Annotated in this window: 56 protein-coding genes and 1 pseudogene (1 of these 57 only partly in view); 33 read left to right on the top strand and 24 right to left on the bottom strand. The window is 72.2% G+C overall.

The features are described 5' to 3' along the window. The 3 genes from katG to Ato02nite_RS00930 form a co-directional block, all read right to left on the bottom strand. Positions 1-2102 carry the 5' portion of a catalase/peroxidase HPI gene (katG, locus tag Ato02nite_RS00940; protein WP_213004378.1) on the bottom strand. Its footprint begins 136 nt before the window's first position, so 2102 of the gene's 2238 nt are visible here — the first part of the coding sequence; its start codon is at positions 2100-2102; the stop codon falls past the left edge of the window. Then, the gene (locus tag Ato02nite_RS00935; protein ID WP_213004377.1) at positions 2099-2554 is read right to left on the bottom strand and encodes a Fur family transcriptional regulator; all 456 of its coding nucleotides are present in this window, start codon (positions 2552-2554) and stop codon (positions 2099-2101) included. Before Ato02nite_RS00935 ends, katG begins: the two co-directional genes overlap by 4 nt. Before the next feature lie 108 nt (positions 2555-2662). After that, positions 2663-3154, bottom strand: a complete 492-nt coding sequence (locus tag Ato02nite_RS00930; protein ID WP_213004376.1) for a MarR family winged helix-turn-helix transcriptional regulator — start codon at positions 3152-3154, stop codon at positions 2663-2665. Positions 3155-3193: 39 nt separating this feature from the next. Here Ato02nite_RS00930 and Ato02nite_RS00925 point away from each other — a divergent pair, with 39 nt between their 5' ends. From Ato02nite_RS00925 to Ato02nite_RS00915, 3 genes are read left to right on the top strand one after another with little or no spacing between them, the layout of a single operon-like run. Continuing rightward, positions 3194-4096, top strand: a complete 903-nt coding sequence (locus Ato02nite_RS00925) for an EamA family transporter (RefSeq protein WP_213004375.1) — start codon at positions 3194-3196, stop codon at positions 4094-4096. Next, complete coding sequence (locus Ato02nite_RS00920; protein WP_213004374.1) at positions 4093-5037, top strand: aldo/keto reductase; 945 nt, start codon at positions 4093-4095, stop codon at positions 5035-5037. The genes Ato02nite_RS00925 and Ato02nite_RS00920 overlap by 4 nt, the downstream gene beginning before the upstream one ends. A 26-nt stretch (positions 5038-5063) precedes the next feature. Beyond that, a complete protein-coding gene (locus Ato02nite_RS00915) occupies positions 5064-5624 on the top strand; it encodes a hypothetical protein (RefSeq protein ID WP_213004373.1) in 561 nt (186 codons plus the stop codon). Here Ato02nite_RS00915 and Ato02nite_RS00910 read toward each other — a convergent pair. Next, positions 5587-6516, bottom strand: coding sequence for an AraC family transcriptional regulator (locus Ato02nite_RS00910; protein WP_213004372.1), 930 nt, complete (start codon positions 6514-6516; stop codon positions 5587-5589). The genes Ato02nite_RS00915 and Ato02nite_RS00910 overlap by 38 nt on opposite strands. 119 nt (positions 6517-6635) lie before the next feature. Between Ato02nite_RS00910 and Ato02nite_RS00905 the strand changes: the two genes are divergently transcribed. The 7 genes from Ato02nite_RS00905 to Ato02nite_RS00875 are packed head-to-tail and all read left to right on the top strand — an operon-like array spanning position 6636 to position 13685. Next, positions 6636-7595: a FecCD family ABC transporter permease gene (locus Ato02nite_RS00905; RefSeq protein WP_213004416.1), complete on the top strand. Its 960-nt coding sequence runs from the start codon at positions 6636-6638 to the stop codon at positions 7593-7595. Further along, entirely contained in the window at positions 7592-8626 is a 1035-nt protein-coding gene (locus Ato02nite_RS00900; RefSeq protein WP_213004371.1) for a FecCD family ABC transporter permease, read from the top strand. The genes Ato02nite_RS00905 and Ato02nite_RS00900 overlap by 4 nt, the downstream gene beginning before the upstream one ends. Further along, positions 8623-9420, top strand: a complete 798-nt coding sequence (locus tag Ato02nite_RS00895; protein WP_213004370.1) for an ABC transporter ATP-binding protein — start codon at positions 8623-8625, stop codon at positions 9418-9420. Before Ato02nite_RS00900 ends, Ato02nite_RS00895 begins: the two co-directional genes overlap by 4 nt. Further along, entirely contained in the window at positions 9417-10424 is a 1008-nt protein-coding gene (locus tag Ato02nite_RS00890) for an ABC transporter substrate-binding protein (protein ID WP_213004369.1), read from the top strand. The genes Ato02nite_RS00895 and Ato02nite_RS00890 overlap by 4 nt, the downstream gene beginning before the upstream one ends. Further along, entirely contained in the window at positions 10421-11185 is a 765-nt protein-coding gene (locus Ato02nite_RS00885; RefSeq protein WP_246605935.1) for an alpha/beta fold hydrolase, read from the top strand. Before Ato02nite_RS00890 ends, Ato02nite_RS00885 begins: the two co-directional genes overlap by 4 nt. Positions 11186-11217: 32 nt before the next feature. After that, positions 11218-11547 carry a PadR family transcriptional regulator gene (locus Ato02nite_RS00880; RefSeq protein ID WP_213004368.1) on the top strand — a complete coding sequence of 110 codons (330 nt, stop codon included), beginning with the start codon at positions 11218-11220 and terminating at the stop codon, positions 11545-11547. Further along, a complete protein-coding gene (locus Ato02nite_RS00875; RefSeq protein ID WP_213004367.1) occupies positions 11544-13685 on the top strand; it encodes a hypothetical protein in 2142 nt (713 codons plus the stop codon). The genes Ato02nite_RS00880 and Ato02nite_RS00875 overlap by 4 nt, the downstream gene beginning before the upstream one ends. On the opposite strand, the gene Ato02nite_RS00870 is transcribed toward Ato02nite_RS00875, so the two are convergent. After that, positions 13642-14328: a hypothetical protein gene (locus Ato02nite_RS00870; protein WP_213004366.1), complete on the bottom strand. Its 687-nt coding sequence runs from the start codon at positions 14326-14328 to the stop codon at positions 13642-13644. The genes Ato02nite_RS00875 and Ato02nite_RS00870 overlap by 44 nt on opposite strands. Before the next feature lie 106 nt (positions 14329-14434). Here Ato02nite_RS00870 and Ato02nite_RS00865 point away from each other — a divergent pair, with 106 nt between their 5' ends. The 8 genes from Ato02nite_RS00865 (at position 14435) to Ato02nite_RS00830 (ending at position 22295) form a co-directional block, all read left to right on the top strand. Continuing rightward, positions 14435-15535 carry a sensor histidine kinase gene (locus tag Ato02nite_RS00865; protein ID WP_213004365.1) on the top strand — a complete coding sequence of 367 codons (1101 nt, stop codon included), beginning with the start codon at positions 14435-14437 and terminating at the stop codon, positions 15533-15535. Further along, complete coding sequence (locus Ato02nite_RS00860; protein WP_213004414.1) at positions 15532-16188, top strand: response regulator; 657 nt, start codon at positions 15532-15534, stop codon at positions 16186-16188. The genes Ato02nite_RS00865 and Ato02nite_RS00860 overlap by 4 nt, the downstream gene beginning before the upstream one ends. A gap of 16 nt (positions 16189-16204) precedes the next feature. After that, positions 16205-16993, top strand: a complete 789-nt coding sequence (locus tag Ato02nite_RS00855; protein WP_213004364.1) for a cyclase family protein — start codon at positions 16205-16207, stop codon at positions 16991-16993. Positions 16994-17035: 42 nt separating this feature from the next. Further along, on the top strand, positions 17036-18118 hold the full coding sequence (locus Ato02nite_RS00850) for a sensor histidine kinase (protein WP_246605933.1): 1083 nt from the start codon (positions 17036-17038) through the stop codon (positions 18116-18118). Next, positions 18106-18756, top strand: coding sequence for a response regulator transcription factor (locus Ato02nite_RS00845; RefSeq protein WP_213004362.1), 651 nt, complete (start codon positions 18106-18108; stop codon positions 18754-18756). Before Ato02nite_RS00850 ends, Ato02nite_RS00845 begins: the two co-directional genes overlap by 13 nt. Positions 18757-18866: 110 nt before the next feature. Further along, positions 18867-19637: an ABC transporter ATP-binding protein gene (locus Ato02nite_RS00840; RefSeq protein ID WP_213004361.1), complete on the top strand. Its 771-nt coding sequence runs from the start codon at positions 18867-18869 to the stop codon at positions 19635-19637. Beyond that, positions 19634-22102 (top strand): ABC transporter permease, encoded by a 2469-nt coding sequence (locus Ato02nite_RS00835; protein ID WP_213004360.1) that lies wholly within the window; start codon positions 19634-19636, stop codon positions 22100-22102. Before Ato02nite_RS00840 ends, Ato02nite_RS00835 begins: the two co-directional genes overlap by 4 nt. A gap of 46 nt (positions 22103-22148) precedes the next feature. Further along, positions 22149-22295 carry a hypothetical protein gene (locus tag Ato02nite_RS00830; protein ID WP_213004359.1) on the top strand — a complete coding sequence of 49 codons (147 nt, stop codon included), beginning with the start codon at positions 22149-22151 and terminating at the stop codon, positions 22293-22295. Positions 22296-22309: 14 nt separating this feature from the next. Here Ato02nite_RS00830 and Ato02nite_RS52925 read toward each other — a convergent pair. After that, positions 22310-22909 (bottom strand): annotated as a pseudogene (locus tag Ato02nite_RS52925) (aquaporin); the annotation flags it as partial. A 168-nt stretch (positions 22910-23077) separates the two neighbouring features. Here Ato02nite_RS52925 and Ato02nite_RS00820 point away from each other — a divergent pair. Next, complete coding sequence (locus tag Ato02nite_RS00820; RefSeq protein WP_213004358.1) at positions 23078-23488, top strand: ATP-binding protein; 411 nt, start codon at positions 23078-23080, stop codon at positions 23486-23488. Positions 23489-23501: 13 nt separating this feature from the next. On the opposite strand, the gene Ato02nite_RS00815 is transcribed toward Ato02nite_RS00820, so the two are convergent. Then, positions 23502-24314, bottom strand: coding sequence for a SigB/SigF/SigG family RNA polymerase sigma factor (locus tag Ato02nite_RS00815; RefSeq protein ID WP_213004357.1), 813 nt, complete (start codon positions 24312-24314; stop codon positions 23502-23504). A 170-nt stretch (positions 24315-24484) separates the two neighbouring features. Between Ato02nite_RS00815 and Ato02nite_RS00810 the strand changes: the two genes are divergently transcribed. Further along, complete coding sequence (locus tag Ato02nite_RS00810; RefSeq protein WP_213004356.1) at positions 24485-26029, top strand: sensor histidine kinase; 1545 nt, start codon at positions 24485-24487, stop codon at positions 26027-26029. Between the two features lie 34 nt (positions 26030-26063). Then, positions 26064-26963 (top strand): DUF5996 family protein, encoded by a 900-nt coding sequence (locus Ato02nite_RS00805; protein ID WP_213004355.1) that lies wholly within the window; start codon positions 26064-26066, stop codon positions 26961-26963. Here Ato02nite_RS00805 and Ato02nite_RS00800 read toward each other — a convergent pair. From Ato02nite_RS00800 to Ato02nite_RS00785, 4 genes are read right to left on the bottom strand one after another with little or no spacing between them, the layout of a single operon-like run. After that, the gene (locus Ato02nite_RS00800) at positions 26942-28894 is read right to left on the bottom strand and encodes a right-handed parallel beta-helix repeat-containing protein (protein WP_213004354.1); all 1953 of its coding nucleotides are present in this window, start codon (positions 28892-28894) and stop codon (positions 26942-26944) included. The two genes, Ato02nite_RS00805 and Ato02nite_RS00800, sit on opposite strands and share 22 nt — an antisense overlap. 60 nt (positions 28895-28954) lie before the next feature. Beyond that, a complete protein-coding gene (locus tag Ato02nite_RS00795) occupies positions 28955-29512 on the bottom strand; it encodes a cysteine hydrolase family protein (protein ID WP_213004353.1) in 558 nt (185 codons plus the stop codon). A 15-nt stretch (positions 29513-29527) separates the two neighbouring features. Continuing rightward, positions 29528-30358, bottom strand: a complete 831-nt coding sequence (locus Ato02nite_RS00790; protein ID WP_213004352.1) for a helix-turn-helix transcriptional regulator — start codon at positions 30356-30358, stop codon at positions 29528-29530. Positions 30359-30401: 43 nt separating this feature from the next. After that, positions 30402-31340, bottom strand: a complete 939-nt coding sequence (locus Ato02nite_RS00785; RefSeq protein ID WP_213004351.1) for a zinc-binding dehydrogenase — start codon at positions 31338-31340, stop codon at positions 30402-30404. A gap of 49 nt (positions 31341-31389) precedes the next feature. On the opposite strand from Ato02nite_RS00785, the gene Ato02nite_RS00780 reads away from it, so the two are divergent. Continuing rightward, positions 31390-32022 carry a TetR/AcrR family transcriptional regulator gene (locus Ato02nite_RS00780; RefSeq protein WP_213004350.1) on the top strand — a complete coding sequence of 211 codons (633 nt, stop codon included), beginning with the start codon at positions 31390-31392 and terminating at the stop codon, positions 32020-32022. Positions 32023-32028: 6 nt separating this feature from the next. Here the strand turns inward: Ato02nite_RS00780 and Ato02nite_RS00775 are convergent, their stop codons facing one another. Continuing rightward, complete coding sequence (locus Ato02nite_RS00775) at positions 32029-32850, bottom strand: hypothetical protein (protein ID WP_246605946.1); 822 nt, start codon at positions 32848-32850, stop codon at positions 32029-32031. Positions 32851-32941: 91 nt separating this feature from the next. After that, positions 32942-33949, bottom strand: a complete 1008-nt coding sequence (locus Ato02nite_RS00770; RefSeq protein WP_213004348.1) for a cellulose binding domain-containing protein — start codon at positions 33947-33949, stop codon at positions 32942-32944. A 126-nt stretch (positions 33950-34075) separates the two neighbouring features. Here Ato02nite_RS00770 and Ato02nite_RS00765 point away from each other — a divergent pair, with 126 nt between their 5' ends. Genes Ato02nite_RS00765 through Ato02nite_RS00755 form a run of 3 tightly spaced genes read left to right on the top strand, consistent with a single transcriptional unit; the run spans position 34076 to position 36623 of the window. Continuing rightward, positions 34076-34864: an ABC transporter ATP-binding protein gene (locus Ato02nite_RS00765; RefSeq protein WP_213004347.1), complete on the top strand. Its 789-nt coding sequence runs from the start codon at positions 34076-34078 to the stop codon at positions 34862-34864. After that, complete coding sequence (locus Ato02nite_RS00760) at positions 34861-35838, top strand: aliphatic sulfonate ABC transporter substrate-binding protein (RefSeq protein WP_213004346.1); 978 nt, start codon at positions 34861-34863, stop codon at positions 35836-35838. Before Ato02nite_RS00765 ends, Ato02nite_RS00760 begins: the two co-directional genes overlap by 4 nt. Then, complete coding sequence (locus Ato02nite_RS00755) at positions 35835-36623, top strand: ABC transporter permease (protein ID WP_213004345.1); 789 nt, start codon at positions 35835-35837, stop codon at positions 36621-36623. Before Ato02nite_RS00760 ends, Ato02nite_RS00755 begins: the two co-directional genes overlap by 4 nt. Positions 36624-36736: 113 nt before the next feature. Here Ato02nite_RS00755 and Ato02nite_RS00750 read toward each other — a convergent pair whose 3' ends face one another. After that, the gene (locus Ato02nite_RS00750) at positions 36737-37225 is read right to left on the bottom strand and encodes a lamin tail domain-containing protein (RefSeq protein WP_246605929.1); all 489 of its coding nucleotides are present in this window, start codon (positions 37223-37225) and stop codon (positions 36737-36739) included. Between the two features lie 64 nt (positions 37226-37289). Next, a complete protein-coding gene (locus Ato02nite_RS00745; RefSeq protein ID WP_246605944.1) occupies positions 37290-38174 on the bottom strand; it encodes a LysR family transcriptional regulator in 885 nt (294 codons plus the stop codon). A gap of 73 nt (positions 38175-38247) precedes the next feature. On the opposite strand from Ato02nite_RS00745, the gene Ato02nite_RS00740 reads away from it, so the two are divergent. Beyond that, entirely contained in the window at positions 38248-39474 is a 1227-nt protein-coding gene (locus Ato02nite_RS00740) for an MFS transporter (protein WP_213004343.1), read from the top strand. A gap of 12 nt (positions 39475-39486) precedes the next feature. Then, the gene (locus tag Ato02nite_RS00735; protein WP_213004342.1) at positions 39487-40200 is read left to right on the top strand and encodes a tetratricopeptide repeat protein; all 714 of its coding nucleotides are present in this window, start codon (positions 39487-39489) and stop codon (positions 40198-40200) included. Here the strand turns inward: Ato02nite_RS00735 and Ato02nite_RS00730 are convergent. Genes Ato02nite_RS00730 through Ato02nite_RS00720 form a run of 3 tightly spaced genes read right to left on the bottom strand, consistent with a single transcriptional unit; the run spans position 40193 to position 42668 of the window. Beyond that, a complete protein-coding gene (locus Ato02nite_RS00730) occupies positions 40193-40819 on the bottom strand; it encodes a 3-oxoacid CoA-transferase subunit B (RefSeq protein WP_213004341.1) in 627 nt (208 codons plus the stop codon). The genes Ato02nite_RS00735 and Ato02nite_RS00730 overlap by 8 nt on opposite strands. Beyond that, positions 40819-41502: a 3-oxoacid CoA-transferase subunit A gene (locus Ato02nite_RS00725; protein ID WP_213004340.1), complete on the bottom strand. Its 684-nt coding sequence runs from the start codon at positions 41500-41502 to the stop codon at positions 40819-40821. The genes Ato02nite_RS00730 and Ato02nite_RS00725 overlap by 1 nt, the downstream gene beginning before the upstream one ends. After that, positions 41499-42668, bottom strand: a complete 1170-nt coding sequence (locus Ato02nite_RS00720) for a thiolase family protein (RefSeq protein ID WP_213004339.1) — start codon at positions 42666-42668, stop codon at positions 41499-41501. Before Ato02nite_RS00720 ends, Ato02nite_RS00725 begins: the two co-directional genes overlap by 4 nt. 62 nt (positions 42669-42730) lie before the next feature. On the opposite strand from Ato02nite_RS00720, the gene Ato02nite_RS00715 reads away from it, so the two are divergent. The 5 genes from Ato02nite_RS00715 (at position 42731) to Ato02nite_RS00695 (ending at position 48432) form a co-directional block, all read left to right on the top strand. Beyond that, the gene (locus Ato02nite_RS00715; protein WP_213004338.1) at positions 42731-43618 is read left to right on the top strand and encodes a LysR family transcriptional regulator; all 888 of its coding nucleotides are present in this window, start codon (positions 42731-42733) and stop codon (positions 43616-43618) included. Between the two features lie 136 nt (positions 43619-43754). Then, entirely contained in the window at positions 43755-44351 is a 597-nt protein-coding gene (locus Ato02nite_RS00710; protein ID WP_213004337.1) for a hypothetical protein, read from the top strand. Further along, entirely contained in the window at positions 44348-45865 is a 1518-nt protein-coding gene (locus Ato02nite_RS00705) for a glycosyltransferase family 2 protein (protein WP_213004336.1), read from the top strand. Before Ato02nite_RS00710 ends, Ato02nite_RS00705 begins: the two co-directional genes overlap by 4 nt. Before the next feature lie 79 nt (positions 45866-45944). Further along, positions 45945-47534, top strand: a complete 1590-nt coding sequence (locus tag Ato02nite_RS00700) for a Na+/H+ antiporter (protein WP_213004335.1) — start codon at positions 45945-45947, stop codon at positions 47532-47534. Positions 47535-47601: 67 nt separating this feature from the next. Continuing rightward, a complete protein-coding gene (locus Ato02nite_RS00695) occupies positions 47602-48432 on the top strand; it encodes an EamA family transporter (RefSeq protein WP_213004334.1) in 831 nt (276 codons plus the stop codon). On the opposite strand, the gene Ato02nite_RS00690 is transcribed toward Ato02nite_RS00695, so the two are convergent. The 5 genes from Ato02nite_RS00690 to Ato02nite_RS00670 all read right to left on the bottom strand — a co-directional run bounded on the left by Ato02nite_RS00690 (position 48341) and on the right by Ato02nite_RS00670 (position 51955). After that, the gene (locus Ato02nite_RS00690) at positions 48341-49048 is read right to left on the bottom strand and encodes an HAD family hydrolase (RefSeq protein WP_246605927.1); all 708 of its coding nucleotides are present in this window, start codon (positions 49046-49048) and stop codon (positions 48341-48343) included. The two genes, Ato02nite_RS00695 and Ato02nite_RS00690, sit on opposite strands and share 92 nt — an antisense overlap. 8 nt (positions 49049-49056) lie before the next feature. After that, positions 49057-49455, bottom strand: coding sequence for a rhodanese-like domain-containing protein (locus Ato02nite_RS00685; protein WP_213004412.1), 399 nt, complete (start codon positions 49453-49455; stop codon positions 49057-49059). A gap of 613 nt (positions 49456-50068) precedes the next feature. After that, positions 50069-50425 (bottom strand): PRC-barrel domain-containing protein, encoded by a 357-nt coding sequence (locus Ato02nite_RS00680; RefSeq protein ID WP_213004332.1) that lies wholly within the window; start codon positions 50423-50425, stop codon positions 50069-50071. Positions 50426-50430: 5 nt separating this feature from the next. Beyond that, positions 50431-51072 carry a DUF2461 domain-containing protein gene (locus Ato02nite_RS00675; protein WP_213004331.1) on the bottom strand — a complete coding sequence of 214 codons (642 nt, stop codon included), beginning with the start codon at positions 51070-51072 and terminating at the stop codon, positions 50431-50433. Beyond that, positions 51047-51955, bottom strand: coding sequence for a LysR family transcriptional regulator (locus Ato02nite_RS00670; protein WP_213004330.1), 909 nt, complete (start codon positions 51953-51955; stop codon positions 51047-51049). Before Ato02nite_RS00670 ends, Ato02nite_RS00675 begins: the two co-directional genes overlap by 26 nt. 140 nt (positions 51956-52095) lie before the next feature. On the opposite strand from Ato02nite_RS00670, the gene Ato02nite_RS00665 reads away from it, so the two are divergent. Further along, positions 52096-52842: an SDR family NAD(P)-dependent oxidoreductase gene (locus Ato02nite_RS00665; protein ID WP_213004329.1), complete on the top strand. Its 747-nt coding sequence runs from the start codon at positions 52096-52098 to the stop codon at positions 52840-52842. 23 nt (positions 52843-52865) lie between these two features. On the opposite strand, the gene Ato02nite_RS00660 is transcribed toward Ato02nite_RS00665, so the two are convergent. Beyond that, on the bottom strand, positions 52866-54050 hold the full coding sequence (locus tag Ato02nite_RS00660) for a sensor domain-containing phosphodiesterase (protein WP_213004328.1): 1185 nt from the start codon (positions 54048-54050) through the stop codon (positions 52866-52868). Positions 54051-54138: the final 88 nt, after the last annotated feature.

Raw genomic sequence — 54138 nt, 5'->3', positions numbered from 1 at the left:
AGGTCGACCGCGGTGGCGGTCCACTTCAGCTCGTCGGTGGTGACGTCGCGGATCTCGTAGACGTGCTCCTCCTTCTCCGCCGCCTTCCACCGGGTGCCCGGGGAGAGCAGGTTGGCGAAGAAGTCGTTGGTCAGCACGCCCGGCTTGTCGGTGAGCACGCCGTGCTGGGTGCCGCCGAAGTTGTTGCCGAGCGCGCGCAGGCCGCCGACCAGGACGGTCATTTCCGGTGCGGTCAGGTTGAGCATGTAGGCCCGGTCGACGAGGAGCACCTCGGGCTGGGTCTTCTCGCCGGGGCGCAGGTAGTTGCGGAACCCGTCGGCCCGCGGCTCGAGGACCGCGAACGACTCGACGTCGGTCTGCTCCTGGGTCGCGTCGGTGCGGCCCGGCCGGAACGGCACGGTCACCTGGACGCCGGCGTCGCTCGCGGCCTTCTCGACGGCGGCCGAGCCGGCCAGCACGATCAGGTCGGCGAGCGAGATCTTCGCGCCACCGGCCGCGTTGAACTCCTGCTGGATGCCCTCGAGAGCGGCCACCACCTCGGCGGCCGGGGCGTTGACCTCCCAGCCGCGCTGCGGCTCGAGGCGGATGCGGGCACCGTTGGCGCCACCGCGCTTGTCGGTGGACCGGTAGGTCGCGGCCGACGCCCAGGCGGTGCCGACCAGCTGGGCGGTGCTCAGGCCGGACTCGAGCACCTTCGCCTTGAGGGCGGCCACGTCGGCGTCGCCGACCAGCTCGTGGTCGACGGCCGGGACCGGGTCCTGCCACAGCTGGGCCTCGGGTACCCACGGGCCGAGGAACCGGGCGACCGGGCCCATGTCGCGGTGCAGCAGCTTGTACCAGGCCTTGGCGAACGCCAGCGCGAACTCGTCCGGGTTGGCCAGGAAGCGGCGGGAGATCTTCTCGTACGCCGGGTCCACGCGCAGCGCCAGGTCGGTCGTCAGCATCGTCGGCCGGTGCTTCTTGGCCGGGTCGTACGCGTCCGGGATGATCTCGTCGGTGGTCTTGGCGACCCACTGCTTCGCACCACCGGGGCTGGTGGTGAGCTCCCACTCGTACCCGAAGAGGATCTCGAAGAAGCGGTTGCTCCACTGCGTCGGCTTGTCGGTCCAGGTGACCTCGAGGCCGCTGGTGATCGCGTCGGCGCCCTTGCCGCTGCCGTGGGTGCTCAGCCAGCCCAGGCCCTGCGCCTCCAGCTCGGCACCCTCGGGCTCGGGGCCGACGTGGCCGTCGGCGACACCGGCACCGTGGGTCTTGCCGAACGTGTGGCCGCCGGCGATGAGGGCGACGGTCTCCTCGTCGTTCATCGCCATGCGACCGAACGTCTCGCGGATGAAGTAGGCCGAAGCGGCCGGGTTCGGGTTGCCGCCCGGGCCCTCCGGGTTGACGTAGATGAGACCCATCTCGGTCGCGCCGACGCCCGGCAGCACCTCCTTCTCGGAGACGTAGCGGCCCTCGGCGAGCCAGGTGTCCTCCGGGCCCCAGAAGATCTCCTCGGGCTCCCAGACGTCCACCCGGCCGAAGCCGAAGCCGAAGGTCTTGAAGCCCATCGACTCCAGGGCGACGTTGCCGGCCAGCACGAGCAGGTCGGCCCAGGAGATCTTCTGGCCGTACTTCGCCTTGACCGGCCAGAGCAGGCGGCGCGCCTTGTCCAGGTTCGCGTTGTCCGGCCAGCTGTTGAGCGGGGCGAACCGCTGTCCGCCGTCGCCGGCGCCGCCGCGGCCGTCCTCGATGCGGTAGGTGCCCGCCGCGTGCCAGCTCAGCCGGATCATCAGGCCGCCGTAGTGCCCGAAGTCGGCCGGCCACCACTCCTGCGAGGTGGTCAGCACCTCGGTGATGTCCCGCTTGATCGCGTCGACGTCGAGCTTCGCGAACTCCTGGGCGTAGCTGAAGTTCTCGCCCAGCGGGTTGCCCTTGGACGAGTGGGCGTGCAGCACCGACAGGTCGAGCTGGTTGGGCCACCAGTCCCGGTTGCCGTGCGGACGGCCGCCGGTCTTCGGGGTGGGCGCGTCGATCGCCGGGTTCTCGCTCTCGCTGCCGTGCGAGGTCACGGAGTCATGTGCGACCGGGCAGCCGGACGCCGCATTGTCCTGGGTGTCGCTCATCTGGTTCCTTCCGAGCTGGCGCTTTCGGTGGGCTTGGTGCTGGTCGCGCAGTCGGGACAGACGCCCCAGTAGACGACCTCCGCCTCGTCGATCACGAACCCGTGGTCGTCGGAGGCGGTGAGACAGGGTGCATGGCCGGCGGCACACTCGACGTCGGCGATCGCCCCGCAGGAGCGGCACACGACGTGGTGGTGGTTGTCCGCCACCCGGGATTCGTAGCGGGCGGTCGCACCGGCGGGCTGGATGCGCCGGATCAGGCCGGCGTCGGTGAGCGCTCGTAATACGTCGTACACCGCCTGGTGGGAGACCGTGGGGTGATCGGCCCGAACCAGGTCGATCACCGCGTCGGTGTCGACGTGCGGATGGTCGCGCAGAGCACTCAGCACCGCCAGCCGGGGCCTGGTCACCCGCAACGAGACGGCCCGGAGCTGCGCCTCGAAGTCCGGTGTCACCCGAGGAACCTTAGGCCCTTATCTGGAATGAATCAAGTTTGTCGTAAGCGGGGATCGGGGGCGGATGGGCGACCTACGTGTGCGACGGGCTCGCCGGCGGCGTTCCGCCTATGAGCTCTCGAAACCGGCCAGCCAGGTGGTGAGGATCGCCTCCAGCCGGGCGGCATCCTCGGGGGACAGCTGGTCGAGCAGGCGGCGCTCGTTGCGCATGTGCTCGGTGAAGGCCTGGTCGATCAGGTCGCGGCCGGCGTCGGTCAGGGCCACCACCCGGCCGCGGCCGTCGCTCGTGCTCGGGCGGCGGGTGACCAGGCCGTCGCGCTCGAGGCGGTCGATCCGCTTGGTCATGGCGCCGGTGGTGACCATGGTGTGTGCGGCGAGCTCGCCCGGGGCGCGTTCGAACGGCGGGCCGGCCCGGCGGAGCGCGGCCAGCACGTCGAACTCGCCCTCGCCGAGGCCGAAGCGCCGGTAGACGACCTGGAGCTGCTCGGTCAGGTGGCCGGCGACGCGGTGCAGGCGGCCGATCACCCCCTGCGGGCGCACGTCCAGGTCGGGGCGCTCCCGGGCCCAGGCCTCCTGGATGCGGGCTACGTGGTCGCTCATGGTTCCACTATAGCTTCCGAGGAAGCTATAGTAGCTTCCATGGAAGCTAATTTGCGATGGACCGCCGTTACGGCGCTCGCGCCGATCGCGTGGGGCACGACCTACTACGTCACCCATCGATACCTTCCGGCCGACTACCCGCTGTACGGCGCGGCCATCCGGGCCCTGCCGGCCGGGGTGCTGCTCCTGCTCGTCCGCCGCCGGCTGCCGACCGGCTCCTGGTGGTGGCGGTCGCTGGTGCTGGGTGCGCTCAACATGGGCGCGTTCTTCGCCCTGATCTACCTCGCCGCGCAGACCCTGCCGACCAGCATCGCGTCGACGATCATGGCGACCTCGCCGGTGATGCTGATGCTGTTCGCCTGGGCCGCGATGTCCGAGCGCCCGCGGGCCGTCCACCTGGCCGGCGCCGGTATCGGCGTCGCCGGCGTCTGCCTCATGCTGCTGACCGGCCCGGTCGCGGTCGACGCCGGCGGCGTCCTCGCGTCGGTGTCGGCCATGGTGATGTCGTCGTTCGGCTACGTGCTGGCCAAGAAGTGGAGCAGCGACATCGACGTGTTCTCGCTGACGTCGTGGCAGCTCGTCGCGGGCGGCCTGATCCTGCTCCCGGCGGCCGTCCTGGTCGAGGGCGCGCCACCGGCCCTGGGCGCAGGCGCCGGCCTCGCCTTCGGTTACGTCACCGTGGTGGCCACCGCGCTCGCCTTCGCCGCCTGGTTCGCCGGACTGCGGCACCTCAGCGCCGGCACGGTCGGCCTGGTCGGACTGCTCAACCCGGTGACCGGCGTCCTGCTCGGCACCGCGGTCGGCGGCGAGACCCTCTCCGTACAGCAGGTCTCCGGCCTTGTCCTGGTTTTTCTGGGTGTTCTCCTCGGCCAGCCGATCGCGAGCCGGGTGCTGGCCATCACACGCGCCCGCGCATCCGCCGTGACTAGGTTCGGTTCATGAGCACACTCGGTAACAGCGGCATCGAGGTCTTCCCGCTCGCCCTCGGCGGCAACGTGTTCGGCTGGACCAGCGACGAGGCGACGTCCCACCGGGTCCTGGACGCGTTCGCCGAGGGCGGCGGCAACTTCGTCGACACCGCCGACGGCTACTCGGCCTGGGTTCCCGGCAACTCGGGCGGCGAGTCGGAGACCATCATCGGCAACTGGCTGACCGCCCGCGGCAACCGCGACCGCGTCGTCATCGGCACCAAGGTCAGCCAGCACCCCCAGTTCCGCGGGCTGGCCGCCACCAACGTCGCCGCGGCGGCGGACGCGTCGCTGAAACGGCTGAAGACCGACTACATCGACCTCTACTACGCGCACTACGACGACCCGAACACCCCGATCGAGGAAACGGCGGGCGCCTTCGACGCCCTGGTCAAGGCCGGGAAGGTACGCGCGATCGCGGTCTCCAACTACACCGCCGACCGGGTCCGGGAGTGGTTCGAGGCGGCCCGCCGCAACGACCTCACCCTGCCGGTGGCGATTCAGCCGCACTACAACCTGGTGCAGCGGGCCGCCTACGAACGGGACATCGCCCCGGTCGCGGCGGCCGAGAACCTGGCCGTCGTGCCCTACTACGCGCTGGCGAGCGGCTTCCTGACCGGCAAGTACAAGACCACCGACGACCTGTCCGGCGCCCGGGCCGGCGCGGCCCGCGGCTACCTCAACGAGGCCGGCCTGGCGGTCGTGAAGGTCTTGGAGGACGTCGCGTCCGGCCACGGCGTGGCCCCGGCGAGCGTTGCCCTGGCCTGGCTGCGCGGCCGCCCCGACGTCGCCGCACCGCTGGCCAGCGCTCGCACCGTCGAGCAGTTGCCCGCCCTGATCGCCTCGGCGACCCTGGACCTCGACGCCGACGAGCGCCGGGCCCTCGACGAGGTCTCCGCCCAGCTTCCCGGATGATTGCGCCGGTTGCCGACACTGGGCAGATGACGACGCCGCATCGCGCGCGAACCGCGCTCATCTGGTTCATCGTGGCGGCCGCCGCCGTACCCCTGCTGTGGCTCTTCATCTCCTCGGCCGGCAGCCGTGAGTTCATCGATCCGCCCGGCGACGCGCGGCGGACCCTGGTCGCGGCCGCGCTGGTCGCCGGGGTCTGGGCGGCGATCGCCGGCACACTTCTCCGCCCGGCGGTCGCCGCGCTCGCGGCGGCCGCCGGCGGCCTCGCGCTGATCGGGGCGACCGCGGCGGTGCTGCCGGCCGGCTACGCCGCCGCCGGGTCGCAGTACGACCTCGGGCCCGGCTTCGCGGCCGAGGCGTGGGGCATCGCCGCGCGGGGCGCGGTGCTCATCCTGCCGGGGATGGCCATCGGGTACGCCGTCGCCTTCCTCACCCGCAGGCTGACGCCGTACGCCGAGCGGCCCCCGACCGGCTGGGTCTTCGCCGCCGCGGCCCTGCTGTTCCTCTTCGTGGACGCCCTCGGGCTGGCCGCCGCGCCGGGGCACCGGCTGGTCACCGGTCCGCTGCTGGACTGGATCGCACCGGCCTGAGCGCCTTCGGCCGGGCGAACTTCGAGCGGTACGCCGAGGCGCTCAGGCCGAAGTGGGAGCGGAAGCGGCGGGCGAAGTAGTTCGGATCGGGCCAGCCGACCGACTCACCGATGGCGTTGATCGGGCGGTCGCTGTGCAGCAGCTGTTCCGCGGCCAGCTCGACCCGGTGCCGGGACAGGAACGCCATCGGTGGCAGGCCGGTGGCCAGCTTGAACAGCCGCACCAGGTAACCGGGGGCCAGGTGCAGGTCGGTGGCCAGCTCGGTGAGGGTCCACGGGTGCGCCGGGCGGGCCTCCATCCGGCGCATGGCCTCGACGACCGAGGGATGCACGCGCTCCGCGGTCGCGCCGGTCGTCCCGGCCTCGCCGAGTGCCGCGCGGGCCACATGGCCGAGGGCCAGCGACAGCCGGGCGATGATGTCGCCGCGGTGCAGCCGCAACGACTCGGCGGCGAGCCCGCTCATCGCGTCGAGATGTTCCACACACGCGGCCAGCTCCGGCTCGGGCAGGTGGGTGCTGAGAACGCCGCGGCGCTGACCCGCGTACGGGCCGGTCCAGAGCAGGTGACCGAGCAGCGGATCCTCGCGGGTCCAGGCCAGCTCGCGGTGCAGCAGCTCGGCCGAGAAGCAGCAGTTGTGCACGACCAGGTCGGTGCATTCCTCGTAGCCGTGCCACACGCCGGGCCGCAACAACACCACGTCACCGATGGTCAGCGGGTCGAGGCCGGCCTGGGTGCGGTGCGAGCCGGCGCCGCCGACCACGATCGCCATCTCGACGAAGCTGTGGGTGTGCAGTGTCATCTCGGCCTCGTGCAGATGCCGTCCGGCGTACGCGATGGAGTCGTCCCCGAAGTGCACCAGGGTGTAGGTCTGCCGAATCGTGTCGCCGTGCATCGCCCGAGGCTAACCGCTTGATCAAATGCGCGCGGCGATTGGACAGCGTGCAAAGTTAGCCTTACCTTACCTCCGTGCGCCCCAGGACCATCGGGAGACTCGGAGTCTTCGTTGTCACGGTGGCCCTGCTCGGCGTGGTCGTGGTCCTCAGCCTGATGGTGGGCCGGCAGGCGATCTCACCCGGCGAGGTCATCCGTGCCCTGCTGCCCGGCGCCACCGGCGACAACGCCGACATCGTGCGCGGGCTGCGGCTCGAGCGCACGGTCATCGGGCTCGTCGCCGGTCTCGCCCTCGGCGCGGCCGGCGCCCTCATGCAGGCACTCACCCGCAACCCGCTCGCCGACCCCGGCCTGCTCGGGGTGAACGCGGGTGCCGCCGCCGCGGTGGTCACCGGGTTCGCCTTCTTCGGCGTCGCCGACGGCTTCGCCCAGACCGGGCTCGGCCTGGCCGGCGCCGCGGTCGCGTCGGTGGTGGTCTACCTGCTCGGCAGTGGTTCCCGGGAGGCCGCCACCCCGGCCCGGCTCGCGCTGGCCGGAACCGCCCTGACCGCGGTGCTGTTCTCCTACATCAACGCGGTGGCGATGAAGGACCAGGCCAGCTTCGACGAGATGCGGTTCTGGGTGGTCGGGTCGGTGGTCAACCGCGGCTACGACCGGCTGCTCATCGCGCTGCCGCTGATCGTCGTCGGCGTGCTGCTGGCGCTGGCCATGACCCCGGCGCTCAACGCGCTCTCGCTCGGCGACGACAGCGCGCACGCGCTCGGCCTCGGCGTCGGCCGGGCCCGGATCGCCGTGGCGGTGGCCATCACCCTGCTGTGCGGCGCCGCGACCGCGGTGGCCGGGCCGATCGTCTTCGTCGGCCTCACCGTGCCGCACGTCGCCCGCCGGCTGGTCGGCGCCGACCAGCGCAAGGTGGTGCCGCTGTCGATGCTGCTGGCCGCCGGCTTCCTGGTCTTCTGCGACACCCTCGGGCGGGTCGTCTCGGGCGGCGCGGAGATCCAGGCGGGCATCGTGACGGCCGTCCTCGGCGCCCCCGTCTTCATCGCGCTGGTGCGTCGCCGTACGTTGGTTGCGGCATGATCACCGTCCCGGTGGTGAAGGCCGGCCCGTGGTCGGTCCGGGTGCGGCGCCGCGCGGTGCTGGTATCCGTACTCCTGCTGGTGGCCGTTGTCGCCGTTGTCGTCGTTTCGCTCTCCGCCGGGGTCAACTCGTTCCCGATCCCGCGGGTGATCGCGGCCGTGCTGGGCAACGGCACCCCGGCCGAGAAGCTCATCGTCGCCGAGCTGCGCCTGCCCCGGGCGGTCCTGGCCGTGCTCGTCGGCGTCGCGCTCGGCGTCTCCGGCGCCATCTTCCAGCAGATCACCCGCAACCCGCTGGGCAGTCCGGACGTCGTCGGCTTCACCACCGGCGCCTCGACCGGCGCGCTCGTCGTGCTGCTGGTCCTGCACGGCGGCCTGGTCGCGACGTCGTTCGGCGCGGTGGCCGGGGGAGCGGTGACCGCGCTGCTGGTCCTGCTGCTGTCGTCCCGGCACGGGGTGGCGCCGCTGCGGCTCGTGCTGGTCGGCATCGGCGCGGCCGCCATGCTCAACTCGCTCAACTCGCTGCTGATCGTGCGGGCCCAGGTCTACGACGCGCAGAGCGCCTCGGTGTGGCTGGTCGGCAACGTGGTCGGCGGCGACTGGTCGGACGTGCGGCTGATCGGCGGGATTCTTGGCATCGGCCTGCTGGCCTGCGTGGTGCTGTGGCGGCCGCTCACGCTCAGCGAGTTCTCCGACGAACGCTCGATGAGCCTCGGCCTGCCGGTCGGGCGCACCCGGGTGCTCGCGATCGCGGCCGGCGTCCTGCTCGCCTCCGGTGCCGTCGCGGTGGCCGGCCCGATCCAGTTCATCGCGCTCACCGCGCCGCAGGTGGCCCGCCGGCTGACCGGCACCGAGGGCGCCAACCTCACCGCCTCCGGGCTGACCGGCGCCCTCCTACTGCTGGTCGCCGACCTGGCCGCCCGGGAGGCGTTCCAGCCGCGGCAACTGCCGGTCGGCGTGCTCACCGGCATCGTCGGCGGTGCCTATCTCGCGTGGCTGCTGGGCCGCGAATGGCGGAAAGGACGCGCATGACGCGGTTACGCGCGGAGAACGTCGCGCTCGGCTACGACGGCACCCGCATCGTGCACGACCTCGACCTGGTCGTCCCGGACGGCTCGTTCACCGCCATCGTCGGCGCCAACGGCTGCGGCAAGTCGACGCTGCTGCGCGGGCTCGCCCGCCTGCTCAAACCGGAAACCGGCGCGGTCGTGCTGGACGGGAAGGCCATCCATGACCACCCCGCCAAGGAGGTGGCGCGGCGGCTCGGGCTGCTTCCGCAGTCCCAGACCGCACCCGAGTCGATCAGCGTCGCCGACCTGGTCGCCCGCGGGCGCTATCCGCACCAGTCGCTGCTGCGCCAGTGGTCACCGGCCGACCAGGCCGCGGTTACCGCGGCACTGGAGATGACCGGCACCGCCGACCTCGCCTCGCGGCCGTTCGACGAGCTCTCCGGCGGCCAGCGGCAACGCGTCTGGCTCGCGATGGCCCTCGCCCAGGAGACCGGCATCCTGCTGCTCGACGAGCCCACCACCTACCTGGACATCGCCCACCAGATCGAGGTGCTCGACCTGTGCGCCCGGCTGCGCGCCGAGCGGGGCTCCACCCTGGTGGCCGTCCTGCACGACCTGAACCTCGCCGCCCGTTACGCCACCCACCTGGTGGCCATGAAGGACGGCGCGATCGTGGCGGAGGGCGACCCCACCACGATCATCACCCCCGAGCTCATCGAGCTGGTCTTCGGACTGCCCTGCCGCATCATCACCGACCCGGAGTCGAACACGCCCCTGGTCATTCCGCGGCACCACCCCGGAAAGGAAACCTCTTGAACAGCCGATTGACCCGCCTGGCCGGCGCCGCCCTCGCGGTGACCGTGTCGCTCGCCCTCACCGCCTGCGGCGGCGACGACTCCGCCGAGCCCGCCGCGAGCGCCACCGCGTCGGGGCCGTTCGAATACAAGGACGCCCTCGGCAAGGACATCAAGCTCGACCAGACGCCGACCACGGTGGTCGCGCAGAGCAGCGTCGCGGCCGCGTTGTGGGACGCCGGATTCCAGGTCAAGGGAGCGTACGGCGAGCTCAAGCCGGACGCCGCGGGCAAACTCAGCTATCAGGCCGGCTCGCTCGACCTGAGCAAGGTCACGGTCGTCGGCAGCACCTACGGTGAGTTCGACACCGAGAAGTACGCCCTGATGAACCCGCAGCTGCTCGTCGACTACACGTTCGACAACAAGGCGCTGTGGTACGTCCCGGCCGCCCAGTCCGAGAAGATCCTCAGCCTCGCGCCCGGCCTCGCCGTGCCCGGCAACTACAAGACCACCGACGAGGCCATCTCGACCATGGTCGACCTGGCCGGCAAGCTCGGCGCCGACACCAAGGGTGCCGCGCTGACCACCGCGAAGACCGACTACGAGTCCGCCCTCACCGCCGTCGGTGAGGCCGCCAAGACCTCCGGCCTGAAGGTCGCCATCATGTCGCCCGGCACCGACAGCCTCTACGTCGCGGACCCGGCGCAGCTGCCCGAGGGCAACACCCTGAAGAACGCCGGCCTCGACGTGATCAGCCCGCCCAACCCGAAGAACGAGGTCTTCGCGCAGTTCAGCTGGGAGAAGGCGGTCGACTTCAAGGACGCCGACGTCATCCTGGTCGACGCGCGCACCTACGACGCCTCGAAGGCCGACCTCGCGAAGGTTCCGACCTGGGCCAACCTGCCCGCCGTCAAGGCCGGCCAGGTCTACCCGTGGTACGCGGCCGCGCCGTACTCGTACCAGTCGTACGCGAAGATCTACAACGAGCTGGCCGGTGAGCTGAAGAGCGCCAAGAAGCTCAGTTGAGTTTTATCGACCTCGGCGGCCGCCGCCTGCACCTGCGCACCGCGGGTGCGGGCGGCGTCACCGTCGTGTTCGAGGCGGGGCTCGGCATGTCGGCGGTGTGCTGGGGTCTGGTGACTCCGCTCGTCGCCGCGCACGCCCGCACCGTGGTCTACGACCGGGCCGGCATCGGGGCCAGTGACGACGGCCCGCGGCCCCGCACGCTGGCCGCGCTGGCCGACGATCTCGGTGCGCTGCTGCTCTCCGTGCCCGGACCGGTCGTGCTGGTCGGGCACAGCTGGGGCGGGCCGATCGTGCGGCTGGTGGCCTCGCGCCGGATCGCCGACGTGCGGGCTCTGGTCCTCGTCGACCCCTCCGACGAGCACGACGACGACTTCTTCACCGCGGCCACGCGACGGCGGATGGCGGTTGCCGGGCCGCTCACCCGTACGCTCGCCGCGGTCGGGGTTTATCGGGCCGCGGCCCGCATCGGCCGGGCCCTGCCGGCCGACCGCTACGCCCGGTTCCGCGACGAGAACTTCGGCCGGCGCGCGGCGCGGGCCCTCTCCGCCGAGGTCCGCCAATTCCTGCCCGGCCTGGCGTCGCTGCGCGCCGATCCGCCGGATCTCGGCGATCTTCCCGTCACCATCATCTCGGCGGGCTCTGCGGCCCACACTCTTTCCGGCGGGCGCCTGGTCGTCGCCGCCGGGGCCGGGCACAACATCATGTTCACCGATCCCCAGCTGGTTGCCGACGAGATTATCCGCTGCCTGGACCCTATGTAGAAAACCGAGCGAGGGTCGGCTAGGGTGGCCGCATGACGACGCCCGTGCGGGTCACCGCGGCTGTGTCCAAAGTGCTCGCCGCCTTCCTCGCCGACCCCACCGCCGACCGCTACGGTCTCGACCTGATGCGGGCCACCGGCCATCCCAGCGGCACGCTCTACCCGATCCTGCTGCGGTTGCAGGACGCCGGCTGGGTCGAGGCGGTGTGGGAAGAGCTCGACCCGGTGGCCGCCGGCCGCCCGCCCCGCCGGTATTACCGGCTCACCCCCGACGGGCTCATCTCGGCGCGCACCGAGATCGCCGCGCTGCGGCAGCAGCTCGACCGGGCGTACGGCACGGCCCCGAAACCGAGGACCGCATGAGCGCCCTCGCCCGCTGGTGCCTCGACGCGGCGGCGCGGCGCTGGCCGGCCGAGATCCGCGACGAGATGGCCCGCGAGTGGCACGCCGAACTGGCCGCGATCGAGGCCGAGCCCGGCGGCCGGCGGCGCGGCCTCGGCTACGCGCTGAGCCTGCTCACCTCGCCGCCGCTGCGGGACCGCACCGGTGCGCCGCGCGGCTGGGCCGAGACCACCGGGCCGCTCGCGCCGGCCGCGGCACTCGTCCTCGCCGCTCTGCTGACGCTCGCGGCGGGACAGCTCGCCGGTTCGCTGACCTCTCTGCTGTTCTCGGCCTTCGGATTCGAGCCGTACGCGATGACCTGGCTGCCCGCCCTGGCCGAAGGGCTCGTCACCGGGGCGTGGTGCCTGCTCGCCGGGTGGTGGCTCGGCCGCCGGATGCCGCTCGAACCGGCCGGGCGTCTGGGTACGGCCACCTCGGCCGCGTTCGCCCCGCCGCTGATCGCCTCGGCCATGCTGATCCCGGCCCTCGTCGACCAGGACCCCTTCTACCTCCTCAGCCTGTCGATCGGGCTGCTGGTCTGGGTGCCCGCCATGGCGGCGCTCGGCGTCGCCGTGGTCCGGGGCCGGCGCCGGGCTCTGCTCGCCGTGCCCCTGATCAGCGCCGCCGGCGCGATGGCCGCCACGCTGCCGATGGTGCTGTCCAGCCGGGACGGTCTGTCCGGTGGGCTGCGCGCTGCCGCGGCATCGCTGCTGGCCGGGTCGCCCACGCCGGAATACACGGTGATCGAGGACGGGCTGAGCGGCCGTGCCTTCTACTACCTGGGGCCGTGGGCCATCACGCTGACCGCGTTCGGGGTGCTGGCGCTGGCATTCGGGATCGCCGCCCTGCGCCCGCTGCCCGGCCCGGCGTTCGACTTTGCTGCGGCTGGGGCCGCCGGGGCTGGGGCCGCTGGGGTCGCCGGGGCCGAGACGGGGGTGGGACCGGATTTGGCGCGCCGGATGCCCGTCGTGGTCGGGGTCGGGGCCTCGTGCGTCGCGCTTGCCGTGATCGGCTGGGCCTACACGCTGACGATCCTCAGCCCGGCCATGCCGGGCGTTTCCGCGACCGCGCCGATGCCGGGCGGCGACGGCGAGATCTATCTGTGGGTGGCGGAGCTGCGCTGGGGCGCGATCCTCCTCGCGGCGCTGGCCATGCTGATCGCCACCGCCGCCCGGCGGCGTGCCCTCGCCGCCGCGCTCGTGCTGGCCGCGGCGCTGGTCGTCGCGAACGGCGTGCTCGTCCGGGCCGGCGCGGCCGGCGCGGGCGGCCTGCGGCTGGCACTGCTCATCGGCGGCCTGGTCGTCCTCGTGGCCTGGCTGGTCGCCCGGGGCCCTCTCGCCGGCACGCAGTCGGGCGCCGCACCCGGGATGGGCGGGTCTGGGTTCGGCGCGGTCCCGGGGACGGGCGGGTCCGGGATTGGCGCCGGGGCGGTTGCCCGGGTTGCTCGCCGCCGGGTCGCGGCGGCTGGGGTGGTGGCGGCGGCCTGCGCCCCCCTGCTGCTGACGCAGGGCACGCCGGGCGTCAACCACCCGTTTCTGCCGGCCGGGCTGACGCTCACCACGACCGGGCTGGCGGTCCTCGGGGTGCTGCTCGCGGCGATTCCGGCGATGGCGCTCAGTCGGCGCCGGGTTCCGACCTGGGCAGCGGTCGCGCTGGTCGTGCTGCCGGTGGCGGTGGTTGTCGCGGCCGGCTTGGCGCCGGTGTCGGTGGACTCCGAGGACACCGGTAACGCGTCCTTCGGGGCGCTGGCCGGGCTGCCGCTGGCGGTCCTGGTCGTCGCGCTGCTGCGCCGGCACCGGGAACGGCGACGTGGCCGCACCGCGGCCGTGTGGACCCTGCTCGTGCTCGCCGCGCTGCCCGGGACCGTGCTGCTCCTGGTGGCCGCGCTGTTCCTCGGGCAGATCGTGCCCAACCTGCTGTTCGCGACCGAAGGACGCGGCTATCCGGCCGACGGTCTGTCCATCGTCCCGGGTGCGGCGCTGTTGATGGCAGCGGTCGCGGCGCTGGTGGCGGCACGCCTGGACGGGTTGCCGGGCCGGGGTCACCGGCCCGGCCCGTGGCCGGCCCCCGATCCGGTCAGGCCCGATCCGGTACGGCCCGGTGAGGCCGTGCCCGGCTGACCGCCCCGACCACGTTGGGAGTGACGCACCACAGCAGCACGACCACGCCTAGCGCCGCGGTCGGCTCACCCGCGAGCAGCGCCTGGGCGTTGCCGTAGGGGGTGAACCATCGCACCAGGCCGCCGCCGGAGTCGATCGCGCCCAGCAGGCCGGTCACGCCCATCGGCACGACGATGGTCGCGGCCATGGCGACGCCGGGACGCCGCAGCAGCAGCCCGCACCCGGTGCCGACCAACTGCGCGATGACCTGGACGAGCACGGCTCCCACCAGCAAGGCGGCGGTCCGCGAGGCGGGCGGCCACCCGCCGCCGGCCAGCCCGGTCGCCACCGCGGCCAGCAGCACACCGGACAGCGCGAAGCCGGCCGCGAGCCCCACGGCGGTGACCAGTCGCGGTGTGAGCCGCCGATCCGCGTCCGGCCGAGGCGCCGGGGGGCCGTGCAGGCCGGTTACGGCGAGCACGCCGAAGAACGGGACCAGGACCGACATCGCGATCTGGACGGGCTCCAGGACGTCGCGGAAGCCGGTGTCCGAGCGGGCGGTCAGCCCGGCCGCCGCGGCTCCGACCAGGACGGTCGCGGCGGCCAACAGGGTGGTGCGTCGGGAGAGCAGTGAGCGCTGGGCCGGGGTCTCGGTGGATGTCATGCGGACAGGGTGGGCGGTGGGCGATGTCCTGTCGTCGGCGGAAGGTCACCGGCACCCCCTACTTTGGTAGGGGCCGCGCGCCGGTCGCTCCGGTTAGCCTGAGCTCGTGAACGGTGTCCGGGACGTCGTCGCGGTCGGCGGCGCGCTTGGCCTCGGCGCGCTTCTGGTCGTCGTCGGGGACCCGACCGGGGAGGTGCCGGGGCTGGTGCCGTGGCAGGCGGACGTCGCGGTCGGCGTGCTCGCCTGCTTCGGGCTGGTGCTGCGGCGGCGGTGGCCGTTGGGGTTGGCGGCGGTGGTCGTACCCCTCAGTGCCGTTTCGGTCATGGCCAGCGGGGCGGTCCTGGGCGCTGTCTTCGGGCTGGCTCTACGCCGTACGTTTCTGGTTGCTCTCGGTTTTGCCCTGGGTTATCTGGCGACCATCCCGGTCTACCTGCTGATGCAGCCGGACCCGCGGCATTCGCTGTGGACCGATCTCGTCGTGCGCGGTGTGCTGGTGTCGGCCGCGGTGGGCTGGGGGCTCTACGCGCGGGAGCGGCAGGCGCTGATCGACCACCTCGGTGAGCGCGCCGACCGGGCCGAGGCCGAGCAGGCGGCCCGGATCGCCGGGGCCCGGCGCGACGAGCGGGACCGGATCGCCCGCGAGATGCACGACGTGCTGGCCCACCGCCTGTCGATGATCAGCCTGCAGGCCGGTGCGCTGGAACTGCACCCGGCCCTGCCGGCCGAGGTGCATCTCGCGGCGGGGGTGGTGCAGACCGGCGCGCACGAGGCCCTCGACGAGCTGCGCTCGGTCATCGGGGTGCTGCGCGACGAGCCGGAGCCGCCCCAGCCCGGCCTGGCCGAGGTGCGCGATCTGGTGGCCGACGCCCATCGCTGCGGCAGCGAGGTGGATTTCGACGACCGCCTCGCCACCGCGCCGCCGGGGGCCGCCGGCCGGGTCGCCTACCGGGTGGTGCAGGAGGCGCTGACCAACGCGCGCAAGCACGCCCCCGGCCGCCCGGTGCGGCTGGTGCTCGACGGCGGGCCGGGGGAGGGGCTGCGGATCTCGGTCAGCAACCCGTTCTCGGTCCGGTCCGGGTCGGTGCCGGGCAGCGGGCTCGGACTCGTCGGTGTCGCCGAACGGGTCGAGCTGGCCGGTGGCCGGCTGGTGCGGGACACCGTGGACGGGTGGTTCCGCCTCGAGGTGCTGCTGCCGTGGCTGGCGTGACCCGGCCGGTCCGGGTGGCCGTCGTCGACGACGATCCGCTCGTGCGCAGTGGCCTGCGGCTGCTGTTCGCCGGCGCCACCGATCTGGAGATCGTGGCCGAGGGGGCGGACGGGGCCGACGTGCCCGGCCTGGTCGACGCCCACCATCCGGACGTGGTGCTGCTCGACGTGCGGATGCCCCGGGTCGACGGGCTGGCGGCGATGGAACGGCTGTCCGCGCGGGCGCGATGTCCGTACGTCGTCATGCTGACGACCTTCCATGCCGACGCGTACGTCCTTCGGGCGCTGCGCGCCGGCGCCAGCGGTTTTCTCCTCAAGGACGCCCCGCCACGGGAACTGCTCGACGCCGTCCGCCGGGTCGCGGCCGGCGAGCCGATCCTCAGCCCCGCGGTGACCCGCCGGCTCATCGAGCAGGTGGCCGACCCGGTCGCGCACGATCGCCGGACCAGCGCGGCCGCCCTGCTCGACCGCGCGACCGGCCGCGAACGTGAGGTGGCGTCGGCCGTCGCCCGCGGGCTGTCGAACGGGCAGATCGGCGCCGAGCTCGGCATGGGCGTGCCGACCGTCAAGGCACACGTGTCGCGCCTACTGACCAAACTCGACCTGGACAACCGGGTGCAGCTCGCACTTCTGGTCCACGACGCCGGGATCTGACAGGCAGGATGAGCCAATGTGTATCAACCACAGCGCCACCGTCACCCGCCGCGCCGCGCTCTTCGGCGCCGCCGGCGTAGCCACCGCCGTCGCGCTTCCCGCCCCCGCCCAGGCGAGCGGCCGGCGCGGGCCGCTCGACCTCACCCATCCGCTCACCACGACGATCCCGCCGTTCTCACCCGGCGAGGAACCGACCCGCCGCACCGTCGCCACCATCGAGGACGACGGCTACTACATGCAGGAATGGCGACTCATCGAGCACATCGGCACGCACGTCGACGCGCCCTGCCACTTCGCCAAGGGCGGCCGCACATCGGTCGAGCTGCGGCCGTCCGAGCTGATCGTGCCGGCCGTCGTCATCGACATCGCCGCCCGGGCCGCCCGCGACGCCGACACGGTCGTCACGGTCGACGACATCCGGGCCCACGAGCGCCGGCACGGCCGCATCCCGGACGACGCCGCCGTTCTGATGTACTCCGGCTGGGGCGCGAAGATCGGCAACGCACCCGCCTACCGCGGCGTCGACGCGGCCGGCACCCTGCACTTCCCCGGCTTCGGCGTGGACGCCTGCGAATGGCTGCTGCGCAAACGCCGGATCCGCAGCCTCGGCGTCGACACCCTCAGCATCGACCACGGCCCGTCGGAAACCTTCGACACCCACCTGGCCCTGCTCGGCGCCGACCGCTACGGCTTGGAAAACCTGGCCAACCTCGACCGCCTCCCGCGGCACGGCGCCACCATCGTCGTCGGCCTCATCCCGTACGAGGGCGGCTCCGGCGGCCAGGCCCGCGTAATGGCTCTGTAGTTGCGCGCCTATCTCGTCTCGCGGTGGCGCGCGTTTCGGTGCGTGCTGGGCGGCCTCGGCACCTCCGGGCTGGCCCTGGCCGCCCTGCTGCTCGCGCCGTTCACCCGCCGGGTCCTTCGGGCGGCGGCCGGTCGGGAGCGGTCGCGGCTGGGGATCGTCGACCTGCCGCCGGTGCCCGGCGACCGGCGGGAGCTGGGCTGGGCGGCGCTGCACGCCACGGCCGGGCTGGTGGTCGGGCTGGTCGGGCTGTCGCTTCCGGTGTACGCCGTGCAGTACTGCACGTTCCCGCTCTGGTACCGGCTGCTCGACCCGTCGATGGGTGGGCCCGGGTTCGTCACGTGGGGGATCGACGGGCTCGCCGACGCGTTCGGGGTGTTTCTGATCGGCGTACTCTTCGCGGTCGCTGCCTTTGCTCTTCTGCCCGGCATCGCCGAGTTGCAGGCGTTTCCCGGGCGACGGCTGCTCGCCCCGGCCGCGGACGCCGACCTGTCGCTACGGGTGGCCGAGTTGACCGCGACCCGCGCCGCCGCGCTCGACGCGCACGCCACCGAGTTGCGCCGCATCGAGCGTTCGCTGCACGACGGCACGCAGAACCGCCTGGTCGCGCTCAACGTGCTGATCGGGGCGGCCCGCCGGGCCCAGGAGCGCAACCCGGCCGCCGTCGCCGACATCCTGAACCGTGCGCAGGACGCCACCGAGCAGGCCCTGGCCGAGCTGCGCGCGGTCGTCCGGAGCATCCTGCCGCCGGTTCTCGACGACCGGGGCCTGGCCGGAGCGCTCGCCGGGCTGGCCGGCGCGTGCTCGGTGCCGTGCGCGCTCGAGGTGGACCTGCCCGGCCGGTGTGCGGCCTCGGTCGAGGCGACCGCCTACTTCGTGGTGGCCGAGGCGCTGACCAACGTGGTCAAGCACAGCGGCGCCGGCTCGGTCGCCGTCACCGCCCGCCGGGACGGTGACCGGCTGCGCCTGCGGGTCACCGACGACGGACGCGGTGGCGCCGACGAGAGCAGCGGCTCGGGACTGGCCGGAATCCGCCGCCGGGTCGCGGCCTACGATGGCCGTTTCGCGATGACCAGCCCGGCCGGTGGGCCGACGACGATGGACGTGGAGCTGCCGTGCGGATCGTGATCGCCGAGGACGACCCGCTGCTGCGGGAGGGTCTCGCGTTGCTGCTGCGCGCCGAGGGTCTCGACGTGGTCGCCACCGCCGATTCGCCCGGCACGTTCCTGGCCGCGGTCGACGAGCACAAGCCGGACGTCGCGATCGTCGACGTGCGGATGCCGCCCACGCACACCGACGAGGGAATCGTGGCCGCCGTCGAGGCCCGGCGGCGGCAGCCCGAGCTGGCCGTGCTGGTGCTTTCCGCGTACGTCGAGCAGGCGTTCGCCACCGACCTGCTGGCCGGTGGCAGCGCCCGGCTGGGTTATCTGCTCAAGGAGCGGGTGGGCCGGGTCTCGTCGTTCCTGGACGCGCTGCACCGGGTGTTCGCCGGTGGCACGGCCGTCGATCCCGAGGTGATCGGCCAGCTGCTCGTCCGCGCTCGCCCGGACAGCGGACTCGACCGGCTCAGCCCGCGGGAGACCGAGGTGCTCGCGCTGATGGCCGAGGGCCTCGGCAACACCGCGATCGCTTCGAAGCTGGTCCTGTCCGACAGCGCCGTGCACAAGCATGTCCGGCAGATCTTCGCCAAGCTCGGCCTCACGCCGGACGACCAGGTGGACCGTCGGGTCGCCGCCGTCCTGCGCTTTCTGGAGGCGGCCAGGTAGCGCCTGCTGTACCTCGATTGGGCAGCTGGCTTCATTTTCGGGCCCGCCCTTCCCGAGAAGACTTCTCCGTGCGCACATCGAAAGCGGTCAGCACACGGAGAGGCAAGCGCATGATGGTCCACCATGAGCCCGCGGTTCGGGTCGAGGGGCTCACCCGCATCTATCCGGCCGACGGGGAGCCCGTCCGGGCCCTCGCCGGAGTCGACGCGGTCTTCACCCGGGGCACCTTCACCGCGGTGATGGGCCCCTCCGGGTCCGGCAAGAGCACCCTGCTGCAGGCCGCGGCCGGGCTCGACCGGCCCACCTCGGGCAGCGTCTGGATCGGCGGCACCGAGCTGTCCCGGCTCTCCGAGACCAAGCTGACCGAGCTGCGCCGGGGCCGGATCGGCTTCGTCTTCCAGGCCTTCAACCTGATCGGCGCGCTCACCGTCGAGGAGAACATCCTGCTGCCGCTGCGCCTGTCCGGCACCCGTCCCGACCGCGCCTGGCTGTCCCAGGTGATCGAGCGGGTCGGGCTCTCCGACCGCCTACGGCACCGGCCCTCCGCACTCTCCGGCGGTCAGCAGCAGCGGGTCGCCATCGCGCGGGCCCTGGCCTCCCGGCCCGAGGTCATCTTCTGCGACGAGCCGACCGGCGCGCTCGACACCAACACCGCCGCCGATGTCCTCGCCCTGCTGCGCGCGGTGGTCGACGAGCACGGGCAGACCGTCGTGATGGTCACCCACGACCCGGTCGCCGCCTCCTACGCCGACCGCGTGATCGTGCTGGCCGACGGGCGGATCGTGCACGACATGCCGCAGCCCGGCGCCGACCGCATCGCCGAGCATCTGGCCGCCCTGGGCCACCGCCGCGCCGTGACCGGTGAGGGGGCCGTCCGATGACCTCGCTCGCCGCGCGCATGCTGCGCCACCGCCCCGGCTCGTCCGTCGCCACCCTGCTCGCGCTCGCCCTCGGCGCGCTGATCCTGACCGCGATGGGCGTGCTCGTCGAGTCCGGGCTGCGCTATCACCCGGAGCCCGTCCGCTATGCCGCCGCCGATCTGGTCGTGGCCCGCACCGACACCACGTTCACCGGCAAGGAGTTCGACGGCGAGATCTACCGGAGCACGGTCGCGCTGCCCGAGGGCGGGACGGTGCCGGCCGCGCTGGCCGGCCGCATTCGCGATCTGCCCGGCGTCTCGGTGGTGGGCACCGACGAGAACATCCCGGTCGTCTCCACCGCCGGCGTGCCGCTGTCCGGGCGCGGATGGGGGAGTGCGGCCCTGACTCCCGCCGTCCTGGAGGCGGGCGCCGCGCCGGATCGGGACGATGAGGTCGCTCTCGGCGGGGTCCGGCTCGGTTCGCGGGTCGACCTGGTGGTCGGCGGCGTCCTCCGGTCGTACACGGTGAGTGGCTCGGTGAGCGGCGACGCGGTCTTCTTCACCGACGCGCAGGCAGCCGCTCTCGCGCCGCATCGGGGCGAGGTCAGCGCCATCGGCGTGATTGCCGCTCCCGGCGCCGACCTCGATGACCTGCGCAACCGCATCGCGGGGCTGGCCGGGGAGGCGCGGGTCCTCACCCGCGACGACAGCGGCCTGGCCGAGCAGTCGACCGACCGCGCCGCCGCCGTGTTGCTCATCCAGGTCGGCGCGTCGTTCGGCGGCTATGTCGTGCTGCTGGTCATCTTCGTGGTCGCCGCCACCGTCGGGCTCTCGGTGCGGCATCGCCGCCGCGACCTGGCCCTGGTGCGGGCCGTGGCCGCCACGCCCGGTCAGGTGCGCCGCATGATCGTGGCGGAGTCGGCCCTGATCAGCGTGATCGCCGGCGTGCTCGGCGTGCCCGGTGGTCTCGCCGCCGCCCACTGGCTGACCGCCGAGCTCACCGGCCGCGGCTTCCTGCCCGCCGGCTTCCCGATGGTGCCGGGCGCGCTGGCCGGTCCGGCCGCCTTCCTGATTGTCCTGGTCTCCGCGGTGCTCGCCGGCCTGCTGGCCGCCCGCCGCATCAGCCGCATCAAACCGGCCGAGGCACTGGGCGAGGCCGCGGCCGAACCGGCCGGCGGTGGGAAGGCCCGGTTCATCGGTGGCCTGATCGCCCTGGCCGCGGCCGGGTCGGCGGCGCTGGCCGCGGTTGCCGCGACCGGGCAAACCGCGATGGGCGCCGCGCTCGGCATGCTCTACCTGTTCGTGCTGGCCGTCTCGCTGCTGGCGCCGTGGATCAACCGGTCCGCGGCCCGGCTGCTCGCCACGCCGCTGCGCGCGGTCTTCGGCACCAGCGGCTACCTGGCGGCGGCGAATCTGCGGGCGAACGCCCGCGGCACCGCCACTGTGCTGACGTCGCTCGTGCTCGCGGTCGGCTTCGGCGGCTCGGTGTGGTTCCTGCAGAACAACATCGAGCGCCAAGCGGTCGCGGAGAACCACTCCGGCCTGCTCGCTTCGCGAGCCCTGGTCGCCCCGGCGGGCCTGTCCGACTCGGCGGTGGCCGCGCTCCGGGCGGTCCCGGGCGTGCGGGCGGCGACGCCGATCCGGCACACGACGGTGCTCGCCGCGCTGATGGGCGACGGCGAGTCGGTGGCCGCGCGGGCCGTCGATCCGGCCGGTCTCGCGTCCACGGTCGACCTGTCGGTGAAGTCGGGCAGTCTCGCCGCCCTGCGGGACGGCACGGTCGCGATCTCCCGCACCCAGGCGTCGATGTTCCGCTGGGACCTGGGCGAGAAGGTGGAGATGCGGCTCGGCGACGGCACCGCGATCCACCCGCTGGTGGTGGCGATCTACCAGCGTGGCCTCGGCTTCGGTGACGTGATCCTGCCGCTGGCGACGGTCGTCGGGCACACTGCCACCAACCTGGACGACGAGATCCTGATCAGCGCCTCGGCCTCCGCCGACGCCGGACTGCGCGAGGTCGCCGCCGCGCACCCCGGCAGCACGCTCGTCGACACCGCCACGCTGACCGGCGGCCTCGCCCGCGACCTGGCCCTGAGCGCCTGGCTGAACCGCATGCTGATCGCGGTGATGGTCGGCTACACGGTGGTCGCCGCCGCCAACACGATGGTCATGGCGGCCCTGGCCCGCCGCCGCGAGCTGGCCCTGTTGCGGCTGACCGGCGTGACCCGGCGTCAGGTTCGGCGCATGGTCAACGCGGAGCAGATCGGGCTGCTCGGCACGGCCGTGGTGCTCGGTGGAGCGATCGCCGCGCTCACCCTGAGCAGCGTGGTGCGGGCGCTGACCGGAAACCTGGTGCCCTATGTGCCGCCGCTGGGCCTGGTGGCCGTCCTGGGCGGCACCACGGTGCTGGCCCTGGCCACGACGATCCTGCCGATCGCCCGGTTGCTGCGGGTGCCCCCGGTGGAGCACATCGGCATCAAGGAGTGAGCGACGGCCGCTGATCTCCCCGCCGGCCGAGGCAGGCTGGGCGGAGGTGGGCCGGGCGGAGGTGGGCCGGGCGGAGGCGGGCCGGGCGGAGGCGGGCCGGGCCGAGGCGGGCCGGGCCGAGGTGGGCCGGGCCGAGGCGGTGCGGATGGCCCAGGCGGCCAGGACGCCGCCGGCGATCGGGGCGAGGAAGTAGGTCGCCAGCAGGTGGGTCTGGCCGGAGAGCAGGGCCGGGCCCAGCTGGCGGGACGGGTTGGCCGAGCCGCCGGTGAACGTGCCGAGGGCGACGCCCTGCAGGCCGAACATCAGGCCCACGATCCACGGCAGCGGCCACGCCGGACGGTGGTCCTGGACCCAGCACATCACCCCGACGATCACGGCGAGAACGGCGGCCTCGGCGAGCGCGACCACCGCGACGCGCCCGCCGAGGCCGAGATCGGGTTGGACGACCGCCCAGCGGGTCGGGTCGGCCGCCATCGCGGGGCCCCAGACCAGGCGGGCCGCGGCCGCCGCGGCGATCGAGCCGGCGACCTGGGCGACCAGGTAGGGCAGGACCCGGCGGCCGGGGGTGTGCCCGCGCACGAACAGCGCGAGGGTGATCGCCGGGTTCATGTGGGCGCCCGTCCAGCGGCCCGGCCGGGACACGACGAAACCCACGATGACCAGGCCGACCAGCATCGACACGACGGCGCAGCGCAACCACAGCTCGGTGCGGGAGGCGCAAGCGCCGGTGGTGCCCAGCCCCCAGCGCACCAGGGCGAAGACGGTGAAGAAGAACGCCGTCGTCAGGCCGAACTCGCCCGCCGCCATGGCGATGTCCACGCGCTCCGGCCGGAGCGGATGGGCCCTCGCGATCTCGACGGGCCGTGCGGTGACCAGAACCATGTCTTCAGTCTTGGCGCCGGCGCCGGCCAAGATCAGGGCTGATGGTCCCTGGATCACCGTTTACGTATCGTGAGGTCGGGCATTCTCCCGGGTATGGGGGAGGTCGGCGGTGCCAGGGAGGTCGTCCGGCGCCGATTCCGCAACGGCGACCCCGCCCAGCCGCTGCGGCACACCGCCCGGGACGCCCTGCGCGACTCAGCCCGGGCCGCCGCCGACACCGAGTGGATCGACGACACCCTGCTCGTGATCAGCGAACTGGTCCAGAACGTCAGCAAGCACACCCACTCCGACGGCGAGCTGGTGGTCAGCCTCGATGACGGCACCGTTCTGGTCGAGGTCGGTGACGGCAGCACCACCGCCCCGCGCCTCGAACCGCCCGACGCCAACCGTCTCGGCGGGCGGGGCCTGCATCTGATCGAAGCCGTCGCGGCACAGTGGGGCGTGCGGATGTGCCGCGACGGCAAGGTCGTCTGGGCGCGACTGTCGGCAGTCAGCGCAGGCTGATTCCCGACCGCGGTCAGGCCGCGAAGTCGTCCATCTGCTTGCGGAGCTTGCCGAGCGCCTTGGTCAGCAGGCGGGAGACATGCATCTGGGAGATGCCGATCCGGTCGGCGATCTCGGACTGGGTCATGTTCCCGTAGAAGCGCAGGCTGATGATCTGCTGCTCGCGCTCGTCGAGCCGGGCCATGGCCGGGCCGAGCGCCACCCGCAGTTCGGCGATCTCGAACTCGGCGTCCTCGCCGCCGAGCGTGTCGCCGAGGGTCAGGCTGCCCTCGTCGTTGGCCGGCGTGGAGAGGCTGGTCGAGTTGTAGGCGCGGGCACCTTCCAGGCCTTCGAGGACTTCTTCCTCGGTGATGCCGAGGTGCGCGGCGATGTCGGCGACGGTGGCCGAGCGGCCCAGCGTGTTGGTCAGGGTGTTGTTGGCGGCCGTGATGGCGAGCCGGAGTTCCTGCAGGCGCCGCGGCACCCGGATGGACCAGGTGCGGTCGCGGAAGTGCCGCTTCAGCTCACCGACGATGGTGGGGATGGCGAAGCCGGCGAACTCGATGCCACGGTCGGCGTCGAACCGGTCGACGGACTTGATGAGGCCGACGAGGGCGACCTGGAACAGGTCGTCGACGGGCTCGCCACGGCCCGAGTACCGGTTCGCGAGGTGCCGGGCCAGGGGCATCCACGCCTCGATCGCCTGGTCCCGCATCTGCGGCCGGGACGGGTGGCCCTGAGGCAGAGCCGCCAGCGCATTGATCAGCTCGCCGGCCCGGTCGGTGCTGGCCGACGACGTCTCCGGCGTGCTGTCGGTGGTGCGGGTGGCGACGGCGGCCTCAGTCATGAAGTTCCCTGCTTTCAGGCTGCTCGGTGACCCCGAAGGGTACGCGGTCTTTCTGCGGGGTCCTCATTTCCGCAATCCCAGCCTGCATAAACTCGTCCGATCGGGTGGAAGAAGCTGGCCGTTAGGAGGATGCGTCCAGTTATTTGCCACACCGCAACCGCCTGTGGACAATGTGCCCGGTGAAACTGGTCGATCTGCGCACCTGGACGCTGCGCCGACGCGTCGTGGTCCTGTTCGCGATAGCCGGGGCCGTCATGGCCGGCATCGGTGTCTCGGCCGCGACCACGGCCGCGGCCAGCAACGAGCATCTCGACACGATCCTCGACAAGACCGGTCCGATGCGGGTCGCCGGGCAGGAGCTCTATTCGGCCTACCTCGACCAGGAGACCGGCATCCGGGGATACGTTCTCAGCCGGTCGGCCAAGAACCTCGAGCCTTACCAGCAGGGCGTCGCCGCCGAGCAACAACTGCTTACCCGGATCGAGACGCTCAACGCCTCGCACGGCCGGAAAGCCATCACCGCCGATCTGCAGCGCGTCCGGCAATCGGCGGACCGATGGCGGACCGACATCGCCGATCCGATCATCGCGGCCGGCGAAACGGGTGGTCTGCAGATCGACGAGGCGACCGGCACCGCCCGGTTCGATGCGGTCCGGACCGCGGTCGATCAGCTCCAGGCCGACATCCTGGTGCTCCGCAACGATGCCGCCGCGGCGGCCCGGCGAACCGGATCCGTCCTGGTCGGCCTGCTCGGCGGGGCCGCCGGCATCGTGCTGATCGTCGGCGCGCTGATGCTGCTCCTGCTCGACCGCCTGGTGTCCCGGCCGGTGACCGCCCTCGCCGAGCAGGTCCGCGAGGTGGCCGCCGGCGACTACCACCGGCAGATCACCAGCTCGGGCTCGCCCGAGCTGCGCAGCCTGGCCGCCGACGTCGACGGCATGCGCCGCCGGATCGCGGCCGAGCTCGCCGAGGTGCGCGCGGCCCGCGCCCAGGCCGAAGCCGCGCACGAGAAACTGGCGGAGAAGGCGGACGAGCTCACCCGGTCCAACCGTGACCTCGAGCAGTTCGCCTATGTGGCGTCGCACGACCTGCAGGAACCGCTGCGCAAGGTGGCCAGCTTCTGCCAGCTGCTGCAGCGCCGGTACGCCGGTCAGCTCGACGAGCGCGCCGACCAGTACATCCAGTTCGCCGTCGACGGCGCCGAGCGGATGCAGCGGCTGATCAAGGATCTGCTGGCGTTCTCCCGGATCGGCCGGATCACCACCGGCTTCAAGCGCGTCGAGCTCCACCGGGTGCTGACCGAGGTCACCTCCCAGCTGGAACACCGGTCCGGCGGCGCGCGCATCATCTGGGATCAGCTGCCCGAGGTGGAGGGTGAGGAGCCACTGCTCACCACCCTGTTCGTCAACCTGATCGGTAACTCGCTGAAGTTCCACCGCACCGGTGTGCCGCCGGAGGTGCGGGTCACCGCGCGCCGCGACGACGAGGAATGGGCGATCAACGTCCGCGACAACGGCATCGGCATCGAGCCGGAGTTCGCCGAGAAGGTGTTCGTGATCTTCCAGCGACTGCACCCCCGCGACGCGTACGAGGGAACCGGCATCGGCCTGGCGATCGTCAAGAAGATCGTCGAATATCACGGTGGGCGGATCTGGCTCGATCTCGACGTCGAGGAGGGCGCGTCGTTCTGGTTCACCCTGCCGCACGTCGCCTAGATCATCAGCGTCGCCGATGTGGCACGCTGGCGCGATGGACGAGACGGGGTGGCCGCGCCTGAAGGTGGCGGACTGGGTGGATACGCGGGACACGCTGCACCTGTGGACGCAGATCGTGGGAAAGGTCCGGATGGCGCACGCCGCGCCGGTCAACCACTGGTGGCACGTCACGCTCTACCCGAGCGCCCGCGGGCTGACCACCACGGCGGTGCCGTACGGTAGCGGGGCGTTCGACGCCGAGTTCGACTTCATCGACCACCAGCTGCGCCTGCGCACCACCGACGGCCGGTCCCGGGCGGTGGCGCTGGAACCGAAGCCGGTCTCGGTGTTCTACGCCCAGACCATGGCGGCGCTCACCGAGCTCGGGGTGCCGACCACCATCCACGCCGTCCCCAACGAGGTCGAGCACGCCATCCCGTTCGCCGAGGACGACACCCACGCGGCGTACGACCCGGAAGCGGCCCGGACGTTCTGGCGCCAACTGCTCCGGGCCGAGCAGGTCATCAGCCGGCTGCGCACCGAGTTCTACGGCAAGGCCAGTCCGGTGCACTTCTTCTGGGGCGCGATGGACCTCGCGTACACCCGCTTCTCCGGCCGGATCGCGCCGCCGCATCCCGGCGGCGCGCCGAACTGCCCGCCGTCGGTGATGCGCGAGGGTTATTCGCACGAGTTGGCCAGCTGCGGGTTCTGGCCCGGCGGCGGCGAGGAGGGCGCCTTCTACGCGTACGCCTATCCGGAGCCGCCGGGGTACGCCGACCTGGCCGGCCTCCCGGCGGGCGCCCGGTACGACCGCGCGATGGGCGAATACCTGCTGCCGTACGAGTCGGTGGCCGGCGCCCCGGACCCGGATGCGGTCCTGGGCGCCTTCCTCCGATCAACCTTCGCGGGCGCCGCCGAGCTGGCCGGCTGGGATCACCAGACGCGCACGCGCTGACGGCCGGCGGCCAGGGCGGCCAGCGGGCCGGCCGCGGACGTCTCGTCCCGGGCCGCGCCGACCAGGTCGGTCCCGATCTGGGCGGGGCTGCCGTCCGGCTCCTCGAAGTCGGCGTCGGCGAAGCGGACCCGTTCCAGGTCGCGGCCGGACAGCGGGGCGAGCCGGGCCTGGCCGAAGCCGTCCGGCAGGTCGGTCTCCAGCCATACCTCGTCGCCGTCGCGGGTGACGGTGACGGTCGCGTCGCCGAGCACCAGCGGGTTCTGCTCCCCGTCGAACGGCTCGGCGCCGCCGGCGAAGACGTTGCCGCGGGTGTAGACGGCCTGCTGGACGTTGAGGAACCGCTGGTGGTCGCCCTCCTGCGAGTTGACCCGGGCGAGGTAGTCGGCGAACGAGGCCGGGGAGCCGTTGTAGCCGGCCAGGCCGTGGTGCGCCGGTTCGCCCGTGTAGTTGCTGCCGTGGCCGTAGGCCTGGTCGACGTCCCCGCCGAGGAAGATGTTGCCGAGGTAGCGGTCGTCGCCGCCCCAGATCACCGCGTAGCCGGCGACCTGGGTGCTGTGCGGCCGGTGGTACGGCGTGGCCCGGTCCGGCACCGCCTGCAGCCATACCGTTCCGGCGAACAGGTTGCCGACGAACGCGCCGCCCTGGCTGAACGACTCGAAGGACGCCTTCGAGCCGAGAATGTTGTGGTCGACCAGGTAGGGGCCGTGGCTGACCTCGATGAACAGGTCCCGGCTGTTGCCGTGGTAGACGTTGCGGGTGATCCGGGTGCCCTGCGTCTGCCAGTCCAGCCAGGTGCCGAGCGAGCAGTCGTGGATGTTGTTGTGCCGGATCACCACGTCGATCGCCGCGTGCAGCTTGATGCCGCCGATCTCGTACCCGTAGAACTCGCGCTTGGTCGCGATGTTGTAGATGTGGTTGTCCTCGATCGTGGAGAACACGCAGCCCAGGTGGCCGACGATGCCGTTCTGCCCGCAGTCGTGGATGGTGTTGCGCCGGATCACGTGCGACCCGATGTGCTCCTTGTCCCACCCGATCTGCCGGGCGGCGAAGACGGATTCCAGCTGGTACTGGTAGCCGGGCTTGTCGCCGCGCAGGGTGGCGAAGTTGTGGCCGGTCGACGCTTCCTTGCCGATCGAGATCGCCGAGCACTTGGCGTCGTGGATGTCGTTGTCCTCGATGATCCAGCCCTTGGCCCAGTTCGGGCCGATCAGGCCGGGCTGGTCGGCGGTCGGCGGCGTCCACGGCGAGGCGGCCTGGGCGAGCTCGAAGCCGCGCACGGTGATGTAGTCGAGGTGCGGCACCAGCGGGTAGAAGACCGACCGGCGAACGTTGATCTCGACCAGGGACGCGTTCGGGTCGGCGCCCCGGAAGTTCGCCCAGATCGTCGTCTCCTCCGCGCCCACCTGCGCGAACCAGACATAGCCGGTCTGCGCGACGTCGGTGACCGGGACCGTGACGCCGGTCCAGTCGTCGAGGACCTCGGTGCGCTCGGTCGCGGAGGCGACCTCGTCGCGCGAGCCGACCTCGTAGAAGCTCAACCCGTCGAGGTAGACGTCGCCCAGGTGCTTGTGGGGCGCGCCCTTCGGGTAGACGATCCAGTCGCCGGCGACCTCCTCGGCGAACGGGTTGAAGTCGCCGAAGAGCGTGTTGGGCACGCTGACCCGCCACACCGTGCCGTCGTCCGGCTCCCAGCCGGTGACCCGCTCCGAGCCCTTGATCACCACGTGCTCGCCCTCGGCGGCGGTGTAGGTGATCCGCCGGGAGTCGCTCAGGCCGCCTCGGGCCGGGCTGACCCATTCCCGGTATTCACCGGCGTGCACGACCACGGTGTCCCCGGGCCGGGCGACGGCCGCGGCCTGGTTGATGGTGCGGAACGGCCTGCCCTCGCTCCCATCGGCGTTGTCGGATCCGGTCGTCGCCACATGGAGCATCGTCGGGCCTTCCCTAATAGTTACGGACCGACTTCAACGTAAGTTTCCGAAACTTTGCTGTCAACCATTCGAAACTTTCGGCTCCCAGGCGGCGACCGTGAGCACGTCGGCCTGCGCCGGGAAGATTTTCTCGGTGAGCACCCGGTGCACCTCCGGATCGGCGTCGAGGCAGCCGTCGGACAGCACGGTGAGCCGGAAATCCAGGTCAGCGGCCTGTCGCAGAGTGGAGAGCACGACACCGCTGGTCGCGATGCCGGTCAGCACCAGGTGGTCGATCCCCTGCACCCGCAGCAGCATGTCGAGGTCACTGCCGGCGAACGCGGAGACCCGGCGCTTGATGACGATCGGGTCGCCCTCGGCCGGCGCCGCGTCCGCGTGGAACGCCATCGCCCGGTCGTCGCCGCCGGTCGCCCGGCCGGCCATCGCGCCGAACATCCGGTTGCGCGGGCTCACCTCGGGAAAACCCGGGCGGAAGCCGACCCCGGCGAAGATGACCGGAACCCCGGCGGCGCGAGCGGTCGCGATGGCCGCGCCCAGCCGGGGCAGGTAATCGGGGTCGGGGTAGCGGTGCACGACGGCGTTCTGGACGTCCATCACCAGCAGTGCGGAGGAACTCAAGGGGGAGTGCCTTTCTCAGGTCGCGGTCCAGCTGTCGAGCAGCCGCAGCGCTTGTTCGGAGGGGGAACCCGGCTCGGCGGTGCCCGCCGTGAGCCGCAGATCGGGGTCGGTGACGATGGCGAGCGACTCGAACGTGACGGTCAGCGGACCGACCACCGGATGCCGGAACCGCTTCACCCCGGACCGCCGGTAGCCGACGTCGTGCGCGGCCCACATCGCCCGGAACTCGGGACTGCGCCCGGACAGGTCCTGCACCAGGTCGGCGAGCGGCTCGTCGTACGGGTCGCGGCCGGCCTCGGTACGCAGCACGGTGACGGCGTCGTGCGCGAGATCCGTACGGTCCGGGAAGAAGTCCTTCGCCCGCGGGTCGAGGAAGAGGAAGCGCGCCTGGTTGACCACGCCGGGGGTGTCGAACATCGGCGCGAACAGGGCCCGGCCTAGGGCATTGGCCTCGATGACATCGAGGCGGCCGTTCCAGACGTACGCCGGAGCGGTGGCCATGGCGTCGAGCAGCCGCAGCGTCGCGGGCCGTAGCTCCGACCCCGAACGCCGTCGACGCGGTTTGGCGTTGGCCGCGTGGACCAGATCGAACAGGTGCCCGCGCTCGGCCTCGTCGAGTTGCAGGGCGCGGGCCAGCGCGGCCAGCACCGTGTCGGAGACGCCGCGGGCGCCGCCGCGTTCGAGGCGGGCGTAGTACTCGGTGCTCACCCCGGCGAGCTGGGCCACCTCCTCGCGGCGCAGCCCGGTGACCCGCCGCTCGCCGTGCGACGACAGGCCGGCCCGCTCCGGGGTGATCCGCGCCCGCCGGGCCAGCAGGAAGTCCCGGATCTCGTCGCCAACGCTCACCCCGACACGGTATGACGGTCCCGGGGTGAGCTGGGAGGAACTGTCAGTTGGCCCCGGTGGTCAGCACGATCCGGCCGAACACCTCACCGGCGTCCATCCGGCGGTGCGCGTCGGCCGCCTCGGCGAGCGGGAGGACGTCGTGCACCACGGCCTTCAGCGGGGCTTCGAACTGCGCCTCTCGGACCTGGTTGCGGGCCTCCTCCGGCACCGTGTTCAGGCTGAAGGTGGCGAACGAGCGGGACCGCTGGAACGAGCGCAGGAACGCCATCCCGAAGTCCGCGGGCGGATAGCCGCCGACCACGCCGACGGAGACCAGCCGGCCGTTGTCCGCGAGCCGGTCGACGAACGCCGGCAGCCCCGGGCCGCCGACGATGTCGAGAATGACGTCGTACTCGCCGGTCCCGGTGCCGTCCCGGTCCAGGACGACCGTGGCCCCGAGCTCTGTCAGCCGCTTCCCGCGCTCGGCCGACGAGGTCGTCACCGCGATCGGGCCCGGGCCGCCGAGCTGCACCGCCATGATCCCGATGCTGCCGGCCGCACCCCGGATCAGCAGCGACTCGCCGGGGGAGAACCGGGCGTGGGCGAGCGCGAAGTGCGCGACCGGCCCCGCGCTGCCGAGCGTCACCGCGTCGGTCGGCGACAGAGCGTCCGGCAGTGGGGTCACGTCCGCGATCCGGGCCACCGCCAGTTCGGCGTAGGCCCCGCCGACCCCGGTGAACGCCCACACCCGGCGCCCCACCCAGGCGGCGTCGGTGTCGTCGCCAACGGCGATCACCCGCCCGGCCACCTCGCTGCCCGGGATGAGCCCCTCGGTGAAGCCGTAGCCGCCGAGGGTGCCGCGCCGGATCACCGCGTCGACCCCGCCGACGCCGATCGTCTCGACCTCGACGAGCACCTGTCCCGGCCCCGGCGAGGGGTCCGGTGCGTCGATCACGGCCATGCCGGAGGGGTCGCCGAATGCCTTGATACTCACTGCCTTCATGGTCGGACCGTAACGGACGCCCCCGTCCACTTGGGTAAAGTGAGAGCCCATGGCCGATCAATTGCCTCAGATGCTGCGCTCGGACGCCCGCGACAACCGCGACCGGCTCCTCGAGGCTGCCCGCGAGTTGTTCTCCGAGCGCGGCCTCGACGTGCCGATGCGCGAGATCGCCCGCCGCGCCGAGGTCGGCCCGGCCACGCTCTACCGGCGCTTCCCCACCAAACAGGCGCTCATCGACGCGGCCTTCACCGACGAGCTGCGGCAATGCGCCGGCATCGTCCGGGACGGCTGCGCCGACCCCGACCCGTGGCGCGGCCTGTGCGCGGTGATCCGCGACATCACCGAACTCAACGCCCACAACCAGGGCTTCGTCGACGCCTTCGTCACGTCGAACCCGGGCGCCATCGACTTCACCGCGCACCGGGCGGGCATGCTGCACTCGCTGGCCGGCCTGTGCCGCCGGGCGAAGGAGGCCGGCGCGCTACGCCCCGACATCGTCCTGGACGACCTGATCCTCGTGCTCATGGCCGGTCGCGGCCTGGCGGCGGCCCCACCGGACGTACGCCCCGCGGCGGCCCGCCGCCTGTCGGCCCTGGCCCTCGAAGCGTTCCGTGCCGAACCGGCCCGGGGCACCCTCCCGCCACCGGCCCGGGTCGCCCCGGCGGTCCTGGCCAATCCCTGACGGAGGTCACGACGTCTCCGGCCCGGCGCCGGGATCGTCGCGGAAAGCCAGTCCGGCCGCGTCCATCGCCGTTCGCAGGTGGCGAAGGGCGTAGGGCCCGACTCCGTGCAGTGCCTGTATCTCGCTCTCGCTGAGTCCGGCCACCTGTTCGAGCCGGACCAGGCCGTGCGCGGTAAGCGCACGTGTCGCGGCAGCGCCGATGTGTGGCAGCGGAATGCCCGCCTCCGGTACCACCCGGCCCCGGTTCGACCGGGGATGACCCTCGTGATCCAGGACGGCGGCACCGCGCGCCGAGAGCCGGTACCCGATGTCGAGCGATTCGGTCAGGCCGCGCTCCTTCAGCTTGCGCACGTTCTGCTTGAACGACGGGGTGTCTCGGCCCATCCGTTGTGCGAGGTCGGGTGCCCGGGTGGCCGGCAGTTCGTCGATCAGCAGGAGCGTTGCCCGGGTCCACGGCCCGGTCGGCGAGGCGCGGTCGAGCCGGTCGAGCCACGCTCCGATCGCGGCGATCTCCGCGGCGTCGGGTACCGCCTCCCGTAGCGCCTGCCGCGGGTCGACGCCCGCGTACCGAAGCCCGATCCGATACACCGGCCGGTCGGGGTGCAAGCGGTCCAATCCGTGGCGGAGCGTGGCCAGCGACGCCGCGCCGGCCCGGCGGGCGTCCGCGGCGGTCAGCGAACTCACCGGCACACGGTCGACCGAGGTGATCTCGACCAGCCCGACCGCGGTACGCATCCGGGTGCCGACCTTGACCCGAGGCCGTTCCCACCGGCGGAACGCCACGTCGACGTCGCCGGCCCGAATCGCCGCCAGTTCCTCCGGACGCATCTGCACGTCACCCAGTGTGCCCGCCGCGGATGGGGTGGTCGAGTTCGATGCCGGGAGCCGGGGCGCCCACGATGAGGGGCGCCCCGGCAGATCAGGCGAGGGCGCAGCCTGCACCGTTCAGCGCGGCGGCGGTGGCCGGCGCGTTGCTCCTCGCGTACGTGCCGACCAGGCCGAGCGTGATGGCGGCCCCGGGCTGGATCGTCGCGTTCCAGGTCTCGCTGGTCAACGTCACCGTCGAGCCGGACTGGACCCACTTCGCCGCCCACGACGACGTGACGCGCTGGTCGCCGCCCAGGGACACGGCGAGGGACCAGCCGTTGACCGCCGTGGTCCCGGTATTCGTCAGCGTCACCTCGGCGACGAAACCGCCCGGCCAGTCGCTCGTCGTCTTGTAGGCGACCTTGCACTGGGTAGCCGGTGTGGTCGGTGGCGTGGCGGTCATGGACACCTGGTTGGAGGCGATCGACAGGTTGCCGGCCGCGTCGTGTGCGCGCACGTAGTAGCGGATCATGCCGGTCTGGGTGCTCAGGATCGGCGCGGTGAAGGAGGTGCCGGTGGTGTTGCCGAGATACCGGGACACGTACCAGCCGTCGAACAGGTAGACGTAGTAGCCGGTCAGCTCCACGTCGTCGGTGGACGCCGTCCAGGCCAGCTGCGCGCCGGCCGGGTCGACGCCGGTCAGGGTGAGGTTGCCAGGGGCGGTCGGCGCGGTCATGTCGCCGGTGGTGTTCGCCGGGGTGACCACGACGAGCGCGTTGCTCGCCGTCGAGGAGTGGCCGTCGGCGTCGATGGCCTGGACGTTGAATTGGATCTGACTGTTCGGGTAGATGCCGGACGTGACGGTGGCGGTGGTGACGTTGCCGACGCGCTGGCCGTAGCCGACGTCGCCGAAGGCGGGCCAGTAGGTGAGCGAGTAGTCGACCGGATCGCCGGTGGAAGCGGTCCAGGCGACGGTCACCGAGGTCGGGCTGATGGCGGTGACGTGGAGGTTGGCGGGCGCGGAGGGCGCCGCCGCCGCTGCGGCCCGGTCGGCGACCAGGAGCAGCGAGCCGGTGGAGAGCAGGACGGCCAGAAATGCACGGAAGCGGTGTGTGTGCATCCTATGACCGTCCGGTATCCCATAGACGACTGTCAACCTGTTGTCACCGTGCCGGGCCGCGTTCGGCCGCGAGCCGATCCGCCTAAACCTAGTAAACATGTAGACTTAATAGATAGAATGCCGGCTATGCGTGAGCCGGCGGGTCTCGAGTTCTCGGGCGTGGGCAGGGCATTCACGGTGGCCGGCCGGCACCGCCAGGTCCTGGCCGGCATCGACCTGACCGTCGCCCCCGGCGAGGTCATCGCCCTGCTCGGGCCGTCCGGCTGCGGCAAGTCCACCCTGCTGCGGCTCGCCGCCGGGCTCGACTCGCCCACCGCCGGTGCGGTCTCGGTCGACGGCCGGCCGGTGCGCGGCATCGAGCCCCGGTGCGCGGTCGTCTTCCAGGAACCGCGGCTGCTGCCCTGGCGCACCCTGTTCCGCAACGTCGCCTATGGACTGCCGCGGGGCGTGACCGGTGCCCCGGCCCGGCAGGAGGTCGAGCACTGGCTCTCTGTGGTCGGGCTGGACGCCTTCGCCCAGCACCGCCCCCGCCAGCTGTCCGGCGGCATGGCCCAGCGCGCCGCCCTGGCCCGGGCCCTCGCCCGCCGGCCCGGCGTGCTGCTGCTCGACGAGCCGTTCGCCGCTCTCGACGCGCTCACCCGGCTGCGCATGCAGGACCTGCTCGCCGAGGTGCAGCGCGAGGCCGGCACCACGGTGCTGCTGGTCACCCACGACGCGGACGAGGCGCTGCACCTGGCCGACCGGATCGTGCTGCTCGGCCCGTCCGAGGACCCGGCGGCCGGATCGAGCATCCGCCTGGTCCTGCCGGTGCCCGGCGCCCGCCCGCGCGACCGCGGTGACTCCACCCTCGCCGAGTTGCGGGCTTCCCTGCTGTCCGAGCTCGGCGTGAACATCCACGGAAGGATCCAGGCATGAGGGTCGTACGTTTGCTGCTGGCCGCTTTTCTGTTGGCCGGTTGCGTCCAGGGCGAGGAGCCGGCCCAGGGGACGACCACGACGCTGCGCCTGGACTACGCCTACTACAACCCGTCCAGTCTGGTCCTGCGGGAGCAGAGGTGGCTGGAGACCGAGCTGGCCGCGCAGGGTGTCACGGTGACCTGGCAGTTGTCGGCCGGCAGCAACAAGGCCAACGAGGGCCTGCGCGCCGACGTGATCGACATCGGCTCGACCGCGGGCGCGGCCGCCCTGGTGGCCCGGGCCAACGGCACTCCGATCAAGACGATCGACGTGTTCAGCCAGCCCGAGTGGGCGGCGATCGTGGTGCCGAAGGGCTCGGCGATCACGAGCGTGGCCGGCCTGCGCGGCCGGCGGATCGCCGCGACGAAGGGCACCGACCCGTACTTCTTCCTGCTCCGCGCCCTGGACGAGGCCGGCCTGAAGCCGGCCGATGTCACCGTGGTGAACCTTCAGCACGCCGACGGCCGCACCGCGCTGGAACGCGGCCAGGTGGATGCCTGGGCCGGGCTCGACCCGCTGATGGCGCAGAGCGAGACCGACGCCGGCTCGAAACTGATCTACCGCAACGTCGCGTTCAACTCCTACGGCGTGCTCAACGCCCGCGAGGCCTTCCTGGCCGCGCACCCCGAGCTGGCCCAGGCGGTGGTGAACGCGTACGAGGAGGCTCGCAAGTGGATCCACGACAACCCGGCCGACGCGGTGGCGCTCTACGCCCGGGAGGCGAAGATCTCGCCCGAGGTGGCGAAGCGGGTGCTGACCGAGCGCACCCGGCTCGACGTCGACCCGGTCCCCGGCGAGGCGCAGCGGGCGATCTTCGAGAAGATCCTGCCGGTCCTGGTCGCCGACAACAACGTCAAGAGCGAGGAGTCGGCCCGCACGGCCCTCGACACGCTGCTGGAACCGAAGTACGCCACCGCCCGGAGCACCGCTTGAGCCTGACCGAGGAGCGCACCGCCGTCGCTCCGAAAAGGACGGCGGCCCGCCGGGCCGTCGGGGTCGTGCTTCCGCTGCTTCTGCTCGGCGTCTGGCAGCTGCTGGCCGGCTCCGGCATCTACTCGCCCGCTCAGCTCCCGCCGCCCGGTGAGGTGGCGTCGGCGTTCGGCGAGCTGGCCGGTCGCGGCGAACTCTGGCACCACATCGCGATCAGCACCCAGCGCGTACTGATCGGCTTCGCCCTCGGCGCCGTCCTCGGCCTGGCGCTGGGCGGCCTGGTCGGCCTCTCCCGCACCGCGAACGCCGCCCTGTCGCCGACCGTCCAGGCGATCCGAGCCGTACCGTCGCTGGCCTGGGTGCCGTTGCTGCTGCTCTGGCTGGGCGTGGGCGAGACCCCGAAGATCGTGCTGGTGGCGATCGGCGCGTTCTTCCCGGTCTACGCCACGGTCTCGGCGGCCCTGACCCACGTGGACTCGCACCTGACCGAGGTGGGCCGGGCCTACGGCCGCTCCGGCCTGCGCCTGGTGGCCACGGTGCTCTTTCCCGCCGCCACCCCGGCAATCCTCTCCGGCCTGCGCCTGGGTCTGGCCCAGGGCTGGCTCTTCCTGGTGGCCGCCGAGCTGATCGCCTCGTCGATGGGCCTGGGATTCCTGCTGATCGACAGCCAGAACACCGGCCGCACCGACGTCATGCTCCTGGCGATAGTCCTGCTGGCGGCCCTGGGCAAGCTGACCGACACCCTCCTCGGCTTCGCCGAAACCCGCCTGCTGACCGCCCGGCGATAAGCCCACGCTTTTTTCGAGTACGCGTCGGCCCGGTCCCCGCCCCACGGTTTCGCGAGGCGGCGCTCACCCTCCGCGCGCCCGCTGCGGGCGGGCCCGGCCTGAAACGAGAAGCTCTAGCAGTTGGTCGGCGCGGTACCGGATTTCCAGGTGCAGGTATCGATCGTTTTCCCGGCGGTGTTCCTCAGGGTCGCGGTGTCGCCGGTGTTGTTCCAGATGTAATTGCCGGACTGCCAGAAGATGTGGCCGCTGTACGCGGTGCCCTTGCCGGTGTGGATATACAGGTTCGCCCGGGCCGCCACGGTGACCGTCGGCAGTTTGAAGACGTGGTTCGATTTGTCGCGCACGGTCCAGTTCTTCAGCTGGATCGCCTTGGACGTGTTGTTGGTCAGCCGCACCCATTCCGCGTTGAGGCTGGCATTGCTGCGGGTGTCGGTGCCCGGCGAGTTGTACTGGATTTTCGTGAACGAGACGGCCGGCGCGGCGGCATAGGCGGGCGCGGCGATGCCGAAGATCGCCGGCGTCATTGCCAGGGCGACCAGAATTCGGCGAATTCTCACGGTGGGGCCTTTCGCAGAGGACGAGCGTTGCCGGTTCACTCTCATGCAGAACCGAAATCGCGGTAGTCCACTGATCGGCCGACTCCGGCTCCACCATTCACTTTCGCGGTCAGTCGTACGGTCCGGCCTCCTGGACCCACTTCCGGAAAGCTTCGGCGGGCGGCGCGAGGCGGCGGTCGGTGCGCCAGGTGAGGCCGACGACCCGTTCGGCCCCGTCCGCGGCCAGCGGAACGCCGACCGTGCCGGTGGCGCCGGCGAACTGCTCGGGCACGAGTGCCACGCCCAGCCCCGCGCCGACCAGGCCCTCGACGGTGCCCAGGTCGCCGATCTCGAACGCCACCCGCAACGTCACCCCGGCCGCCGCGAACAGCTCCTCGACCTGCGCGCGGAACCCGAAGCCGGGCGGCACCGTGACGACGTCCTCGCCGGCCACGTCGGACAGCCGGACCGAGCGCCGGCCGGCCAGCCGGTGCCCGGCCGGGACGATCAGGGCCAGGCGCTGCCGCTGCATCACCCGCCAGCCGTACGGGCCGTCCGGTCGCGGCGAGGTGAGGGCCAGCTCGGCCGCGCCGGTGGTCAGGTCGCGCAGGATCTCGTGGCCCGGCTCCTGCCGCAGCTCGACCCGCAGCCGGGGCGCGCGCAGCCGCACGTCGTGCAGCATGCGCGGCACCAGCGAGGTGGACATCGAGTCGAGGAAGGCGAGCCGGACCGTGCCCGCGTCCGGGTCGAGCACGCTGGCCAGGTCGCGGCGCAGCCGGTCGTGCCGCTCGACGATGTCGCTGGCCGCGGCCAGGGCGAGGTCGCCGAGCGGGTTCGGGTGCACGCCCTTGGCGTCGCGTTCGAACAGCCGGGCGCCGAGCTCCTTCTCCAGCCGGGACAGCAGCCGGGACAGGGTGGGCTGGCTGGTGTGCAGGGCGGCGGCCGCCTCGGTGACGTGTTCGTACTCACCCAGGGCCAGCAGGCTGCGGAAATCCTCGATCTGCACGCCAGGCATCATACGTACGAAGCATGAGGATGACCCGATCAATGCATTGGACGTATATCAGCAGGCGGCGCACGGTGGCCGGATGGGATATCACGCCGGTGAGGCCGGTTACCGCCGCGTCTGCCTCGCCCTGTTCGCCGCCGGGGTGGCCACGTTCGCCCTGCTCTACAGCACCCAGGCGCTGCTGCCCGAGCTGGCCGTCGCCTTCCGGGTCACGCCCGCCCAGAGCGCCTGGTCGCTGTCCGTCGCCACGGTCGGGCTCGGGGTCGCGCTGCTGGTCACCGGCCCGCTGTCGGAGAAGGTGGGCCGCACCCGGCTGATCCACCTGTCGCTGACCCTGTCCGGCCTGGTCGGGCTGGCGTGCGCGGTCGCGCCCGGCTGGCCCGCGCTGCTCGCGCTGCGGCTGCTGCAGGGCGTCGCGCTGGCCGGCCTGCCCGCGGTCGCCACCGTCTACCTGCGCGAGGAACTGCACGCCGACACCCACGCGCGGGCCGCCGGCCTCTACATCGGCGGCACCGCGCTGGGCGGCATGGCGGGGCGGCTGGTCACCGGCGGGATCGCCGAGGCGTACGGGTGGCGGTGGGCGATGGCCGGGGTGGCCCTGCTCGGGTTGCTCTGCGCGGCCGCGGTCGGTGCGCTGCTGCCGCCCTCGCGCAACTTCGCACCCCGCGCGGCCGGCGCCATGACACTGCGCGCGGTCACCGACCCGGCGCTGCTCTCGCTGTACGCGATCGGCGCCTGCGCGATGGGCGCGTTCGTGGCCGTCTACAACGCGATGGGCTTCCGCCTCACCTCGGCGCCGTTCCTGCTCGGCGCGGGCGCGGCCGGCGCGGTCTTCCTGGTCTACCCGGTCGGCACGCTCAGCTCGGCGGTGTCCGGACGGCTCGCCGACCGGTACGGCCGCCGCGCGGTGATGCCGTTCGGCTGCCTGCTCACCGCGGCCGGCCTGCTGCTCACCCTGCCCGACCGGCTCCCGGTCGTGGTGCTCGGACTCGCCGTGATGACCGCCGGTTTCTTCTGCGTGCACGGGGTGGCCAGCGGCTGGGTTCCGGCGCGCGCCCACGCCGGCGGTGTGCCACCGGGCCAGGCCGCGTCGCTCTACCTGTTCGCCTACTACGCCGGCTCGTCGATCTTCGGAAGCCTGTCCGGTACGGCCTGGTCGCTCGGCGGCTGGCCGGCGGTGGTCACGTTGGCCCTGGCCTTCATCGCGATCAGTGGCGCCCTCGCGGCCGGCCTACGGCGAATGCCGGCCCTGACGGCGGAGCCCGCGGCGCCGATGGCGATCCCCGGAAAGCTCGCCGGAAGGTGAGAACCTTGGGCGGTGACCGAGAACCAGCTACGTGCCACCTTCCGCAGCGGCGACAGCGCCACCGTGCGGCGCCTGGCCCAGGCCGAGGTCGAGCGGGCCAGAGCGGCCGGTGACCCGGCCGGCGAGGTCGAGGGGCTGTACGCGATGGCCCGGGTCGCGCTGCGTGGCGACGACCTGTCCCGGGCGGCCGAGCTGGCTCAGGAAGCGCTCGACGTAGCGGTCCGCGCCGGCGACCGGCGCATCGAGGAGCGACCGAGGCACGTGCTCGCCGCGGTGGCCCGGATGTCCGGCGACAACCTCCGGGCCCGCGACCTCTACCTGGCCAACATCGCCCTGAACGAGGAGCTCGGCCGGCCCGAGACGGTCAACTCCGAGTACCACAACCTGGCCTTCGTCGAACTGCACCTCGGGCACCTCGACCGGGCCCGAGAGCTGTTCGCCGAGGGCCGGGCACGCGTCTTCCGCGAGGGCTACCGCGCGTTCATCCCTTACCTGGGGGTCGCCGCGGCCGCGATGGCCACGGCCGACGGCGATGCGGAACAGGCCGCGCGGATGATCGGCTTCACCGACCGCGCCTACGCGGCGATCGGGCAGGTGCCCGACCCGGACGACGCCGGGGAACTGGCGAACGCCCGCACCGCGGCGGAGAAAGCTCTCGGTCCGGACCGCTTCACCGCGGCGTACGAGACCGGCGCGGCGCAGAGCCCGGAGGAGGCGCTCAGGTGAGTGGCACGTCCAGCCGCTTCCGCAGTTCCTCGACCGTGACGCCGAAGGTCTCCCGGACCTTCGCGCTGTCCGGGCCGACGTCGATGATCGCGAGGTCGCTGTAGACGCGGCTGACGCAGCGCAGGCCGGTCAGCGGGTAGGTGCAGGCCGGCACCAGCTTGGGCCGGCCCTTCTTGTCGAACAGCGTCATCATCACGAAGACCTGCTTGGCCCCGATGGCCAGGTCCATCGCCCCGCCGACCGCCGGGATCGCGTCCGGCGCGCCGGTGTGCCAGTTCGCCAGGTCGCCGGCCGCCGACACCTGGAAGGCGCCCAGCACGCAGACGTCGAGGTGGCCTCCGCGCATCATCAGGAACGAATCGGCGTGGTGGAAGTAGGAGGCGCCGGGCAGCTCGGTCACCGGGACCTTGCCGGCGTTGGTCAGGTCGGGGTCGACCTGGTCGCCGGTCGCGGCCGGGCCCATGTTGAGCATGCCGTTCTCGGTGTGCAGCACGATGCCCGCGTCCGCGTCCAGGTGGTCGGCGACCTTGGTGGGCTGGCCGATGCCGAGGTTGACGTAGGAGTGCGGCGGGATGTCGCGGGCGACCACCGCCGCCAGCTCGTCCGGAGTCAGCGACATCAGCGGGCTCCCTGCACGGTGTAGTTGCGGGCCTCGACCCGCACGACGCGGTCGACGAAGATGCCCGGCGTGACGACCGCCTCCGGGTCCAGGCCGCCGGTCGAGACGACCTCGGTGACCTGCACGATCGTCCGGGTGGCGGCGGTCGCCATGACCGGGCCGAAGTTGCGGGCGGTCTTGCGGTAGACCAGGTTGCCCATGCCGTCGGCGCGGTGCGCGCTGATCAGCGCGACGTCGCCCTTGATCGGGTATTCCAGGACGTAGTCGCGGCCGTCGATGGTGCGGGTCTCCTTGCCCTCGGCCAGGGGAGTGCCCACCCCGGTCGGGCAGAAGAACGCGCCGATGCCGGCGCCGGCCGCCCGCATCCGCTCGGCGAGGTTGCCCTGCGGGACGACCTCGAGCTCGATCCGCCCGGCCCGGTACAGCTCGTCGAAGACGTACGAGTCGGACTGCCGGGGAAAGGAGCAGATCACTTTGCGTACGCGTCCGGCCTTGAGCAGCGCGGCCAGGCCGACGTCGCCGTTGCCGGCGTTGTTGCTGACGATGGTGAGGTCGGTGGCGCCTTGCCGGATCAGGCCGTCGATCAGGTCGAACGGCATCCCGGCGAAGCCGAACCCGCCGACCAGTACGGTGCTGCCGTCCTCGATGCCGGCGACCGCCTCGTCGACGCTCTCGGCGATCATCGGCCGGCCTCCAGGTTTTCCAGGACCATGGCCAGGCCCTGACCGACGCCGATGCAGATGGCGGCCACGCCGTACCGCTCGTTGCGCTCGCGGAGCACCTTGGCGAGCGTGCCGAGGATGCGGCCGCCGCTCGCGCCGAGCGGGTGACCGATCGCGATCGCGCCACCCTTGGTGTTGACGATCTCCGGGTCGATGCCCCACGCGTCCACGCAGACCAGCGACTGCACCGCGAACGCCTCGTTCAGCTCGACCGCGCCGACCTGGTCCCAGGTGACACCGGCCCGCTTGAGGGCCCGGTTGGCCGCCTCGACCGGCGCGTAGCCGAACTCCTGCGGGTCGAGCGCGAACGCGCCCCGGCCCCGGATGGCGGCGATCGGTTGCTGCCCGATCACGTCGGCCGCGGCCGCGGAGCCGATCAGCACGGCGGAGGCGCCGTCGCTCAGCGGCGAGGCGTTGCCGGCGGTGATCGTGCCGTCCTTTCGGAAGCTCGGCTTGAGCCCGGCCAGCTTCTCGGGCGACGAGTCCGGGCGAACCCCCTCGTCCCGGGTCAGCCCCTCGACCGGGGCGACCAGGTCGTCGTAGAACCCGTCGCTCCACGCCTTCGCGGCCAGCCGGTGGGAGCGGGCCGCGAACTCGTCCTGCCGGACCCGGCTGATCGCGAACTTCTCCTGCAGCTGTTCGTTGCACTCGCCGAGCGAGACGGTCCACTCCGCGGGCATCCGCGGGTTGACCAGCCGCCAGCCCAGCGTCGTCGACACCGCGGTGAGGTCGCCGGGCGGGAAGCCCTTGGCCGGTTTCGGCAGCACCCAGGGCGCGCGGGTCATCGACTCGACCCCGCCGGCCAGGACGATCTCGGCGTCGCCGGTCTCGATCGCCCGGGAGGCGATCATCGCGGCGTCGAGGCTGGAACCGCACAGCCGGTTGACCGTGGAGCCGGGCACCGTGGTGGGCAGGCCGGCCAGCAGCGCGGCCATCCGGCCGACGTTGCGGTTCTCCTCCCCGGCGCCGTTGGCGTTGCCCCAGATCACCTCGTCGATCGGGGCCGGGGTCTGCGCCAGCAGCGCCGTGATGACGTGGGCTGCCAGGTCATCGGGCCGCACCCCGGCGAGAGCGCCGTTGAACCGGCCGAACGGGGTGCGGGTCGCCGCATAGACGTAAGCAGTCATGCTGCCAACGGTAGGCCCTTGTCTTGAGACGCTGAAGTATCCATATCTCGTACGATTGAGACGTGGAGAGTCTCAGTCAGCTGCGGTACTTCCTCACGGTCGCCGACGAGCTGCACTTCGGGCGGGCCGCCGCCCGGCTGAACATGGCCCAGCCACCGCTGTCCCAGGCCATCCGGCGACTCGAAGCCGCCCTGAACGTCGAGCTGCTGCACCGCACCACCCGCCGGGTCGAGCTGACCGACGCCGGTCGTGCCTACCAGGCCCGCGTTCGCGCGATCCTGGCCGACCTCGACGACGCCGGGCACGAGGCCCGCCGGGTCGCCGCCGGCGCGGTCGGCCACCTGGCGATCGGCTGCGTCGGGTCGGTGACCTACAGCCTGCTGCCGGCCCTCTCCCGGCACCTGGCCGTCGAGCTGCCCGGCGTCGACTTCTCGTTCCGCGGCGAGATGCTCGCCCCCGACCAGATCGAGGCGCTGCGCTCCGGCGAGATCGACCTGGCCCTGCTGCGCCCGCCGGTCGCCGACCCGTCCCTGACCGTCACCCCGCTGCGCCGGGACCGCCTGGTCGTCGCTGTCCCGGCCGGTCATCCGTTGGCCGCACGTCCGGACGTGCGGATCACCGACCTGCGGGACGCCGCGCTGATCGTGCACTCGGCCGACCGCCGCTCGGTGATGTACGGCCTGGTGCTCGGCCTGTTCCGGGACGCCGGCCTCGATCCCCGCATCCGGCACGAGGTCGGCGAGACCTCCACCCTGATCACCCTGGTCGCCGGGGGACTGGGCGTGGCGGTCGTGCCCGAGCCGGTCACCGCGCTCGCCCTCGACGGCGTCGCCTACCGCCCGCTGGCCCATCCGGACGCCGGGATCGAGCTCGCCCTGGCCCACCGCGCCGAGCGCGCCGAGCCGCACCTGACCCGGACGATCGCGCTCATCCGCGAGCTCGCGGGCTGAGGGTTCAGCTCGGTTTCAAGTTCGGAGCGGAATTTCGCTCAACTGCCCGTCACCGCTGCCGACCTGCTGGCCGACCCGCCGTCCGATCTTCAGCGAAGGGCCACCGTTGCGACTCCCCCGAATCGTGGCAGTCGGCATGACCGCCGCCGTGCTCTGCGGCAGCCTCACCGGCTGCAGCAACCTCAAAGAGCTCACCAGCAGCAGCAAACCACTGGTCCATGCCGGCGCGACCCCCAAGCCGTCCGCCACGCCCTCGGCCTCGCCGAGCGCCGTCCCGGTCGTGCTGGCGACCCGAGCCAGCGGCCCGCTGGACACCGGCACGGTGACCCACCGTCTGAAACAGGGCAACTTCACGGTCCAGCTGACCTACTGGACCTCCGACAACGCCAAGCTCTACACGGCCGCGTCGCTCAAGACCATCAACGTCGCGGCCCACATCGAGGACGCCGACAGCACCCACCAGGTGATCATCTCCAGTTTTCAGGTGATCCAGGACGACGGCACCAAGCGCTCGGTGGTCGACACCGACACCGGCAAGTTCGACGTCACCCCGCCGTATCCCTACAACACCGTGGTGACGGTGCCGGCGGCAACGACCGGAGCAACGAAGCTCACCTTGACCATCCAGGTGGACCTCCTCGTGGAGACCGCCCCGAAGTCGAACAGCTACTACCGCTCCACCGCTCTGGACACGTTGACCTTGCCGCTGCTGACGAATGGTGCCACCGAATGACCGAGTCAAGCCCCGGCCTGCGCCGGGCCACCGACCGCCAGATCCTGCTGCCGCGCAGCGACAAGGCCGGGCCGCTGGCGCTGCCGCCGGCCGTACCGCAGTTGCACGAGCTGGAGGCCGTCGAGGCGGTGTCCGGCGAGATCGCCTCGAGCGCGAGCAGCAACACGCCCCGGCACGCCACCATCAGCTGCATCATTCCCTGCTACAACGAGCAGGACACGATCGCCGAGGTGCTCAAGAGCATCCTCGCCCAGACCCGGCTGCCGGACGTCATCCACGTCATCATCAACAACACCGACGACGACACCCCGGAGATCGCGCGCAGCTTCGCCGGCCGGCACAGCCGCAAGGTCAAGGGCACCGAGTTCGTCACCACCGTCCACGTGCACGACATGGGCGTGAACCCCGACAAGAAGGTCGGGGCGCTGAACTACGGCTACTTCCTGTCCCGCGGCTTCGACTACATCCTCGGCGTCGACGGCGACACGACCCTGTCCCGGGACACCGTGGAGCGGCTCGAACTGGAGATGACCGACGACCCGCGGATCGGCGGGCTGAGCGCCATCTACAGCATCGACAAGAGCCGGTTCAGGGGCACCATGGCGCGCTTCCTGATCGCCGGCCAGCGGGCCCAGTTCGCCGCCTTCAACATGGACAACCTGCTGCGCGGCCGTAACATGGCCGTGCTCGGCGGCCAGTGCAGCCTGTTCAACATGCGGGCGCTGGAAACCGTGATGATCCGGCACCACCAGCAGGCGCCGTGGGTGCGGGACAGCGAGGTCGAGGACAGCAAGCTGTCCCTGCAGATCAAGGACGCCGGCTACAGCACCAAGATCAGCGCTTCGGCCCGGGCGTACGTCGGCCCGATGACCAACCTGCGCGCGCTGCACGGCCAGCAGGTCAAGTGGAACTTCGGCGCCATCGACCTGTTCTGGCCCGGCCAGCGCGGCGACAACAAGGGCCAGCCGATGCACCCCAACCTGCGGCTGCGGTGGTACGAGAACATCTCGATGGGCTTCAACATCGCGTCCCGGCTGGGCTTCATGCTCCTGCTGGTGGCGGCGCTGTCGATCCACGCGTTCGTGTTCAACCCGATCTGGCTGATTCCGCCGGCCATCGCGATGCTGCTGAACTTCCGGCTCGCCCTGGCGATGAAGGACAAGAGCGCGTCCGACCTGCTGTACGCGTTCCTGATCATCCCGGCCGAGCTGTACATGTGGATCCGGATGGGGCACTTCGTCTCGGCCTGGACGCAGTTCCTCGCGCAGAGCGACAAGGACAACTGGGCCGCCCAGGCGAACGCCGAGAAGGGCAAGGGTTCCGCCTACGTGATGCCGCTGGTGGTGCTGTTCGCCATCCTGGCCGGCGGCATCTACGCCTGGAGCCAGCAGAGCGTCGGCGTCCAGTCCGCAATCCTCTCGCTGGGCTGGCCGATCCTCTACATCGCCACCATCGCCCAGACCGTCTTCATGCTGCGCAAGCTGGTGCGCCGGCACCGCGGCTTCGCCGTCTGAGCGAAGCCAGCGCCCAGCCCCCACCGGATCCGCTCCGGTGGGGGCTGCTTTATGTCTGCGGCGACGCCAAGATATTCGCGTGTCCAGTCTCGCTCTGGTAGTCGCGATCGGTGTCACCATCCTGGTCTGCAACGGCCTGGCCCGCCGGTTCGGGTCGGCACCGCCGGTGCCGCTGCTGCTGGCCGGCATCCTGCTCGGCTTCGTGCCCGCGCTGCGCGCCGTGCACCTGCCGCCCGAGGCGGTGCTGCTGCTGTTCCTGCCGGTCCTGCTCTACTGGGAGGGCTTCACCTCCTCGATCCGGCAGATCCGCCGCGACCTGCGGGTGATCGTGCTGATGAGCACGGTCCTGGTGGTGCTGACCGCGGCCGGCGCGGCCGCCACCGCGCACGCGCTCGGTGTGCCGTGGGGGCCGGCCTGGGTGCTCGGGGCCGCGATCGCGCCGACCGACGCCACCGCCGTCGGGGTGCTGGGCCGGGTGCTGCCGCGCCGGGTCGGCACCATGCTGCGGGCGGAGAGCCTGGTCAACGACGGCACCGCGCTCGTCCTCTACGCGCTCGCGGTGGGCGTCACCCTCGGCGCGGAACATTTCAGCTTCGGCCATCTCGGCCTTCAGTTCCTTCTTTCGTACGGCGGTGGCGTCGCGATCGGCATCGCCGTCACGTGGGTCGTCCTCCAGGTGCGCAAGCGGATCGCCGACCCGTTCCAGCACAACCTCTTCGCCGTCATCACCCCGCTCGCCGCCTACCTGCTCGCCGAGCTGGTCGAGGTGTCCGGCGTACTCGCGGTGGTGGCCAGTGGCCTGTGGGTCGGCCGGGTGTCGCCGCAGGCGTTCCCGGCCTACGCCCGCCAGCAGACCCGCACCGTCATGTCGTTCCTCACCACCCTGGCCAACTCGGCGCTGTTCGTGCTGACCGGGCTGGAGGCGCAGAACGCCGTGCGCGGCCTCAACAGCGTCGGGCTGACCAGTGGCGTACTCATCGCGGCCGGGGTCTGCGCGGTCATCATCGGCGTGCGGTTCGGCTGGCTGTTCACCCTGCCGTACGTGATCCGGACGGTCGACCGCCGCCCGCAGCAGCGCGACCGGCGCCTGGGCGCCCGGCCCCGGACGGTGATGGCGTCCGCCGGTTTCCGCGGCGCGGTGTCGATGGCGGCAGCCCTGTCGGTGCCCAACACCCTGGCCTCCGGTGAGCCGTTCCCCGACCGCGACCTGATCATCTTCGTGACCGCCGCGGTGATCGCGGTGACCCTGCTGGTCCAGGCGCCGCTGCTGCCCCGGATCGTGCGCTGGTCCCGGATGGGTGACGACCACGCGGCCGAGTCCGAACGGCACACCGCCGAGGTCGCGGCCACCGAACACGCCCTCAGCGAACTGCCCGCCACCGCCGAGCGCCTCGGCACCGACGCCGAGGTCGCCGAGCAACTGCGGGCCGAGTACGACCGCCGGCTGCACGCCCTCCGCGACGGCGCCGCCGATTGGCAGCAGCAGTACACGGATCTCCAGCTCGCCCTGCTGAGGGACAAGCACGCCACGATCGTGCGGATGCACGACAACGGCGACATCGACGACGAGGTGCTCCGCAGCGTGCAGGACCACCTCGACCTGGAAGAGCTGCAAGAGCTGCGGCACGCCCGGATTAGGCCGGTCGGTCCCCCACCTGCGGGCGACTGACCTGCGGCTTTGCGGTCGGCATCATCGGCCGCATGGTTTCCTGTGACGGCGTCGCCCGCTGATGGGCATGGCGTGGATGATGACGGCCGCCCTCGGCGCGGCGGTCGCGTGGGGGTTCTCCGACTTCCTCGCCGGCCTGCTGGGCCGCCGCCTGCCGGTGATGACGATCCTGATCGGCTCGGAGATCGCCGCCATGCTGCTGGCCCTGACGGTCGCGCTCGCGCGGGGTGCCCCGCCGCGGTGGGACGACCGGCTCTGGCTGGCGGTCCTGGCCGGGCTGATCGGGCTGCCGTCGATGGGCCTGCTCTACCGGGCGATGCGGGACGGCTCACCGGCCGTGGTGGCCCCGGTCGCCGCGATCTCCGCCCTCGTCCCGGTCGGCTGGGGACTGCTGCACGGCGAACGCCTCGGCCTCGGCGCGGCCCTCGGCGTCACGGCCGGGCTGGTCGGCGCCACCATGGCGAGCTGGCCGGTCCCCGACGCGGAACGGCGCCGCACGCAGCGCTCGGCCAACCTGTGCGCGCTCGGCGCCGCGCTCGGCCTCGGCGTCTACTTCGTGCTGCTGCACGAGGCGGGCCGGGCCGACGAGTTCTGGGCGCTGGTCACCGTCCGCGTCGCCGAAGGGGTGATCGCGCTGGTCCTCGCGGTCGCCCTGCACCGCTGCGACCGCACCCTGCTGGGCCTGCCGATCCTGGTGGTCGGAGCATCGGACGCGATGGCCGACGCGGCGTTCATCGCCGGTGCCGCGACCGCGCTGGCCCCCGCCGCCGTGGTGGCGTCGCTGTATCCCGCGGTGACGCTGCTGCTCAATCGCTCGGTGCTGCGCGAGCGGCTGCACGCCGTACACCTCTATGGGGTTTTTGCCGCTCTCCTGGCCGTAGCGTGCCTAGCTCGATGATCTCCGGGAAGGTGTCCACCGCGGCGGTCAGGTAGCGCGGGTCGAACTCGTCGAGGCGGCGCACACCACTCTGCAGGCACGCGACGAACCGGATGCCGGCACCGCCGGCGGCCACCGCGTCACCCGGCGAGTCACCGACGTAGACGCACTGCTCCGGCCGGAACCCGGTCTCGGCGAGCAACTCGTCGAACACCCGCGGATCCGGCTTGCGGAAGCGGGTGTTGCCCTGGTGGTAGGCGCCGGTGATCCGACCGGCCAGCACGTGGTCCGGTTCGAGCAGGTGGCGCACCTCGGCCTCGGTCCGCGAGGTCAGCAGCAGGATCGTGTGCCCGTCCTCGACCAGCCGGTCCAGGGCTTCCAGGTTCTCCGGCGGGATCACGTCGAGCCGGCCGTCGGCCAGGTAGCGCTGGTGCAGCCCCGGGAACAGCTCGGCGAACCGGCCCAGATCCAGCCCGGGGGAGCGGTGCGGCATGGCGTCCAGCAGCGGCTCACCCCAGGTGGCCAGGTGCACCGGCCGCGTCATCGGCGCCCGGCCCATCCGGGCCAGCACCTCGTTCTCCAGCGCGAACGAGGCCGCCTCGGTCATGCAGAGCGTGTCGTCGACGTCGACGATCACCGCGCGGATCATTCGCGTACGTCCGCCGGTCCGCCGTCCGTCGGCAGGCCGGCGGCGAGCCACGCCTCGACCCCGCCGGTCATGTCGGTGGCCCGGTGCAGCCCGATCGCCCGCAGGCTGGCCGCCGCCAGGCTGGAGCTGTAACCCTGCCGGCAGACCACCACGATGTCCCGGTCGTAGGTCGCCTCCGGGATGCGACTGGCCGACCGCGGATCAAGACGCCATTCCAGAACCGTACGGTCGATGACGATCGCACCGGGAAGGTCACCCTGCACCGCACGTTGCCGATCGGTCCGGGTGTCGATCAGCAGCGCCCCACCCCGCACCGCCGCCCACGTCTCGTGCGGATCGAGTCGCCGCACCCCGTCCCGCACCCGTTCCAGCAGAGCATCCACGCCACCGACCATCACCCCACGATCATGCCCGGCGACCGGCCGATCCGGGCACCCTCATGCCATCAGGCGATCTGCCGAAGATCATTGCCATAGTCGAAGACGATCCGCATCCGGGCGCCGCTCTGCCCGGAGGGCGTCTATATGTATTCGGCCGTCGGTGACGGGTCAATGCCGCGACGTGGCGCCCGGCTTCGCAGACGGGTCAATGCCGCGACGTGGCGCCCGGCTTCGCAGATCTTGTGGAGTTGCCGCTCTGTCCGCACGGAAAAGTCCACAAGATCGCGTCTGATCGAGCTGACTGCGTCGGACATAGGCGGTATGTCATGCTCTTCTGCCGCTGGGTGGTCCAGGAGGTGGAAGCGCTGCTCATCAGGCGGGACCATGCCCGCGATGCCGGACCGCGTCCCAGTATCCGAGAGCAGCAACCACCATGCAGGAGGTCGATGGCGCCGCACTGGCCGGCGGGCGGGTTGGGTTGCGAGCTTGGGTCGGGCCCGCCCGCAGCCGGCGCGCGGAGGGTGAGTTGCACCTGCCGGGACCGAGTGCCGTAGGACTGAGCCGGCGCGTACGCAAAGATTTGATCTTTCGCGCGAAAGCGTCCTTGCGATGGTGGTTGCCGGGAGCTTCAGCGGCGGGCCAGGCGGCGCTCGCCGGCGGTGCCGGTCTGGTACGGCACGCTGTAGTGCGCGAAGACCCGGGGCTCGTCGGCCGCCGTCAGCTCGCCGTCCACGTCGATGGCCGGGGCGTCACCGACGAGTTTCTTGTCGTAGCGGACGCGCACCGCGCCCGGGGTGACCGTGGCGCCGGCCAGCGGCACGAAGACCAGCCGGTGCCGGCCGATCATGCCGATTCGCACGGTCGCGAAGGCCGGCTCGTCGGTCGAGGTGTCGACGTAGACCGCCTCCAGGTCACCGATCTTGGCGCCGTCCGGATCGATGACTTTCTCGCCTCGCCAGTCACGCAGGTTTTCGGCAGGGAACATGCACGTCAGGTGCCCGCACGGGGGTGGCCGGAAACGTGTTCGTCCAGCCATTGCCGAAGTGGGCGACCGGCACGGAAGAAGGTGACGATCCGCTTCTGGGCGGCCGCGGTGCCGAGCCAGGCCGCCGGCGGCCACTCCGTCCAGGTGGTCAGCCCTTTGTGCCGCAGCAGCTCGATCCGGGGATGATCCTTCGGGAAGCCGCGCGGTGCCGTCTTGAGGCTGCCGTGCCCGACCACCCCGATCTTGGCGGCCTCGATGTCCGCGATCAGCGCGGCCAGCTGCGCCCCGGTCCGGTCGTCGGCGACCGCCCGGCGGTAACGGTCGAGCTGGTCGGGTTCCAGCTGGTACATCCCCGAGCCGGCCGCGAGCCCGTCCGCCGACAGCTGGATGTACCCGCCGAAGGACAGCCACGCCCCGAGGTGGGTCTTGTAGGGCGTCTTGTCCTTACTGAACCTAACGTCCCGGTACGGCCGGAAGATCTTGCCCGGCCCGAACTCCGGCTCCAGCGCGGCGAGCAGCTCCTCCATCGGCCCGCGCACCTGCTCCTCGTAGAAGGCCTGGTGCGCGGTCCAGTACGTCTTCGAATTGTCGGCGCAGAGTCCCTCGTAGAACTCCAGCGCCTCACTCGGCCAGCCCCGGAACGTCACGCGCCGAGTCTAGAAGAGATATCAGGCGGGCCAGGTCGCGGCGCCGGGCGTCGGCGGCCCAGACCGCCCAGGTACGCCGGACCAGCGGCGCGCCGATGAGCGCGGCCCACACCACTCCGTCGGGGAGCGGCTGGGTCCAGTGCTCGGGGGCGAAGGCGAACGCCTGCCCCGCGCTGACCGCCGCGAACTTGACCTCGGCGATCAGCGACTGCCCGGGCGCGGCGGCGGGGCCGGGTGTCAGGCCGTGGCTGTGCAGCACCGCGACGATCTCGTCGAACCAGGCCGGGCTGTCGGCCCGCGGGAATCCCACCCAGTCGAGACCGGCAAGCGTCTCCAGCCGTACGCCGGCCGGCCCCGGCACCTCCCCGCCCGAGGCCAGCAGGACCCCGAGCCGTTCCTCGACCACCACCGTCGCGTCCAGCTCCCGGTCGGCCGGGCGGGTGCGCAGCAGGCCCACCTCCAGCTCGCCGTCGCGCAGCGCGTCGAGCTGGGCGGCCGAGGACAGATGGCGGACCACCACCCGGGTGCCCGGATGGGTCCGGGCCAGCGCCTGCAGCGCGTCCGGCAGCAGGTCCGGCGGCAGTTCCAGCGGCATCCCGACGCGCAGCACGGTGTCGCCCGCGGCGGCGAACCGGCCGACCGCGGCGAGCGCCTGGTCGTACCGGGCCAGCACCGCCCGAGCCTCGCCGGCCAGCACCGTCCCGGCCTCGGTGAGCCGGACCCCGGTGCTGCTGCGCACGAACAGCTCGACACCCACCTGCTGCTCCAGGGCCGCGATCGTCTGCGAGACGGCGGGCTGACTCACCCGCAGCCGCCGGGCCGCCGCCGACACCCCGCCCTCGTCCGCGACCGCGAGAAAGGCTCGAAACTCCCGTAGATCCACGGGTCCATCGCACCACGCGGCCCGCGATGACGAGCCATAAGGAGGCCTTATCGCGGCCGGGATGGCCGGGCCGGCACCGGTGGCTTACACCTGCCGGAACCCCCGCCCGGGGGTCGACGGAACGGAAAAGGTGAATGGTCATGGCAACAGAACTCGCCGGCCGGACGGCTCTGGTCACCGGCGGTACCAGCGGCATCGGCCGGGCCACCGCGGCGGCGCTGGCCGCTCTGGGCGCCACGGTGGTGGTGTCCGGCCGGGACGCCGCCCGCGGCGAGGAGACGGTCCGGCGGATCGAGCAGGCCGGCGGGGTCGCGCACTTCGTCGCGGCGGACCTGCGCGACGAGGCGTCCGCGCGGGCACTGGCGGCCCGTGCCACGGAACTCGCCGGACCGGTCGACATCCTGGTCAACAGTGCGGGCATCTTCCCGTTCGGACCCACCGAGAAGACCACCCAGGAGCAGTTCGACGAGGTGTACGCCGTGAACGTCCGGGCGCCGTACTTCCTGGTCGCCGAACTGGCCCCGGCGATGGCGAGCCGTGGCCACGGCGCGATCGTCAACGTCACCACGATGGTGGCCGAGTTCGGTGCCGCCGGCATGGGCCTCTACGGTTCGACCAAGGCCGCGATGGTCCTGCTCACCAAGTCATGGGCGGCCGAGTACGGCCCCAGTGGCGTACGGGTGAACGCGGTCAGCCCCGGCCCCACCCGTACCGAAGGAACCGCCGCCATGGGTGCGGCTCTCGACCAGCTGGCCGCGGCCGGCCCGGCCGGGCGGCCCGGCACCGCCGAGGAGATCGCGGCGGCGATCGTTTTCCTGACCACCGGCGCGGCGTCGTTCGTGCACGGCGCCATCCTGCCGGCGGACGGCGGTCGCATCGCCGTCTGACGCCGGTGCCGGTGCCGGTGCCGTCAGACGACGGCGCCGGCGCGGGCGTACTCGTCGCGCAGGTCGGCCGCGGTGGTCGCCCGGTCGAAGAGCCAGCCCTGGCCGAGGTCGACGCCCAGGCCGGCCAGGGCGTCCGCGTCCGTCTCGGTCTCGATGCCCTCGGCCACGGTCTTGGCGCCGACCGCGCCGGCCAGCTGGACCAGCGACCGCACCACGACGGCGAGCACCGGATCGCCGGCGACTCCGGCGACGATGCTGCGGTCGAGCTTGATGACGTCGGGCGCGGTGGCGACGATATGCCGCAACGAGGAGAAACCGGCTCCGGCGTCGTCGATCGCGAGGCGCATGCCCCGCGCTCGCAGCGGCGCCAGCACGGCCCGCAGGTGGTCGTAGTCGTCGATCGGGTCGTGCTCGGACAGTTCCAGCACGACCCGGTCGAGCGGCAGCCCGGCCAGGAACTCCACGCCTTCGGGGGTGAAGAGAGTAGCGGGGGAGATGTTCATGGCGATGTACCCGGAGACGTCCGGCAGGTAGGCCGCGGCCCCGCGCAGGGCCGCGATCTCCAGACTCTCCCGCTCGCCGATCAGGGCCGCCTCGGCGAAGCACTCGTCCGGCGGCCGGTTCCACTCCTGCGGGAACCGGCTGAGCGCTTCGGTCCCCACCCGGCGGCCGTTCGCCAGATCGACGATCGGCTGCAACAGCACCACCGGGCCGCCGCGGTCGAGGATGGGCCGCAGCCGGCTGGTGATCCCGGCGTGCCGGCGTTCCCGCGCCACCTCCGGTTCGATGATCAGGGCAGCGGCGTGCGCCAGCACCGTCATCAGAGCCCGGTCACGCTCGGTGAGCTGCGGGTCGGCGGCGAAACCGGCACCGCAGAACGTGCCGTAGACGGTGCCGTCGTGCAGTTGGACCGGAACCGAGATGAAGCTGCGGATCCCCTGCTCGACGGCGGGGAGCCGCATCGCCGCCGGGAACCGGGTGACGTCCGGGATCACCGGCGGCAGCTCGCCGTCCATGATCGCTTGGCAGAACGAGGTCTCCTGCACCTGCGTCATGCCGTCCGGCAACGGCAGGTCGGACTCGACCACTTCCAGGTGCTGGACAGTCCCGTCCATCCGGCTCAGGAACGCCATACCCAGCCCGAGCGACTCCCGGGCGGTCCGCAGGAGTTCGGCCACCTGCCGGGCCGCTGCACTGCGTTCCGGCATCGACGACTCCTCGTTAGGCACGGCCTCCTATCGGTGCCCGGGGCGCCCGGTTGAGAGATCCAGACGCCGAGAATCAAACCCTTTTCCG

It is taken from the genome of Paractinoplanes toevensis, from assembly GCF_018332695.1.
GTDB classification, from domain to species: Bacteria; Actinomycetota; Actinomycetes; order Mycobacteriales; family Micromonosporaceae; genus Actinoplanes; species Actinoplanes toevensis.
This window is presented reverse-complemented; position numbering and strand designations above follow the sequence as displayed.

Coding starts and splice junctions, on each gene's coding strand:
- Ato02nite_RS00930 (WP_213004376.1), bottom strand. CDS start 3,154: ATGAGCGACCACGTAGCCCGCATCCAGGAGGCCTGGGCCCGGGAGCGC.
- Ato02nite_RS00925 (WP_213004375.1), top strand. CDS start 3,194: ATGGAAGCTAATTTGCGATGGACCGCCGTTACGGCGCTCGCGCCGATC.
- Ato02nite_RS00920 (WP_213004374.1), top strand. CDS start 4,093: ATGAGCACACTCGGTAACAGCGGCATCGAGGTCTTCCCGCTCGCCCTC.
- Ato02nite_RS00915 (WP_213004373.1), top strand. CDS start 5,064: ATGACGACGCCGCATCGCGCGCGAACCGCGCTCATCTGGTTCATCGTG.
- Ato02nite_RS00910 (WP_213004372.1), bottom strand. CDS start 6,516: ATGCACGGCGACACGATTCGGCAGACCTACACCCTGGTGCACTTCGGG.
- Ato02nite_RS00900 (WP_213004371.1), top strand. CDS start 7,592: ATGATCACCGTCCCGGTGGTGAAGGCCGGCCCGTGGTCGGTCCGGGTG.
- Ato02nite_RS00895 (WP_213004370.1), top strand. CDS start 8,623: ATGACGCGGTTACGCGCGGAGAACGTCGCGCTCGGCTACGACGGCACC.
- Ato02nite_RS00880 (WP_213004368.1), top strand. CDS start 11,218: ATGACGACGCCCGTGCGGGTCACCGCGGCTGTGTCCAAAGTGCTCGCC.
- Ato02nite_RS00875 (WP_213004367.1), top strand. CDS start 11,544: ATGAGCGCCCTCGCCCGCTGGTGCCTCGACGCGGCGGCGCGGCGCTGG.
- Ato02nite_RS00870 (WP_213004366.1), bottom strand. CDS start 14,328: ATGACATCCACCGAGACCCCGGCCCAGCGCTCACTGCTCTCCCGACGC.
- Ato02nite_RS00855 (WP_213004364.1), top strand. CDS start 16,205: ATGTGTATCAACCACAGCGCCACCGTCACCCGCCGCGCCGCGCTCTTC.
- Ato02nite_RS00840 (WP_213004361.1), top strand. CDS start 18,867: ATGATGGTCCACCATGAGCCCGCGGTTCGGGTCGAGGGGCTCACCCGC.
- Ato02nite_RS00835 (WP_213004360.1), top strand. CDS start 19,634: ATGACCTCGCTCGCCGCGCGCATGCTGCGCCACCGCCCCGGCTCGTCC.
- Ato02nite_RS00820 (WP_213004358.1), top strand. CDS start 23,078: ATGGGGGAGGTCGGCGGTGCCAGGGAGGTCGTCCGGCGCCGATTCCGC.
- Ato02nite_RS00815 (WP_213004357.1), bottom strand. CDS start 24,314: ATGACTGAGGCCGCCGTCGCCACCCGCACCACCGACAGCACGCCGGAG.
- Ato02nite_RS00810 (WP_213004356.1), top strand. CDS start 24,485: ATGTGCCCGGTGAAACTGGTCGATCTGCGCACCTGGACGCTGCGCCGA.
- Ato02nite_RS00805 (WP_213004355.1), top strand. CDS start 26,064: ATGGACGAGACGGGGTGGCCGCGCCTGAAGGTGGCGGACTGGGTGGAT.
- Ato02nite_RS00800 (WP_213004354.1), bottom strand. CDS start 28,894: ATGCTCCATGTGGCGACGACCGGATCCGACAACGCCGATGGGAGCGAG.
- Ato02nite_RS00785 (WP_213004351.1), bottom strand. CDS start 31,340: ATGAAGGCAGTGAGTATCAAGGCATTCGGCGACCCCTCCGGCATGGCC.
- Ato02nite_RS00780 (WP_213004350.1), top strand. CDS start 31,390: ATGGCCGATCAATTGCCTCAGATGCTGCGCTCGGACGCCCGCGACAAC.
- Ato02nite_RS00775 (WP_246605946.1), bottom strand. CDS start 32,850: ATGCGTCCGGAGGAACTGGCGGCGATTCGGGCCGGCGACGTCGACGTG.
- Ato02nite_RS00770 (WP_213004348.1), bottom strand. CDS start 33,949: ATGCACACACACCGCTTCCGTGCATTTCTGGCCGTCCTGCTCTCCACC.
- Ato02nite_RS00765 (WP_213004347.1), top strand. CDS start 34,076: ATGCGTGAGCCGGCGGGTCTCGAGTTCTCGGGCGTGGGCAGGGCATTC.
- Ato02nite_RS00760 (WP_213004346.1), top strand. CDS start 34,861: ATGAGGGTCGTACGTTTGCTGCTGGCCGCTTTTCTGTTGGCCGGTTGC.
- Ato02nite_RS00750 (WP_246605929.1), bottom strand. CDS start 37,225: ATGAGAGTGAACCGGCAACGCTCGTCCTCTGCGAAAGGCCCCACCGTG.
- Ato02nite_RS00745 (WP_246605944.1), bottom strand. CDS start 38,174: ATGCCTGGCGTGCAGATCGAGGATTTCCGCAGCCTGCTGGCCCTGGGT.
- Ato02nite_RS00740 (WP_213004343.1), top strand. CDS start 38,248: ATGGGATATCACGCCGGTGAGGCCGGTTACCGCCGCGTCTGCCTCGCC.
- Ato02nite_RS00730 (WP_213004341.1), bottom strand. CDS start 40,819: ATGTCGCTGACTCCGGACGAGCTGGCGGCGGTGGTCGCCCGCGACATC.
- Ato02nite_RS00725 (WP_213004340.1), bottom strand. CDS start 41,502: ATGATCGCCGAGAGCGTCGACGAGGCGGTCGCCGGCATCGAGGACGGC.
- Ato02nite_RS00720 (WP_213004339.1), bottom strand. CDS start 42,668: ATGACTGCTTACGTCTATGCGGCGACCCGCACCCCGTTCGGCCGGTTC.
- Ato02nite_RS00710 (WP_213004337.1), top strand. CDS start 43,755: ATGACCGCCGCCGTGCTCTGCGGCAGCCTCACCGGCTGCAGCAACCTC.
- Ato02nite_RS00705 (WP_213004336.1), top strand. CDS start 44,348: ATGACCGAGTCAAGCCCCGGCCTGCGCCGGGCCACCGACCGCCAGATC.
- Ato02nite_RS00695 (WP_213004334.1), top strand. CDS start 47,602: ATGGCGTGGATGATGACGGCCGCCCTCGGCGCGGCGGTCGCGTGGGGG.
- Ato02nite_RS00685 (WP_213004412.1), bottom strand. CDS start 49,455: ATGGTCGGTGGCGTGGATGCTCTGCTGGAACGGGTGCGGGACGGGGTG.
- Ato02nite_RS00680 (WP_213004332.1), bottom strand. CDS start 50,425: ATGTTCCCTGCCGAAAACCTGCGTGACTGGCGAGGCGAGAAAGTCATC.
- Ato02nite_RS00665 (WP_213004329.1), top strand. CDS start 52,096: ATGGCAACAGAACTCGCCGGCCGGACGGCTCTGGTCACCGGCGGTACC.
- Ato02nite_RS00660 (WP_213004328.1), bottom strand. CDS start 54,050: ATGCCGGAACGCAGTGCAGCGGCCCGGCAGGTGGCCGAACTCCTGCGG.